General features: G+C 37.5%; 53 protein-coding genes and 2 pseudogenes (2 of these 55 only partly in view). 43 read left to right on the top strand and 12 right to left on the bottom strand.

Features of this window, described 5'->3' with window-relative positions; genetic code table 11:
• Positions 1–585, top strand: partial view of a sugar ABC transporter substrate-binding protein gene (locus EHLA_RS13625; protein ID WP_096241170.1) — the 3' portion only. It extends 390 nt beyond the left edge of the window; the window shows 585 of its 975 coding nt (coding positions 391–975); the start codon falls outside the window, past its left edge; it ends in the stop codon at positions 583–585.
• A 93-nt stretch (positions 586–678) separates the two neighbouring features.
• Entirely contained in the window at positions 679–1,710 is a 1,032-nt protein-coding gene (locus tag EHLA_RS13620) for a galactose ABC transporter substrate-binding protein (protein ID WP_096241169.1), read from the top strand.
• A 109-nt stretch (positions 1,711–1,819) separates the two neighbouring features.
• Here the strand turns inward: EHLA_RS13620 and EHLA_RS13615 are convergent, their stop codons facing one another.
• Complete coding sequence (locus EHLA_RS13615; RefSeq protein ID WP_096241168.1) at positions 1,820–2,836, bottom strand: aldose epimerase family protein; 1,017 nt, start codon at positions 2,834–2,836, stop codon at positions 1,820–1,822.
• Positions 2,837–3,881: 1,045 nt separating this feature from the next.
• On the opposite strand from EHLA_RS13615, the gene EHLA_RS13610 reads away from it, so the two are divergent.
• Positions 3,882–5,258, top strand: a complete 1,377-nt coding sequence (locus EHLA_RS13610; RefSeq protein ID WP_096241167.1) for a TrpB-like pyridoxal phosphate-dependent enzyme — start codon at positions 3,882–3,884, stop codon at positions 5,256–5,258.
• A 250-nt stretch (positions 5,259–5,508) separates the two neighbouring features.
• On the opposite strand, the gene EHLA_RS13605 is transcribed toward EHLA_RS13610, so the two are convergent.
• The 4 genes from EHLA_RS13605 to EHLA_RS13590 all read right to left on the bottom strand — a co-directional run bounded on the left by EHLA_RS13605 (position 5,509) and on the right by EHLA_RS13590 (position 8,661).
• The gene (locus EHLA_RS13605; RefSeq protein ID WP_096241166.1) at positions 5,509–6,423 is read right to left on the bottom strand and encodes a calcium/sodium antiporter; all 915 of its coding nucleotides are present in this window, start codon (positions 6,421–6,423) and stop codon (positions 5,509–5,511) included.
• A gap of 343 nt (positions 6,424–6,766) precedes the next feature.
• Positions 6,767–7,726, bottom strand: coding sequence for a DUF4097 family beta strand repeat-containing protein (locus EHLA_RS13600; RefSeq protein WP_096241165.1), 960 nt, complete (start codon positions 7,724–7,726; stop codon positions 6,767–6,769).
• A gap of 1 nt (position 7,727) precedes the next feature.
• Positions 7,728–8,342 (bottom strand): DUF1700 domain-containing protein, encoded by a 615-nt coding sequence (locus tag EHLA_RS13595; protein ID WP_096241164.1) that lies wholly within the window; start codon positions 8,340–8,342, stop codon positions 7,728–7,730.
• Complete coding sequence (locus EHLA_RS13590; RefSeq protein ID WP_005351149.1) at positions 8,332–8,661, bottom strand: PadR family transcriptional regulator; 330 nt, start codon at positions 8,659–8,661, stop codon at positions 8,332–8,334. The genes EHLA_RS13595 and EHLA_RS13590 overlap by 11 nt, the downstream gene beginning before the upstream one ends.
• A 554-nt stretch (positions 8,662–9,215) precedes the next feature.
• Here EHLA_RS13590 and EHLA_RS13585 point away from each other — a divergent pair.
• Genes EHLA_RS13585 through EHLA_RS13575 form a run of 3 tightly spaced genes read left to right on the top strand, consistent with a single transcriptional unit; the run spans position 9,216 to position 12,485 of the window.
• Positions 9,216–9,587 (top strand): GntR family transcriptional regulator, encoded by a 372-nt coding sequence (locus EHLA_RS13585; RefSeq protein WP_005351150.1) that lies wholly within the window; start codon positions 9,216–9,218, stop codon positions 9,585–9,587.
• Positions 9,584–10,483: an ABC transporter ATP-binding protein gene (locus tag EHLA_RS13580; protein ID WP_096241163.1), complete on the top strand. Its 900-nt coding sequence runs from the start codon at positions 9,584–9,586 to the stop codon at positions 10,481–10,483. The genes EHLA_RS13585 and EHLA_RS13580 overlap by 4 nt, the downstream gene beginning before the upstream one ends.
• On the top strand, positions 10,458–12,485 hold the full coding sequence (locus tag EHLA_RS13575) for a DUF6449 domain-containing protein (RefSeq protein WP_123864869.1): 2,028 nt from the start codon (positions 10,458–10,460) through the stop codon (positions 12,483–12,485). The genes EHLA_RS13580 and EHLA_RS13575 overlap by 26 nt, the downstream gene beginning before the upstream one ends.
• A gap of 767 nt (positions 12,486–13,252) precedes the next feature.
• Here the strand turns inward: EHLA_RS13575 and EHLA_RS13565 are convergent.
• The 3 genes from EHLA_RS13565 to EHLA_RS13555 all read right to left on the bottom strand — a co-directional run bounded on the left by EHLA_RS13565 (position 13,253) and on the right by EHLA_RS13555 (position 17,332).
• The gene (locus tag EHLA_RS13565; protein WP_096241160.1) at positions 13,253–14,635 is read right to left on the bottom strand and encodes an NCS2 family permease; all 1,383 of its coding nucleotides are present in this window, start codon (positions 14,633–14,635) and stop codon (positions 13,253–13,255) included.
• Positions 14,636–14,729: 94 nt separating this feature from the next.
• Complete coding sequence (gene upp / locus EHLA_RS13560; RefSeq protein ID WP_096241159.1) at positions 14,730–15,359, bottom strand: uracil phosphoribosyltransferase; 630 nt, start codon at positions 15,357–15,359, stop codon at positions 14,730–14,732.
• Positions 15,360–16,123: 764 nt separating this feature from the next.
• Positions 16,124–17,332: an MYG1 family protein gene (locus tag EHLA_RS13555; protein WP_096241158.1), complete on the bottom strand. Its 1,209-nt coding sequence runs from the start codon at positions 17,330–17,332 to the stop codon at positions 16,124–16,126.
• A 193-nt stretch (positions 17,333–17,525) separates the two neighbouring features.
• Here EHLA_RS13555 and cbiM point away from each other — a divergent pair, with 193 nt between their 5' ends.
• From cbiM to EHLA_RS13540, 3 genes are all read left to right on the top strand, one after another.
• Entirely contained in the window at positions 17,526–18,533 is a 1,008-nt protein-coding gene (gene cbiM, locus EHLA_RS13550; RefSeq protein ID WP_096241157.1) for a cobalt transporter CbiM, read from the top strand.
• Complete coding sequence (locus EHLA_RS13545) at positions 18,533–19,360, top strand: energy-coupling factor transporter transmembrane component T (protein ID WP_096241156.1); 828 nt, start codon at positions 18,533–18,535, stop codon at positions 19,358–19,360. Before cbiM ends, EHLA_RS13545 begins: the two co-directional genes overlap by 1 nt.
• A 121-nt stretch (positions 19,361–19,481) precedes the next feature.
• Positions 19,482–20,147 carry an energy-coupling factor ABC transporter ATP-binding protein gene (locus EHLA_RS13540; RefSeq protein ID WP_096241155.1) on the top strand — a complete coding sequence of 222 codons (666 nt, stop codon included), beginning with the start codon at positions 19,482–19,484 and terminating at the stop codon, positions 20,145–20,147.
• A gap of 591 nt (positions 20,148–20,738) precedes the next feature.
• On the opposite strand, the gene EHLA_RS13535 is transcribed toward EHLA_RS13540, so the two are convergent.
• Positions 20,739–21,977 (bottom strand): DUF4179 domain-containing protein, encoded by a 1,239-nt coding sequence (locus tag EHLA_RS13535; protein ID WP_096241154.1) that lies wholly within the window; start codon positions 21,975–21,977, stop codon positions 20,739–20,741.
• 126 nt (positions 21,978–22,103) lie between these two features.
• On the bottom strand, positions 22,104–22,673 hold the full coding sequence (locus EHLA_RS13530; protein WP_096241153.1) for a sigma-70 family RNA polymerase sigma factor: 570 nt from the start codon (positions 22,671–22,673) through the stop codon (positions 22,104–22,106).
• Positions 22,674–22,930: 257 nt separating this feature from the next.
• Here EHLA_RS13530 and EHLA_RS13525 point away from each other — a divergent pair, with 257 nt between their 5' ends.
• Positions 22,931–24,784 (top strand): HAD-IIB family hydrolase, encoded by a 1,854-nt coding sequence (locus EHLA_RS13525; RefSeq protein WP_096241152.1) that lies wholly within the window; start codon positions 22,931–22,933, stop codon positions 24,782–24,784.
• 224 nt (positions 24,785–25,008) lie between these two features.
• A complete protein-coding gene (locus tag EHLA_RS13520; RefSeq protein WP_096241151.1) occupies positions 25,009–25,914 on the top strand; it encodes a DegV family protein in 906 nt (301 codons plus the stop codon).
• Positions 25,915–26,500: 586 nt separating this feature from the next.
• On the opposite strand, the pseudogene EHLA_RS17065 reads toward EHLA_RS13520, so the two are convergent.
• A pseudogene (locus EHLA_RS17065) lies at positions 26,501–26,755 on the bottom strand (fibronectin type III domain-containing protein); the annotation flags it as partial.
• Between the two features lie 146 nt (positions 26,756–26,901).
• Between EHLA_RS17065 and EHLA_RS17180 the strand changes: the two are divergent.
• From EHLA_RS17180 to EHLA_RS13415, 20 genes and pseudogenes are all read left to right on the top strand, one after another.
• Positions 26,902–27,006, top strand: a complete 105-nt coding sequence (locus EHLA_RS17180) for an FMN-binding protein (RefSeq protein WP_096241150.1) — start codon at positions 26,902–26,904, stop codon at positions 27,004–27,006.
• Positions 27,007–27,123: 117 nt separating this feature from the next.
• The gene (locus EHLA_RS13505) at positions 27,124–27,615 is read left to right on the top strand and encodes an FMN-binding protein (protein ID WP_096241149.1); all 492 of its coding nucleotides are present in this window, start codon (positions 27,124–27,126) and stop codon (positions 27,613–27,615) included.
• The gene (locus tag EHLA_RS13500; protein ID WP_096241148.1) at positions 27,615–28,454 is read left to right on the top strand and encodes a 4Fe-4S binding protein; all 840 of its coding nucleotides are present in this window, start codon (positions 27,615–27,617) and stop codon (positions 28,452–28,454) included. The genes EHLA_RS13505 and EHLA_RS13500 overlap by 1 nt, the downstream gene beginning before the upstream one ends.
• 113 nt (positions 28,455–28,567) lie before the next feature.
• Positions 28,568–29,515 carry an AAA family ATPase gene (locus tag EHLA_RS13495; RefSeq protein WP_167513771.1) on the top strand — a complete coding sequence of 316 codons (948 nt, stop codon included), beginning with the start codon at positions 28,568–28,570 and terminating at the stop codon, positions 29,513–29,515.
• Entirely contained in the window at positions 29,512–30,702 is a 1,191-nt protein-coding gene (locus EHLA_RS13490; RefSeq protein WP_096241147.1) for a DUF58 domain-containing protein, read from the top strand. The genes EHLA_RS13495 and EHLA_RS13490 overlap by 4 nt, the downstream gene beginning before the upstream one ends.
• A complete protein-coding gene (locus EHLA_RS13485; protein WP_096241146.1) occupies positions 30,692–33,061 on the top strand; it encodes a transglutaminase-like domain-containing protein in 2,370 nt (789 codons plus the stop codon). The genes EHLA_RS13490 and EHLA_RS13485 overlap by 11 nt, the downstream gene beginning before the upstream one ends.
• A 90-nt stretch (positions 33,062–33,151) precedes the next feature.
• Positions 33,152–34,015 carry a class I SAM-dependent methyltransferase gene (locus EHLA_RS13480; protein ID WP_096241145.1) on the top strand — a complete coding sequence of 288 codons (864 nt, stop codon included), beginning with the start codon at positions 33,152–33,154 and terminating at the stop codon, positions 34,013–34,015.
• Positions 34,016–34,029: 14 nt separating this feature from the next.
• Entirely contained in the window at positions 34,030–34,536 is a 507-nt protein-coding gene (locus tag EHLA_RS13475; protein ID WP_096241144.1) for a Gx transporter family protein, read from the top strand.
• A gap of 419 nt (positions 34,537–34,955) precedes the next feature.
• The gene (locus tag EHLA_RS13470; RefSeq protein ID WP_096241143.1) at positions 34,956–35,858 is read left to right on the top strand and encodes a LysR family transcriptional regulator; all 903 of its coding nucleotides are present in this window, start codon (positions 34,956–34,958) and stop codon (positions 35,856–35,858) included.
• A gap of 304 nt (positions 35,859–36,162) precedes the next feature.
• A complete protein-coding gene (locus EHLA_RS13465; protein ID WP_096241142.1) occupies positions 36,163–36,849 on the top strand; it encodes a F0F1 ATP synthase subunit A in 687 nt (228 codons plus the stop codon).
• Between the two features lie 47 nt (positions 36,850–36,896).
• Positions 36,897–37,127: an ATP synthase F0 subunit C gene (gene atpE, locus EHLA_RS13460; RefSeq protein WP_005347476.1), complete on the top strand. Its 231-nt coding sequence runs from the start codon at positions 36,897–36,899 to the stop codon at positions 37,125–37,127.
• 43 nt (positions 37,128–37,170) lie between these two features.
• Positions 37,171–37,623 carry a F0F1 ATP synthase subunit B gene (gene atpF, locus EHLA_RS13455; RefSeq protein ID WP_021907809.1) on the top strand — a complete coding sequence of 151 codons (453 nt, stop codon included), beginning with the start codon at positions 37,171–37,173 and terminating at the stop codon, positions 37,621–37,623.
• Positions 37,601–38,119, top strand: coding sequence for an ATP synthase F1 subunit delta (gene atpH / locus EHLA_RS13450; protein WP_096241141.1), 519 nt, complete (start codon positions 37,601–37,603; stop codon positions 38,117–38,119). The genes atpF and atpH overlap by 23 nt, the downstream gene beginning before the upstream one ends.
• Positions 38,116–39,627: a F0F1 ATP synthase subunit alpha gene (atpA, locus tag EHLA_RS13445; RefSeq protein ID WP_408608958.1), complete on the top strand. Its 1,512-nt coding sequence runs from the start codon at positions 38,116–38,118 to the stop codon at positions 39,625–39,627. The genes atpH and atpA overlap by 4 nt, the downstream gene beginning before the upstream one ends.
• Positions 39,628–39,642: 15 nt before the next feature.
• On the top strand, positions 39,643–40,533 hold the full coding sequence (gene atpG, locus EHLA_RS13440; protein WP_096241139.1) for an ATP synthase F1 subunit gamma: 891 nt from the start codon (positions 39,643–39,645) through the stop codon (positions 40,531–40,533).
• Between the two features lie 31 nt (positions 40,534–40,564).
• The gene (gene atpD / locus EHLA_RS13435) at positions 40,565–41,962 is read left to right on the top strand and encodes a F0F1 ATP synthase subunit beta (protein WP_096241138.1); all 1,398 of its coding nucleotides are present in this window, start codon (positions 40,565–40,567) and stop codon (positions 41,960–41,962) included.
• Between the two features lie 11 nt (positions 41,963–41,973).
• Positions 41,974–42,396, top strand: coding sequence for an ATP synthase F1 subunit epsilon (gene atpC / locus EHLA_RS13430; RefSeq protein WP_096241137.1), 423 nt, complete (start codon positions 41,974–41,976; stop codon positions 42,394–42,396).
• Between the two features lie 407 nt (positions 42,397–42,803).
• A complete protein-coding gene (locus EHLA_RS13425; RefSeq protein WP_123864867.1) occupies positions 42,804–43,685 on the top strand; it encodes a hypothetical protein in 882 nt (293 codons plus the stop codon).
• Positions 43,686–43,890: 205 nt separating this feature from the next.
• Complete coding sequence (locus EHLA_RS13420) at positions 43,891–44,232, top strand: nucleotidyltransferase domain-containing protein (RefSeq protein ID WP_096241135.1); 342 nt, start codon at positions 43,891–43,893, stop codon at positions 44,230–44,232.
• A 16-nt stretch (positions 44,233–44,248) separates the two neighbouring features.
• A pseudogene (locus EHLA_RS13415) lies at positions 44,249–44,377 on the top strand (DNA-binding protein); the annotation flags it as partial.
• 460 nt (positions 44,378–44,837) lie between these two features.
• Here EHLA_RS13415 and uxuA read toward each other — a convergent pair.
• Complete coding sequence (gene uxuA, locus EHLA_RS13410) at positions 44,838–45,905, bottom strand: mannonate dehydratase (protein ID WP_096241134.1); 1,068 nt, start codon at positions 45,903–45,905, stop codon at positions 44,838–44,840.
• Between the two features lie 235 nt (positions 45,906–46,140).
• Between uxuA and EHLA_RS13405 the strand changes: the two genes are divergently transcribed.
• From EHLA_RS13405 to rplD, 12 genes are all read left to right on the top strand, one after another.
• A complete protein-coding gene (locus EHLA_RS13405) occupies positions 46,141–46,800 on the top strand; it encodes a GntR family transcriptional regulator (protein WP_096241133.1) in 660 nt (219 codons plus the stop codon).
• Between the two features lie 134 nt (positions 46,801–46,934).
• Complete coding sequence (locus EHLA_RS13400) at positions 46,935–47,996, top strand: Ldh family oxidoreductase (protein WP_096241132.1); 1,062 nt, start codon at positions 46,935–46,937, stop codon at positions 47,994–47,996.
• Positions 47,989–48,948 carry a bifunctional 4-hydroxy-2-oxoglutarate aldolase/2-dehydro-3-deoxy-phosphogluconate aldolase gene (locus tag EHLA_RS13395; protein ID WP_157908602.1) on the top strand — a complete coding sequence of 320 codons (960 nt, stop codon included), beginning with the start codon at positions 47,989–47,991 and terminating at the stop codon, positions 48,946–48,948. Before EHLA_RS13400 ends, EHLA_RS13395 begins: the two co-directional genes overlap by 8 nt.
• Before the next feature lie 162 nt (positions 48,949–49,110).
• The gene (locus tag EHLA_RS13390) at positions 49,111–50,049 is read left to right on the top strand and encodes a sugar kinase (RefSeq protein WP_096241690.1); all 939 of its coding nucleotides are present in this window, start codon (positions 49,111–49,113) and stop codon (positions 50,047–50,049) included.
• Positions 50,050–50,062: 13 nt separating this feature from the next.
• A complete protein-coding gene (locus EHLA_RS13385) occupies positions 50,063–51,082 on the top strand; it encodes a C4-dicarboxylate TRAP transporter substrate-binding protein (protein ID WP_197702353.1) in 1,020 nt (339 codons plus the stop codon).
• 10 nt (positions 51,083–51,092) lie between these two features.
• Positions 51,093–51,635 (top strand): TRAP transporter small permease, encoded by a 543-nt coding sequence (locus EHLA_RS13380; RefSeq protein WP_021907823.1) that lies wholly within the window; start codon positions 51,093–51,095, stop codon positions 51,633–51,635.
• The gene (locus EHLA_RS13375) at positions 51,636–52,925 is read left to right on the top strand and encodes a TRAP transporter large permease (protein WP_096241130.1); all 1,290 of its coding nucleotides are present in this window, start codon (positions 51,636–51,638) and stop codon (positions 52,923–52,925) included.
• 798 nt (positions 52,926–53,723) lie between these two features.
• Positions 53,724–54,317, top strand: coding sequence for a phosphodiesterase (yfcE, locus tag EHLA_RS13370; protein ID WP_096241129.1), 594 nt, complete (start codon positions 53,724–53,726; stop codon positions 54,315–54,317).
• A 27-nt stretch (positions 54,318–54,344) separates the two neighbouring features.
• On the top strand, positions 54,345–55,544 hold the full coding sequence (locus EHLA_RS13365; RefSeq protein WP_157908601.1) for an FAD:protein FMN transferase: 1,200 nt from the start codon (positions 54,345–54,347) through the stop codon (positions 55,542–55,544).
• 429 nt (positions 55,545–55,973) lie between these two features.
• Complete coding sequence (rpsJ, locus tag EHLA_RS13360; protein WP_005347514.1) at positions 55,974–56,291, top strand: 30S ribosomal protein S10; 318 nt, start codon at positions 55,974–55,976, stop codon at positions 56,289–56,291.
• Positions 56,292–56,425: 134 nt separating this feature from the next.
• Positions 56,426–57,055, top strand: coding sequence for a 50S ribosomal protein L3 (gene rplC / locus EHLA_RS13355; protein WP_096241128.1), 630 nt, complete (start codon positions 56,426–56,428; stop codon positions 57,053–57,055).
• Between the two features lie 25 nt (positions 57,056–57,080).
• A protein-coding gene (gene rplD / locus EHLA_RS13350) for a 50S ribosomal protein L4 (protein ID WP_021907828.1) crosses the window boundary here: on the top strand, positions 57,081–57,671 show its 5' portion. Its footprint extends 30 nt past the window's final position; the window shows 591 of its 621 coding nt (coding positions 1–591); its start codon is at positions 57,081–57,083; the stop codon falls past the right edge of the window.

Raw genomic sequence — 57,671 nt, 5'->3', positions numbered from 1 at the left:
GAAAAAAAATCAGCTATTCCGGTAACGGAGCCGGATCAGTACGATATGGGTGCCGCTTTAGCAGGAAAACTTCTTGAAAATAACAATGGAAATCTTAGAGGAAAGAAAATAGGTATTTATACAGAGAGCAGTCATTCAGGAGCAGATAGCAAGCGTGAAAAAGGAGTTCGTGATACATTAAAGGATAGCGGAGCAAAAATTTTATGGTCAGTATCCCACGATGAAGGAATAAAGAAAAAAGCAATATTACAGTCACAAAGAAAGGTAGATATTGTTTTAGCACTGGATGATACTAGTCTTGTAGAGGCCGGAGAAGCTGCAAAACAAAATAATTTATCTGGAGCAATCGTATATGGAATCGGTAATTCCACCGAGGCTGTATATTATCTTGATACAAGGTGGGCAGAGTGTCTTATTGTATCTGATGAATTTACGGCAGGTTATCAATGTGTTGCTGAAACAGTCAAGAAGTTACGTACATCATTTTATCAGATGGAAAATCAGAAAGTACCATATACTATACTTACCAGACAGAACCTTTTCTCACAGGAAAATCAGGATTTGTTATTTACACTCAGTCAATAAAACGAGACAAATAAGCAGTCCCAATATGATTTGATGAATGAGATTTATACATATAAAAATATAAAGTAAAAGAACAGATAACAGGAGGACAGCATGAAGATAAAAATCACAGGAATAATCATAATGGCAGTGTTTGCAGGGACTTTGATTTTTTCTATGTGCAGTAAAAACCAGCCCAAAACGGATCATCAGATTTATATAGGTGTTGCCTGCTATGATCAAAAGGATACCTTTATTGGAGAATTGTTAGATTCATTTAAAGAGGAATGCAGTTCAATGGAAAAACAGGGTTATGCCATAAGTATGACGATCATGGATGCGGCAAAGTCACAAAGAGTTCAGAACGATCAGATAAAACAGATGATAAATGATGGATGTAATGTTTTGTGTGTGAATCTGGCAGACAGAACAGAGCCGTCTGAAATTATTGATGCAGCAAGAGAAAAAGATATTCCAATTATTTTCTTTAATCGTGAGCCAGTAGAAGAAGATTTGATGCGATGGGATAAACTTTACTATGTAGGAGGAAAGGCAAAGCAGTCGGGAGAATTACAGGGAGAACTTGCAGCAGACTACATTAAAGACAATAAAAAAGTTGACAGAAATAACGATGGAAAAATACAGTATGTTATTTTGGAAGGAGAGATGGGACATCAGGATGCAATCATCCGTACAGAAAGTGTCGTAGAATGTCTAAAAGCCAATGGAATTGCATTGGAAAAACTAAGCTATCAGATTGCAAACTGGAATCGTGCCCAGGCACAGACGAGAATGATGCAGCTGATCGGAGAATATAAAACAGATATAGAGATGGTAATCGCAAACAGCGATTCTATGGTACTTGGAGCGGTAGATGCTTATGAAAAGCTTGGATACACAGAATCCAATATCCCAGTTTTCTTTGGAATTGATGGCACGAAAGAAGGATTAAAAGCAGTGCAGGAAGGAAAAATCGCCGCAACGGTATATAACGATAAAGAAGGACAGGCAAAAGCGATGGTAAAACTTATCACTGCCGCAGTCACAGGAAAAGGAATGGAGAACATTACATTCGAAAACAAAAAATGTGTTTATTTGCCATATAAAAAAGTAACAAAAGAAAATGTATCAAGCATGATTCCATAAATAAAAAACAGAATTCCCTGTCATAGTTTATAGTAGGGAATTCTGTTTTGTTTTTGCTTTTTCTTAATAGATTACATAATTATAATATTTTTGGCAGGGCAAATTATAATTATATTGTTTCAAAAATATAATTTGTGGTAGATTCAAATTTTTCCCCTTTTCTTAAAATAACAGAAGGGTTTTCTTCGGTATGAATCGCATTTGGCATAAGCTGTGTTTCCAGAGCAACGCCTTCTCGGTTTTCATATACTCTTCCTGCTTTTCCGATACAGCCATCCTTCAGGAAGTTACCAGTGTAAACCTGCACAACAGGAGCAGTCGTTGAGATAACAAGTCTTCTGCCAGAAACCGGTTCTTCTAAAGTTAACTGTCGTTCCTCTCCCTTTAATACAAAAGAATGATCATAGCCGAAAGCATTCTTTAACTGAATATGATCCGCTTCAATATCCTGTCCGATTTTCTTCATTTCATTAAAATCAAAAGGAGTATCCTTTACAGGAAGCAGTTCACCCGTTGCAAGACAAGTATCATCTACGCAGCCGATATAATCTGCATTAATCTGAAGGGAATGTCCTGTAACTTTTTCTAATGTGTTAGAAAGATTGAAATACAGATGGTTTGTAAAGTTTACGACAGTATCCGCATCCGTATCTGCTTCATAATGAATGGAAAATGTATTGTCATCTAAAGTGTACGTTACATACAGATTCAGATTACCCGGATAACCCTCTTCTCCATCTTTTGAAAGATAGTGGAAACGAAGACCATTCTCTAAAGGAGTCACATCAAAGATTTTCTTATCAAATCCTTCTTTTCCCCCATGTAAATGATTCTTTCCATTATTGGCATAGAGTTCATAAGTCTTTCCATTTAATGTGAAACGTGCATCTCCGATTCGGTTAGCAACACGACCGATGACAGCTCCAAAATAAGCAGGATCATTTGCATAGTCATCAATATTCTTAAGACCAAGAATCACATCAGACCTTTTCCCTGAAGCATCAGGTGCAAGGATTTCCATAATTCTACATCCCATATTTACGACAACAAGCTTCAAAGCTTCATTCTCCATAGAGTAAAAACGAATGCCATTATCCAGTTCTTTTAATAGTTCTACTTTAACCACAATAATCTCTCCTTCTCATAGATTAAGATATTAGAATCACAAGGTATTTTGTCCCTAATATCATATTAAGGTGCTAATCTATATAAAATTATAGCAATTCTATAAAATGTGTCAACAGATCAGTCAGCCAATATAAACATATATTATCATGTCATTTTATAGAAAAACATTTGATATTCTACTCAAAAAATATAAATTTTTACTATTTGATTCATTAGGGAAACAGACGAAAATAAAAAGAATAGACTATCGCAACTGTAAAGATATCACTGCGTAGAAAATGCCTGTTCGGCATTTTTACTTGCTCTCACATTACATTTGCGATAGTCTATTCTTTTTATTTTCTGCTTGTTGGCTCCAGAAGGAATGAATACAATAGTCTTTGGCGAAGAGAAGGGGGAGTGGTCAGAAATCTACTGCTTGTTCGAAAGATATCTCTGTCATGGAATTTTATTTACCTGTTCTCACATTTCATTTACTATGGTCTATTATTTTTATTTTCTGTGTGTTGGTATCACATGGAATGAATGTAATAGTCTTTGGAAAAGAGATGGGGAAGGAGTCAGAAGGTTATGACTTATTCTGATACTATCTCCGCGATGCTGTCAATGCTGATAAGATAATATTGTCAGCTATCATTGTATACGATAAATTCACTACTATATTGTGGCAATATATCATTTTTCTCTTCTGGATGGTATACCTTTCGAGCAAGCAGTAGTCTTCTGACCTCTCTCCTTATCCATTACAAAAACCATTGCATTCATTCGTTCTGGAGCCAAAACACAGAAAAAAGAAATAATCCCATATCCCAGATGCGGCTTCGGAGCGTGTTTAAGATGCGGATGAGCATCTTAAACACAGCGACTACAGAGCAGATGGGATATGGGATTATTTCTTTTTTCGTCTGTTTCCCCTAATGAATCAAATAGTTAATCTACTTGACGTAGGAAGACAGATAGTATAAACTGTGTATAGCATAATGTATTAGACTAGAGTGTTAAATTATTAAATTAAAAGAAAAAGATTTGCAAAGGAGAAGGATATGAGCAATAAAGAAATCCCTTACAAAATTTATCTTGAAGAGAATGAGATGCCTGACAGCTGGTATAATGTGCGTGCAGATATGAAGAAGAAGCCGGCACCTTTATTAAATCCAGCAACATTAGAGCCTTTAAAACCAGAAGAATTAGAGCCTGTTTTCTGTAAAGAATTAGTGAAGCAGGAGTTAAATGATACGGATGCCTATATTCCAATTCCACAGGAGATTAAAGATTTTTACAAGATGTATCGTCCATCACCATTAGTACGTGCATACTGTTTAGAAAAGAAGCTTGGAACACCTGCAAAGATTTATTATAAATTTGAAGGAAATAATACAAGTGGAAGTCATAAGCTTAATTCTGCAATTGCTCAGGCTTATTATGCAAAGCAGCAGGGATTAAAGGGGGTTACTACAGAGACAGGAGCAGGTCAGTGGGGAACTGCACTTTCTATGGCATGTGCGTATTTTGATCTTGATTGCAAAGTATATATGGTTAAAGTTTCTTATGAACAGAAACCTTTCCGTCGTGAAGTAATGCGTACGTATGGAGCAAGTGTAACGCCATCTCCATCTACAACAACAGAAGTTGGTAAGAAGATTTTAGAGGAACATCCGGGAACAACAGGAAGCCTTGGCTGTGCGATTTCAGAAGCAGTTGAGACTGCAACGAAGCATGAAGGGTATCGTTATGTTTTAGGAAGTGTATTAAATCAAGTACTTCTTCACCAGTCCGTCATCGGATTAGAATCAAAGATTGCCATGGACAAATACGGAATCAAACCGGATATTATTATCGGATGTGCCGGTGGTGGTTCTAACCTTGGTGGTTTAATCTCTCCATTTATGGGAGAAAAGCTTCGTGGAGAAGCTGATTATCACTTTATTGCAGTAGAGCCGGCTTCCTGCCCAAGTTTAACACGTGGTAAATATGTTTATGACTTCTGTGATACCGGAAAAGTATGCCCAATGGCAAAGATGTATACATTAGGAAGCGGATTCATCCCATCTGCAAATCATGCAGGAGGACTTCGCTATCATGGAATGAGCAGTGTCGTATCTGAATTATACGATCAGGGCTTAATTGAAGCAAGAAGTGTAGAACAGACATCAGTATTTGAAGCAGCAGAGCAGTTTGCAAGAGTAGAAGGAATCTTACCTGCACCAGAAAGCAGTCATGCAATTCGTGTAGCTATTGATGAAGCTTTAAAATGCAAAGAAACCGGAGAAGAAAAGACGATTCTTTTCGGACTTACCGGAACCGGATACTTTGATATGGTAGCATATGAAAAATATAACAATGGTGAGATGAGCGACTATATTCCTACCGATAAAGATTTAGAAGCAGGATTTGCCGGCTTACCAAAACAACCGGAATAATAATGTAAACAGATTGTTTCTGTATTTTATTATAAGCATTTTTCAAACACGCTCTAGAGGATGATTATCGAATATCCTATAGAAGATTTAATTATCATATCTGGAGCCAGAGAACAGAAAAAAAGAAAGCCAGCCTATAGCAAAGGTAATGTCGGAGTAAGTAAAAATGCCGGTCAGGCATTTTCTACGCCGCGACTATCTTTACCTTTGCTATAGGCTGGCTTTCTTTTTTTCGTCTGTATCCGCTAAATTAAATCAAAAGATATACCATATATGCCAGGTACAGTCCGATGCAGACAATTCCTTCAAGTTTTGACATATGCTGCTTTGTTTTTGCAAAGATGAATAAAAGGATGCTGCTAATTAATAAAATGCCACAGTCGATGATCGATTCATTTAGTACGTGCAGTGGTGAAAGGATGGCTGAGAACCCGAGGATAAACAAGATGTTAAACAGGTTGGAGCCGATAGCATTTCCGAGTGCGAGACCGCTATCTCCTTTTTTGGTGGCAACAATGGAAGTTACCAGTTCCGGAAGCGAGGTTCCGATTGCGACGATGGTAAGTCCGATAAAGTTCTGGCTTACGCCGAAGTTGGTGGCAATGATGCATGCTTTATCAACGACTAAGTCACCGCCGAAGATGACTGCGGCGAGACCGGCGATCATGTAAATAATACTTCTTGGCAAAGAAAGAATTTTTTCCGGTTCGTTTTCTGATTTATTTTTGATTGCGTGACAGATCATGACGGCAATATATAAAATCATTCCGGCCAAGAGGATACCGCCTTCTATTCGGCTGAGTTTTCCATCAAGAAACATAAGGCATAAAATAAATGTGACAAGGATGTTGAGTGGCATATCTCTTTTTAAAATATCACGATTTGTTTTGAATGCAGATAAAAAGGCACATACCCCAACAACGACTAATCCATTGAAAATATTCGATCCGACAACGTTGCTGATGGCGATATCGTTACTTCCTGCAAGGGCGGCATTGATGCTGACGGAGGCTTCCGGTGCGCTCGTTCCCATGGCGACAATGGTAAGTCCGATTACAACACTGGGCACTTTCAGGATTTGGGCGAGAGAAGAACTTCCTTCTACAAAGAAATTTGCCCCCTTGATTAAAAGAACAAATCCGACTACTAGTAATACATATTCCATATATTCTCCTTTCTTGTGATAAAGGAAAATAAAAAAAGACCTTTATCACATCAAAAATAATTGTAATTATTCAAAATCATAGTAATTATAGTGAATATAAAATGATTCTGAAATAATTATAGATGATTGATAAAAGTCTCGTTATTTCAATAACACCCGGCCTTGCGGCGTGATGACGACTGTTATTCATCCAAGAAATCAGGAATTCTATGGATATTAACTACTCCCTCTTATTGTCTATATTCTATGTTAAAACAAGGGATTTTGTCAATAAAAAATTTTTTATCATCTTCTTACCAGAAGACTTACATATCTAAGATAGCAGATGAATGGCATTGGTTAGCTACTTGATTGTAATATCTCCATCTTCGGAGTTTATGCTAAGTATTGTTTTTCCATCTTTTGATTCTGACTTGAAAGTTTCCTCATCGTCTTTTTCTGTGTGACTTCCGGTAAGAGAAGAAGTATTGATTGTTCCGTAATAGGTGATGAGGTCGAATCCGGCTGTCTTTTTTGTGGAATCATTTAAAGTAAGCACAGCATCGCCATAGGAGAGGGCGAGTTTTACTTTTTCTGATAAATAAAGATTATTCATAGAAATGTCTCCATCGGCTGATTTAATCGTTGTGTTGCTAAGGGAAGCCTTTTTAAAATCACAGTCGCCATAAGAAAGAGAAATTGTTCCGCTATTTACTGTTATCGTATCGGCAATGAAATCTCCATCGTCAAGTGTGATATCGGCAGTGTTAAGGGCAGTATTTTTTAAAGAAAAATCACCATATCCAAGATTGACTTTGGCAGAAGACAGCAGCTTATCTTTCGGAAGATAGAGAGTGACATAGTTTTTATAGTTGGACTTTTCGTCCATGTAGGAAGCCATATTTTTTCCGGAAAGAAGAGGCTGTAAAAAACTGATATCGACAGAAACAGTGTAAGAAGCTCCGGTGTTTCCGTTCTCTTTTAAAGTTAATGTATTATTCTTTATGGAATAGGAGAGAGGGTTTTTCGCTTTCGTTGTCTCCTGCACATATTCAATGTAGCTTTTCTCATTGGGAGATTCTTTTATATTAAAATCTGAATTTTTTAAGTGTACATTTAAAGAGTTAAAATCAGACAGTTCTGTTTTTTCTAATGTAAAATGATTCTCTTTTGCATCTTGGTCTGACTGTGCATTCATTGTATTTAAATTCGTGGCATGAACGTACTTTGTGCCACCGCTCACAAATCCGATTCCGAATAAAAGTGCGCCAATCAGACAGAAAGCACCACCAATTCCTAAAAGTGTTCTTGTAGTTTTTTTCATGTTATTTCACACTCCTTTTTCTGCTCATGTTCTGAATCAGATGAGCAAGTCCTAAAATAATCCATTTGCAAAAATAAATGACTGCTAAAACAGCGAGAATACCAAGTCCAATGCTAAATAATCCTGCACCAGAAATTAAACTTGCACCAGAAAGAGAAGCGGTTATGGCAACTGCGCCCCGGAGAAAAAGTTTTCCGCCTATAATAACAGAGGCAGCTCCTAAAGCAAAAATACATAGAAGCCCGGCAAAGATTACAAGAACACCAGCAAGTGCAACAGCAATCACAGCAATGAGCAGGGAACCGCCGAGAGGAGCGGCACAGATTGCAAGGAAGGTAAGTAGTATGATCTTCCATACCGGAGTGCCAGGATCTTTTTTCTTTTCGCTGATCAGATTATCAAGAATATCATAGGCAGCTTCTTTTGGTGTACCAAGTTCCTGCATTAGAGAAGTTTCTCCTTCTGAACCGGCATCTTCAAAATATTCTGTGAAATAATCCATCGCATTGTTATAATCTTCTTTTGGAAGTCTTTTTAAATATTTCTTTAGCTGGGCAAGATATTCTTCTTTTGTTAAATGGATATCTTGTTCCTTTTTATATCTTTTATTTTCCATCAGGTATCATCCTCCCTTCGATGATGTCATCAATTGTGTGATAATATTCGTTCCATTCTTTTTTTAAGAAAATGAGCTGCTCCTTCCCGGAATCGGTAATGGAATAATACTTGCGGTTACGTCCCTGAAATTCCTGACTGTAAGTATGCAGGTATCCATTCTGTTCTAACTTTCTTAAAATCGGATAAAGCGTAGATTCCTTAATATTGGCCACCAACTTCACTGTTTGGCTGATCTCATATCCATAAGAATCTTCTCGTTCAACAATAGAGAGAATCAGACATTCGATCAGTAAAGAAGAAAGTGGATAGTAAAACATAAGATCACATCCTTTCTATGTTTTAAATCTTTATATATAAAAATTTTATATATCAAATTATAATACATATATGGCATTTGTCAAGAGAAAAGCTGACGAAATTGAGAAAACATAGTATCACATCTATGATTCTAGTCACTGCGAGAGAAGATCTTTTACTGTAGTTTGTCTTCGCAGTTCTGAACTTATAGAAGCGATACTATATTTTCTCAATTTCTGACTTCTCCCTTAAATCCTGCTAAAGACAGAAAAAGTGAAGACTCTATCATACAATAAATGCGCCTTAGAGCAAGTTCAAGCTGCGGACGAGCAGTTTGGATGCAGGGAAACGAAGCATTTATTGTATGATAGAGTTTTCACTTTTTCCTCTCCCCCCCTTGACATTGGGGTGCCTCTGAGGTATATTAAGTGTATTAATAGTATTAATACACTACTAACATACCTGGTACAGTGTATGTTGCGTTTCCCTGAAGTATTTGAAGATTCAGCAGCGTTAGCTGTGGAGTAATTCGTGACATCTGATTTTATGAGCATAAAAAGGAAGGAGGTTTGATGTGATTTTTATTGACTATAATGACAAAAGACCAATTTATGAGCAGGTTACAGAGAAGATTCAGACATTGATTTTGAATGGAGTGCTGGAGCCGGATTCAAAGCTGCCATCGGTGCGTTCGCTGGCGATGGAACTTTCGATTAATCCTAATACGATTCAGAGGGCATATAGTGAGCTGGAGAGAGAAGGATTTATTTATTCCGTAAAGGGAAGAGGGAATTTTGTGAAGATGAATGAGAATCTGATTATAAAAGAACAGGAGAAGCTTCTGATTAAGTTTAAAGAAAATGTAGAGGAGCTGAGAGCGAGAGGTATTTTGAAAGAACAGGCGCTGGCCTGTATTAATGAAGCTTATGAGGAGGTGGAAAGATGATAGAAATTAAGAAGGTCAGCAAGCGTTTCGATAAGATCGAAGCTGTAAGTGATGTCAGTCTTTCTATTGAACAGGGACAGGTTTTTGGTCTCCTTGGAACGAATGGTGCAGGAAAGAGTACACTTCTTCGAATGATGGCAGGGGTGTTAAAGCCGGATGAAGGAGAGATTCTGATTGATGGGGAAGCTGTATGGGATTGTGTGGAAGCGAAGCAGAAGTTTTTCTATATTTCTGATGAGCAGTATTTTTTTCCAAATGCGACACCGTTAGATATGGCAGCGTTTTATAAGACATTGTATCCTGCATTCAATGAGAAGAGATTTCGTAAGTTTCTGGTGAAGTTTACTTTACAAAAAGATCGTAAGATTCAGACATTTTCTAAAGGAATGAAAAAGCAGCTTTCGATTCTTTTTGGAATATGCAGCGGAGTAGAGTATTTATTCTGTGATGAGACGTTTGACGGGCTTGATCCGGTTATGCGCCAGGGGATTAAAAGTATTTTGGCAAATGAAATTGATGAAAGAAAGTTTACCCCGATTATTGCATCTCACAATTTGAGAGAATTAGAAGATATTTGTGATCGTGTCGGACTATTGCATAAGGGTGGTGTTCTCTTATCGAAAGATTTAGAAACGATGAAGTGTAATATTCAGAAAGTACAGTGCGCATTGCCAGGAGAGGATGACAAGAAGCTGGAGAAAATGTTTGACATTTTACAATTTAACCGAAGAGGAAAGCTTGTCACAATGACAGTAAGGGGCAGTGAAGAACAGGTAATGGCGAAGTTATCTGTATTAAAACCGGTATTTTATGAATGTATTCCGCTGTCTTTAGAAGAAATATTTATCAGTGAAACGGAGGTAGTAGGTTATGACATCAAGAATCTCATACTCTAAGCTAAGCAGGGAGAATAGAAAGAGAATGCTTGGCATGACGATTGTCACAGTACTTGCATTTTTTATAAAAGCAGTTTTTTTAGTAATGGGAGTAAATGAATGTTCCTCACATGCGGAAGTGCTTCGTTTGTTTCGTCCGAATATGGGAATGGCATGTGTGGTAATCGTCTTGGCGGCATGCAGTGCGGCAGTAAGCCTTTATTATTTACATTCCAGAAAGCAGACAGATTTTTACGAATCCCTTCCGATAAAGAGAGCCACATTATTTCGTCTGGTGGTACAAAACAGCCTCTTTATTTTTCTGATTCCGCTTGTAATAGAAGAAGCAATAGAATTTGTCATTGCGCAGCAACAGATTTCTGGAGGAGGATGGGAAATAGTCAGTTCTAGTCTCTGGTATTTGTTAATTTTTGCAGCAACATGGCTGACGATGGCTCTGGCAATAATTATGACAGGGAATATTATCGTTGGTATATTAGGATTTGGGGTATTTGCAAGCTATTTTCCAATTGTTATTTATAACATTTTCCCATTATATGCCGGCTCTTTTTTCGCCACCTATTCTGGGAATACAGCAGATAATGTTTATAATAATATAACCAACTATCTTTCTCCGGTATGGGTCGGACTTCGGGGAATGGTAGATATAAATAGCGGCAGAGAAACGCAGATAAAATATATGATGATTCTTCTGTTATGGATTGTCGGTTTATATGTACTGTGCCGCACGCTCTATAATAGACGGCCGGCAGAAAGTGCAGGACGGGCTATGGCATTTACAAAGGCAAATACAGTAATTAAAGTGTTATTAGTTATCCCATCTGCCTTATATTCAGGAATTATTTTCTATTCATTGGGAAATGCAAGCTCCATTTTCTGGCTTATATTCGGAGTTGTATTTGGTGTATTCGTCATACACGCATTAATTGAATGCATTTATGAATTTGATGTAAGAGCGATTTTTTGTCATAAAAAACAACTCATAGTTATCATGCTTGGTTCATTGTTTATCATGGCAAGCTTTAGTGCAGATCTTTTTGGATATGACAGGTATATACCAAAAGCATCCAGTGTAGAGAGCATCGAAATAAAGCCATCACAAGAGAATAGTTACGGATATTGGGGGAAAGGGGAAGAACGAGAAGGATTAAAAGGAGAAGAAAAACAGCTTGCTCTTTCCGTAATCAAAGAATCAGTAGAAGTAAAAAACAGTGTAGCAACATCCTCTTCAGGGTACTATGAGAAAAACAGCAAGTTTTTATTCTTTGCATCTGTATCTAAAAAAGAAGTGATGAGCGGTGATATTGAGATTTCTACAACATTTTGTATGAAAAACGGAAACCGTAAAGTAAGAAACTATACCCTTCGTTCCCAAAAGGCAAAAGAACTTTATAATAAACTGTACGCGACAAGAGAATTTAAAAAGAATATCTATGCTCTCTATACAGGAAATTATAATGATATCCAAGAAATAACCTGGTCAGGGATAGAAACAGAATATTTAAACCTTACAAAAGAAGAGAAAAAGCAGTTCTTTGATACTTATTTAAGTGAGTTAGACGGCTTAAGCTACACAGATGTACAAAAAACTGTTCCCGTAGGAAATATAGATATATCAATAGGTGGAACAATGGGAAGTGAAAATGCAACACAGGATACGTATTATATTTATCCATCTTTTAAAAAGACGCTTGCATTTTTAGCACAAAAAGGCTGTGCTGTAAACCAGACAATAGATAACTTAAATATCAGTAGTATTTGGGTTGAAGGATATGATGAAAATACCGGAGAAAATACCAGATATAGAATAACAGATAAAAAACGAATTAATAAAGTAAAAGGGAAACTTGTTCTTCAGCAGATGGTAAATGTTCCGGGAATAACCGTAATAAATGGAAACATGGACATTCAGGTAAATTATGAAAATAAAAATGGAGGAAATAGCGTATATTGCTATTCTATTTGTACAGATGATGAAATGCAGCAATTATTAAAGGAGTAATTTAATACAGGAAGACTCCCTGAAGTTGATGACCTGATTGCAAATACAGCAGGATTCCTTGTCGGGTATTTGACCGCACAAGGATTTCTGGAACTCTTTGATAAAAAGGTGTATATATATGGAATCATAAGAATTTTAAGCACAGTTATACTATTTTGTATTTCTATATTTGCCCTGTCCTTCTGGGCAAATGGGGATGCATTACAGGCAGAGGAGGAAGCGTATGTGAAGATGATGGAACAATATGGTATGGAACACAGGCAGGAAAAGTAGAAAATTGCGCAAAAAAATGTGATAGACGAAAAGATCAGGCAGTTTCAATATCCCTGCTGGAATAGATATGGTTCATTTTTGCTTTGCCACAGACTAGGGAAACAAAAACAGCTTTTGGCATCGGGCGTGGCGAATGGAGGGGATTCATGTATTTGCAATGGAATCGGATTCCGAAGATTTATGAAAAAAGCGTGGATGCCTATGGTATAAAGAGCAGATGCTTTGCAGGTTTTGCGTCACGAAACTTGAGAACGAACCCGCCACCGAGCACGTTGTCTGAGCGGCAGCGAGTTTAGTGCGAATGGCGTTTCCATAAACGTTCGAAAGTTGAGTAGCAAAACGCAAGTCGTCTGCTCTTTATACCATAGGTCCCACGCTTGTTATAAAAATATAGCAGTGATTCCATGCAATGCATGAATCCCTGCCATAGGGTAGGGCTGTTTTTGGTGCGACAGCCCCATAATTTTTTAAACACGCTTTAGAAAACTTGAAAATTACAGAAAAATGTATTTTAAGATGAACAGGATTGCCAATACATACATCAATGCACTAATCTTCTTCTCTTTTGCCTCTCCTGTGATAAGGTTAAGAACAACATAAGCGATAACGCCCATGGAGATACCTTCGGAGATACTGTAGAAGAATGGCATTGCAATGATACATACGTAAGCAGGGATAGCCTCGGACATATCAGTGAAGTTAATGTTTGTAACATTACTAAGCATATATAATCCAACAATTACTAAAGCAGGTGCGGTAGCAAAAGATGGAATCGCAAGGAAGATTGGTGATAAGAACAGAGATAATCCAAAAAGGATCGCTGTTGTAACAGCAGTAAGACCTGTTCTTCCTCCTTCGGATACTCCAGAAGCACTTTCCACAAAAGTGGTAGTGGTAGAAGTTCCGAGAATCGCACCAACAGTAGTTGCTGCAGCGTCAGCAAGAAGTGCCCCTTTAATATGAGGAAGCTTTCCTTCTTCATCTAACATATCTGCTTTGGCAGATACACCGACAAGAGTTCCAATCGTATCAAAAAGGTCAACGAATAAAAATGCAAATAAAATTACGATAAAGTCTACAGAAAAAATTCCTTTAAACTGAAGCTTTCCAAAGATAGGAGCAAGACTTGGAATAGAAAGCCCCTTGCTAAAGTCAGGTAAAAGACTGTAGAATCCTAAATCTGGATTTGGTACATAAAGTCCTGCAAACTGGCAAATGATGCCAAGTCCCCATGTGATCAAAATACCCCAGAGGATATTTCCCTTAATATTTTTAACAACTAAAATTCCGGTAATGATAATACCTGCCAATGCAAGAATTACCGTAATTCCGACATTGTTAAAAGAAGCTTCCACACCATTCGCTTTATTGTACGCATCTACAGAAAACAACTGGAGTAATGTAGAACCGCCCACAACGATATGTGCATTCTGTAAACCAACAAATGCAATAAAAAGACCAATTCCCACACTAACGGCAGATTTCAGGTTCATTGGAATTGCATTAAAAATCGCCTCACGCACATTTGTAAGGGAAAGAAGAATAAAAATAATACCTTCTGCAAATACAGCAGTCAGTGCATACTGCCAGGTATACCCCATACCGATTACAACAGTATAGGCAAAGTATGCATTCAGTCCCATACCTGGTGCCAGGGCAAATGGATAGTTTGCGAAAATCGCCATCAGTAATGTTCCGATAAAAGCGGCAAGAGCAGTAGCGGTAAATACAGCTCCGGAATCCATACCGGTAGCGGCCATAATACTTGGGTTAACAGCCAAAATATACGCCATAGTCATAAATGTCGTAATACCCGCTAAAACCTCTGTCTTCGTATCCGTATGATTTTCGGATAGTTTAAAAAGTTTTTCTAACATAATACTTTCCTTTCTTAAATGAGAGCCTCAAAATAAGGGCTTTTTATAAGGGCTCTTTTATAGAATCTAACTAATATTGACATAAAAGTTAGATTTAAATCGTTCCGAAGATTCTATCACCGGCATCTCCAAGACCCGGACAGATATAGGCATCTTTATTTAATTGACGGTCAATATTACCACAATAAATCTGTACATCCGGATGAGCCTTTGCAAGACGTTCTACCCCTTCTGGAGCAGCAATAATAGACATAAACTTAATACTCTTTCCGCCATGAGCTTTAATGAAGTCAATGGCAGCAATAGCAGAACCACCGGTAGCAAGCATTGGATCTAATACAACGATAAGTCTCTGATCAATCGGGTCCGGAAGCTTACAATAATATTCATGAGGTTCGTGTGTCTCTTCATCACGATATAAACCAATATGACCAACCTTCGCACTTGGAACAAGAGCCAGAATACCATTCACCATACCAAGACCGGCACGAAGAATCGGAACAATCGCAAGCTTCTTACCAGAAATCATAGGTGTCATACAAGTCTCAATTGGTGTCTCAACCTCCACATCTTCTAACGGAAGATCCCTTAAAGCTTCATAGCCCATTAAAATACCAATCTCTTCAATTAATTTACGAAATTCATTCGTTCCTGTGTTCTTATCCCTTAAAAGAGAAATCTTGTGCTTAATAAGCGGGTGACTCATCTCAATAACATTATTCATAGTTTTCTCCAATCTTTAATGTAGTCATGCAGATACATTAAAAAAATCTATTTCAGAAAAAATAGCTTCTTCTTGAAATATACTAATTTAGTACCACAACGCTAGCACTATTATAGTAGACAAAAAAGAATAAGTCAACTATTTGATTCATTAGAGGAAACAGACGAAAATAAAACTATTAGCCCTTAGCCACTGTAAAGATATCACTGCGTAGAAAATGCCTATTCGGCATTTTTACTTGCTCTCACATTACATTGGCTAAGGGCTAATAGTTTTATTTTCTGCTTGTTGGCTCCAGAAGGAAGGAATGCAATAGTCTTTGGGAGAGATAAGGGGAAGGGGACAGAAGGTCGTGGCTTATTCCGATGCTATTTCCACTATGCTGAACCTTCTTTCAAGTTTCACTGATGATAAGATGATATTGAAACCTATCACTGTACATAATGATTTTATTATTATATTGTCGCAATATATCGTTTTTTCAAAACGTATGTCATACGTTGTTATATGATGCACACCTCGTAGCAAGAATACCAAGGTGTTTCCGAGCAAACAGGAGTTTTCTGACCTCTCCCCCATCTCCCTCCCAAAGACTATTAGCATTCATTCCTTTTGGAGCCAAAACACAGAAAAAAGAAATAATGTCATATCCCAGATGCGGCTTCGGAGCGTGTCTAAGATGCGGATGAGCATCTTAAACACAGCGACTACAGAGCAGATGGGATATGACATTATTTCTTTTTTTGTCTGTTTCCTCTAATGAATCAAATAGTAACAAACTTCATTTTGTGTTTTATGTAGACTGGGATATGTTTTTTTCGTAAAGCCCGGATAATGGGATAGGTAATGAGAAGCTCTCCTTCTATATAAACTGCATCAGGTTTATATTTTAAAATCCCTTTCACATAATCCTTTATATAAGATTTAAAGTCGGCTTTTTCCATTGCGATTTCGCCAAAGTTTCCGTCATATGTGAGTTCGGGTATTTCTGGCAGGTCAAGTTGAATGACTGTTGCATTTTTCATATGAGGCATTTCTGTAAGGAAAGCATTTATGTTGGAAGAAGCACCCAAATTTATAATGCAGAAGTTTTCGGTAAAGTGTTCAAGGCTTATTTTGCAGGCGGAGATTGCATCGTCTAAATGGTCGGTAGTCATAATGAATCCACCTTTATGGCAGAAGGTAGCACTGTTTAAGCTAGTTTCTGTCTGGAGTTCCTCTCCTTCTAAGCCAAGCCAGCTTTCTGGGAAGCTGCATTTATAATTTAGGGAATGCTTTCTTTTTAGTGGCTGGATACAGTAGCCGCCACGATTTGATGGAAAGATGATAAAAGCAATTTCTGTGTCACGTAATTGTTTTTGACATGGGATAAATTCTGGAAGAGTGAGGATTTTTGCTTCAGCAGGTGAATTTTTCCCAGATAAGACAGAGGATTCTTGTGTAGCTAAAATTTCTTCAATGCGTTTGTCTGCCCGTTCATTTCCCTTATATTTTTCAAATGTATTGACAAGGATTATCCCGGCAGTTTGTACAGCTTTTAAAAATGCTTCATTTTCACCGTGTTCGATATCCCAGGAAGGATTAAAGTTCCCGATTAATGTGGCAAGTTCATTTTTTTCGCCGGTGTTATCGTTGTTATCAAGTGGCTGGATGAATGACTCATCGAACTTTGCAGCAAGTTCTTCACCAAGAATTTCTTTGCCAAGTTCTTCCCAGAGAAGTCCGAATGCTGCATAAGGTATTCCATTTTCGCGGATGCGGCTATCTTTTTGGTGATGGTCGTATTTTCCCCTGCCAATATCAAAAACGATTCCATCAAAATCTTTTGGAACTTTATTTCCTCGGGTAATTGTGATTGCAGGATTTAAATATAACAACAGTGCATAGGAGAAAACATCGTCTGCATGAAATTTTCCACTATGTGTAAAAGCTTTTGCATTTTTCTTTTTAATTTGTTCTAATAGAGTATTCATAAAATTCACCTCAGAATTTTTGTTTTAGTCAAGAAGCTGCTTAATCTTCAATATCAGTATAATAGTATAGCATAAAGTTATAGAAGAATTATACAAAAAAATACAAAATATATCCCCCAGGGGAGCTTGTGAGGAAAAATAGAAAGGTATATCCTAGGTTTAAAACATAAAAGTTTTATAGGAGGAAAGAAAGATGCATATACCTGAAAATTATTTGAGTCCTTCGACCTGTGCGGTAATGACTGCAGCAATGGTTCCGGTATGGACATACTCTGTTAAGAAAGTAAAAGAAGAAATACCGAAGGTGAAGATGCCATTGCTTGGAATTGGAGCAGCGTTTTCCTTTCTTGGAATGATGTTTAATATTCCGCTGCCTGGAGGTACAACCGGACATGCGGTAGGAGGAACATTGATTGCGATTCTTACGGGAAGTCCGTCGGCAGGCTGTATTGCCGTTACGATCGCACTGCTTATCCAGGCATTGTTGTTTGGTGATGGTGGTATTCTCGCTTTTGGAGCAAACTGTTTTAATATGGCTTTCATATTGCCATTTCTCGGATTTGCGATTTACAAGCTTATCTGGGAAAAAACAGGAAAAAGAAAGTTAGCAGCAGGAATTGGTTCCTACATCGGCATTAATGCAGCAGCATTTTGTGCAGCGATTGAGTTTGGAATTCAGCCATTGCTGTTTACCGATGCAGCAGGAAAGGCACTCTATTGTCCATATCCGCTTACTATTTCTATTCCAGCAATGATGATTGGACATCTTACGTTATTTGGAATTGCGGAAATAGTTCTTACTACAGCAATCCTTGCATTTGTGGAAAAGATATCACCGGAAACATTAGAAGAAAAACCAGCACAGTCTGCATTTAAGCCATTATATATTCTTATGGCAGTTTTGATTATATTCACACCATTAGGTCTTCTGGCAAGTGGAACCGCCTGGGGAGAATGGGGTGTTGAAGAGATGGCATCTCTTGTAAGTAATGGAAAAGCACTGGGGTATACACCGGCAGGAATGGAAAAGGGCTTTAGCCTTGCTTCGCTTTTCCCGGATTACTCTATGGCAGGAATGCCGGAGTGGATAGGATATATTTTATCTGCAGTTGTTGGCGTAGCGATTATTGTTATCTTCTTTAAGCTTTTAGCTGGAAGTAAAAAAGATAAAATAGATTTTTCAAAAGGGCAGTCAGTGTAATGCAAAATCAGGAAAAAAATAATAGTTTTCTTCCATCATGGATGTGTGAAACGGAGCAATATGTTCCAAGTATTGATAAAGATGGATTTATTACAAAAAGTACGCAGGCAGTTCTTGGCGTACTGTCAAAATTAAAATGGAAAGAAGGGAAGGACAGGTGCCTAAGCGCCAGTCCTTCTTTAAAACTATGTTATACATTCCTATATATTTTACTTACTGCCTGTTCAAAAAACTATGTATTTTCATTAATTATGGCAGGCGGAACTATTCTTGCACTTGCAACTTATTCGGCAGAAGCAATGAAACAGATACTTTCGGGAACATTTGGAGCAGTACTTTTTTCTGCACTAATACTTTTACCGGCAGTGTTTATAGGAAATCCGCAGATTTTACTCATTATCACAACCAAAGTGTTTGTATCCGTTACACTTATAGGTATTCTGTCAGCGGGAACATCCTGGAATAAATTAACAGCAAGTCTCCGCTCATTTCATATACCGGATATCTTTATTTTTACATTGGATATTACATTAAAATATATTGCTGTACTCGGAGAAATCTGCATGGAAATCCTTACCTCACTTCGCTTACGATCTGTAGGACAAAACAGGAAAAAAGCACAGTCCTTTTCTGGGATATTGGGGATTTCCTTTTTAAAATCAAGAGAAATGGCAGAGGAAATGTATGCAGCGATGTGCTGCCGTGGATTTGTTGGAGAATATAAAACACAAAAAACATCTACCTTTCGAAAACAGGATATCTTGAGTCTTCTTTTGATGATAGGAGTAACAGGAATATTCATTTATTTCGAGGGTCTGTGGAAATAGCACAAAGCAATCTAATATCAAAGAGGACAAAATACCTTTTGCTCCCAACATATAGCAGTTTTCTATGAGAACAGAATAAAAAGTAAAATCAAGAATAACAAAAATAAAAGGAAGATTCAAAATGATAGAATTAAAAAATGTATGTTATGCATATGGAAATGAAATTGCATTACGATACATTAATTTAAATATTCAAAAAGGTGAATCTGTAATAATACAGGGACCAAATGGATGTGGTAAATCTACATTGATAAAATTATTAAATGGAATTATTTTTCCAATGGAAGGCAGTTATACATATCAAGGTCACGAAATTACAGAAAAAACATTAAAAGACCCTAGATTTGCCAAATGGTTTCACCAGCAGATGGGTTATGTTTTTCAAAATGCAGATACACAGCTTTTTTGTGGAAGTGTAGAAGAAGAAATCGCATTTGGTCCAATCCAGATGGGACTTTCCGAAGAAAAAGTCAAACAAAGAACAGAGGATTGTCTCCGTTTATTCGGAATTGAAAAATTAAGAGAACGCCCACCGTATCATTTAAGCGGTGGAGAAAAACGAAAAGTATCATTAGCGTGCATCCTTTCTATGAATCCCGAAGTTCTTATATTAGACGAACCCCTTGCCGGGCTTGATGAAAATACACAGAAAATGCTTATAGATTTTCTGAAGAAATTTCATGCAGCAGGGAAAACGCTAATTATCATTACACATAATAAGCAGCTTGCGAAAGAACTTGGAACCCGGTTTATTCAAATAAATGAAGATCATGAATTAACTATTTGATTCATTAGGGGAAACAGACGAAAATAAAAAGAATAGACCATAGTAAATGTAAAGATATCACTGCGTAGAAAATGCCTGTCCGGCATTTTTACTTGTTCTCACATTACATTTACTATGGTCTATTCTTTTTATTTTCTGTGTTTCGGCTCCAGAAGGAATGAATGCAATAGTCTTTTTGGGGAAAAGAAGGGAGAGAAGTCGGAAGATTGTGGCTTATTCTGATACTGCCTCCGCTATGCTGTCAATGATGATAAGATGATATCGCCAGCTACCATTGTATACGATAAATATAAAGGCGATTTCTTTAATATTTATATCAGATGGGGATTGACTCCCCCCACTGATATAGCCTTCGGCAGGGCGCACATCTTCCGAGTAAGCGGGAACCTTTCTGACCTCTTCCCCTTATCCCTCCCAAAGACTATTGCATTCATTCCTTCTGGAGCCAAAACACAGAAAAAAGAAATAATACCATATCCCAGATGCGGCTTCGGAGCGTGTTTAAGATGCGGATAAGCATCTTAAACACAGCGACTACAGAGCAGATGGGATATGGTATTATTTCTTTTTTCGTCTGTTTTCTCTAATGAATCAAATAGTAATAGTAAACGATTTTCCGATTTGTTTATAGTCGGAAATGGTAATTTCCTGAGTGGTATCGGTATGTTCACTATCGACTTTAATTGCAGTAGATTCGGTTTTATCAGAGGCTGTATCTTTGGTAGTTTTTTTTGTAGATTCTGATTTTGATACAGAAAAAGTCTGTGTATTTCCACTGCCAATTATTTTGGCAGAGTCGGCTTCCTCTGTGGCATTTGATTCATTCGAGCTGCTATTAGAGGAAAGGTTAGAGTAAGCAGCACAATATGGAGTTAAAGTAAGGCTGGTGGCTTTAGGGGAGATAGATCCTACTGATTTATCTACTCTGAAAGTGCCGCTTGTTCCGTCTGATTCATCAAGGAAAAACTCTACAGGGTTACCGAGATTGTCTTTTCCTTTTAAGAGGATATCTCCAGAAAGTCCGGCATTGTCTGGGGAGATAGTAAATATTATTTTCTGATTGATTATATTGCTTCTATAATTTTTCAGAGTTATTTTTGTTTTATCTGGCAGAGTAAAGGATTGATTTAAAGCTACATTTTTTGTTTTAGCATTTAATTCTTTGCCGGAAGCTGCAAATTTTAATTTTCCAATAGTAGTATTTGATTTATCTAATGTGTAAAAATTAATCGTAAAATTAGATTTGTCAGATAGAACGGAAGAATCATTTAATTGTATTTCGCTTTCGGAGATAGAGGTTAGTTTGTCTATAGGAGTAGAGCTGCTTCCGATGCTGTTTACAATATTTTGTCCACCGATAGTAACGTCTGTATCAATTGGGAGTTCAGTAATGCGTTTAATATTTAAATTTTTTAATGTGGCATTGTCTTTTATTTTTGTTTTATAGGAAATGATGAGGCTGTGTCCGTCAAGAATTACTTCATTTAATGTAACAGTAATCCCGTTTTTAGATACAGATTTACCAACCACAGTACTATAAGGACTAAGGTCTTCCTCAACACCTAAAAGTGTGGATAAACTCTCCATAATCTGCCGTGATTGTGCGTATACGTTCTGTCTTACCGGGGCACTGCTTCCGCCGAGAATGAGGACAAAAGCGGCTGCAGCGGCAACGTATTTTTTCCATGTATGCTTTTTGAGGGATGCTTTTTTCTTTGAAGTAAAGGACTGCTTCCAGTTTTTTAAATCAGTACTGGTAATATCGATATTTTCAAAAGTGTCTATCTGATTATCAATATCATTTAATAAATCATAAATATCATTTTTCATAAAAACTCCTTTCAGTTGTCATGAAAACACATTTTTTGTGGTAGATAATTGACAACGGGTATACTAGTAATATTCATTGATTTTGTTACTATGATTCGTTTCATAAGCTGAGTGATTTTGTGTACATTAAGTAATATTCATTGATTTTGTTTTGGGGAAAAGGGAACGCAGCTTCTTTTTACTGCGGAAAAGCCGATTATACAGTACAGGCTTGTTTGTATTCATTTCTTTGGATATCTCATCAAATGGTTTTTCTTCTACATATAGTTTGATGAAAAGCTCTCTATCTTGTGGTTTTAGGCAGGATAATATTTGCTTTGTTTCTTCAGAAAATTCCTCATCAAACTGTGTTTGTAATTCAATCGCATCATCAATCCCGGTCGTATGTTGTGCATTCTCCCAGCTTGTTTCTAAAAGGCGATTGGCGTATTTCCTTTTATAATCTAAAGCCTTTAACCTGGCAATTCCGCCAATCCAGTTTGCAAATGGATTACGGGCGGAGTCATATGAGTCGATATGTTCCCAGACAGCGAAGAAAACGTCATTAATACATTCCTCCTCATATTGAGAAAGGACATTCAGATACCGGTGGATCACAGACTTTACAAGTCCGCCATAATGTACCATCACATATTCTAAAGCTCTCTCATTTCTGTGGGATAACTCTTCCACAAAATTCGATTCTTTTATCTTCATAGGTTACTCCTTTATGTACATTCGAATGTAAAAATATATAGGTAATTATATCGGTTACACTATATATTCGCAAATAAGGGATGAGAATCTCTCACTTTTTGAAAATATTTTGATTTTTTTGAAAAGGCAGATGCTCTCTATCGATGCCCTTATTTCCGTCTTCCAAACCGCAGAGAACCAAAAGATTTATTTCCTTTGAATGTTACCCTAAAACCTGTTAAGATGGGAGTATAAATTTTCGAAAGAGGAAACTACCTATGGATTATATTGATATTTTTATAAAAAACGATTATATAGATTTAAAGCAGATTGCAGAAAGCGGCCAATGCTTCCGCTGGAAGAAAATATGTCCGGGCAGGTATTTCGTGATTTCAGCAGGACAGGCGGCATGTTTTTTTCAGGAAAAGACAGGAATCAGAATTTTATGCAGAGAAAAGGATGAGGAATATTTTAGAAGGTATCTGGATTTAGATACAGATTACGGGAAAATAATAGAACGGATTGATCCGGAAGATCGCTTTCTTTCTGGAGCGGCGAAGATGGGAAAAGGGATTCGTATTCTTCGCCAGAATCTGTGGGAAATGATTATTAGTTTTATTATCAGTCAGAGAAATAATATTCCACGTATTATGAAGAGTATTGATGCTTTGTGTGAAAAGCTTGGAGAGCAGATTGTTTTTGATTATGAAGGCGAACATCTTGTGGGATATACCTTTCCTTCTCCAGAAGTAATTGTTGGAGCGGATTTGTCAGAGTTTAAGTTTGGATACCGGGAGAAGTATATAAGGCAGACTGCGGAGGACATTTTAGAGGGAAAGTTTGATTTAGAAGAGGTAAAAGATGCTGTGGATGAAGGAAAAACTCCAGAGCAGGTAAAGGAAATGTTAAAACAGCTAAAAGGAGTGGGAGAAAAGGTAGCATCTTGTATTCAGCTTTTTGGTTTGCATCAGCTTTCCTTATTTCCGGTTGATACATGGATTGCCAAAGTAGAAGAAATATATTATAATGGGCATTTCCCAGTGGAAAGATATGAAGGGATAGCTGGTGTGATGCAGCAGTATCTTTTTTTCAGAGTTCGTGAGGAAGCAGAAAAACGTGCCTGCTTGGAAGTAAAAGCAGATAAGAATCAAAAAGAAAAGTCAGAAGAGATACGAAAAAATGTATCAAAAAAAGTTTTAAAAAAGCAGGAGAAGGAAGAATATAATCTTTCCGGAAAAATGTTATATGTATCAGATTTAGATGGTACCTTATTAAATAGTGATGCTTTACTTAACGAAGATGTGCCTAAACGGTTAAATGCTCTCATTGAGCAGGGACTTTGTTTTACTGTTGCTACAGCGAGGACCTATGCAACTGTGAATTCTATTATGAAAGATGTCAATCTCACCTGTCCTATGATTTTGATGAATGGGGTTATGATTTACGATCCGGTGAAAAAAAGCTGTATTCATGCGGAAATTATTGAAAGAGATTCTGTGGAATATATTTTAAAAGGAAGAAAGAAGTTTGGAGTGACAGGATTTGCGTATGCATTGTCTCCTGAAATTTCCGAGGATTGCTCAAAGTCTGGCGAAACATCTGTTGTAGATAGTGCCGGACGAGTCGGCAAGTCTGGACGAAAGATGGCAACCTATTATGAAAAAATTGCGACACAGCATATGGAAAAGTTTTATACGGAACGAAGAGATTTATACCATAAGCCATTTAGTAAAGTGGAAAAATTAGAAGATATTTCAGGTGAAGATATCATTTATTTTTCCATTTGTTATGAAGAAGAAGTGTTACGACCATTTTATGAATATTTGAAAAAAGATGAGCGGCTGAATCTGAATTTTTATAAGGATGTTTATGGAGATGGTCTGTGGTATTTAGAAATCTCGCATAAAAATGCTTCAAAATATTATGGAATACAGAAGCTGCGAAAGCTTCTTCATCCGGCCGCGATTACCGGAATGGGTGACAATCTGAATGATATTCCTTTATTTAAAGCTTGTGATCGTTCCTGTGCGGTAGGAAATGCACATAAGGAAGTAAAAGAAAGGGCAGACTATATTTTAGATACCAATCTGAATGCGGGAGTGGTAAAATTTCTGGAAAAGGAAATGAAATAAATTATCAAGACGGGCATAGAATCTGGAATTTACCGGAGACTATATAGAGAAGATAGTTGACAAAGAGTTTTGGTAATATTAAAATATAGATATGAAAACTACATTACATGGAAATGAGAACACAGATTACACTGCAGTAAGAGAGAATGCTTCTTTTAGAGTGATATTTTGCAGTGTATTAATTTCTGTGTATAGTAATATAATAATGCATACTGGAGGATGAAATGGATTACAAGATTATTAGTGATGGCTGTTGTGATTTAGAAAAAGAGATCATTGAACAGTATAATTTACGTATTATACCTTTTTATATATCATTTGATGAGGAGACATATTATAAAGAGATTGAAGAAATCGGAATTCGTGAAGTATATGAGCGAATGGTAGGGAATCCAGATGTATATCCTAAGACCTCTCTTCCATCTGTACAGAATTATATTGATGTTTTTACAGAATATGTGAAAGAAGGGACACCGGTAGTCTGTATTTGTTTTACTCCATCTTTGAGTGGTTCTTACAACTGTGCATGTAATGCCAGAGAAATTGTCTGTGAGGATTATCCGGATGCCAAAATTGCTGTGATCAATTCTGAAGCAGGAACAGTAAGTCAGGGTCTTATGGTTATTGAAGCAGGAAGAATGTGTCAGAATGGAGTTCCTTATGAACAGTGTGTAGATATTCTTGAGAAGATGAAAAAGACGAATAGAATTTTCTTTACTGTCGGTAACACAGATTATTTAAAACATGGCGGACGAATCGGAAAGCTTGCAGGGATCGCAAGCAGCGCCCTTTCTTTAAAGCCTCTGATTACTTTAGTAAATGGTGAGATCGAAGCTTCAGGAATCGGACGAAGCCGTAAGAAGACAGTTGCCAAAACGATTGCGTTAATGGATGATTATTTTAAAGAAACCGGAGATGCGATGGAAGACTATTCTTTCCGCGTTGGTTTTGGCTATGATATAGAGGAAGGCAAGGAATATTATAATACCGTTGCAAACCATATCTATGGAGAGAGCCATGTAGATCAGGTGGGAATCTGCCAGATTGGGGCAACCATTGCGGTACATACCGGACCATATGCGATTGGAATCGGGTGTGTTAAGAAGTATGAGAATTATTTAATTCGTTAGAGGAAACAGACGAAAATAAAAAGAATAGACTATTACAAATGTAAAGATTTCACTGCGTAGAAAATGCCTGACCGGCATTTTTACTTGCTCTCACATTACATTTGTAATAGTCTATTCTTTTTATTTTCTGTGTTTTGGCTCCGGAAGGAATGAATGAAATAGTTTTTGGAGAGAGAAAGGGGATAGGTCAGAAGGTCGTGGCTTATTTTGATACTGTCTCTGCGATGAGGTTAATGATGATAAGATGATATCGCCAGTTATCACTGTATATAATAAAATTATCATTATATTGTCGCAATATATGAGAGAAAAATACGCTTCTGATGAGATTACTTTCTGAGCAAGCGGTAGTTTTCTGATTTCCTTCCCCTTCTCTCCCCAAAGACTATTGCATTTATTCCTTCTGGAGCCAAAACACAGAAAAAAGAAATAATCCCCTGTCCCAGATGCGGCTTCGGAGCGTGTTAAAGATGCGGATGAGCATCTTTAACACAGCGATTACAGAGCAGATGGGACAGGGGATTATTTCTTTTTTGTCTGTTTAGCTTAAATAAAATACCAATTATATAAAATGTTTAAGAGAAACTTATTTTACTTTTACAGTTTTTACTTTGCTGTATGCACCATAAGTCTTAGTTTTTCCAACCTGATTGTAGGAGCGTACTTTTACAAAGTATTTCTTTTTAGATGCTAATTTCTTTACTACTTTGCTTGTTGTCTTGTTACTTTTTACTACAATTGTCTTCTTTCCTTTGAAAGATTTCTTTGTGGAATATGTGATTTCGTAACCGGAAGCATTTTTATCTTTTTTCCAGGATACTTTTATCTTTTTCTTTCCATTTGCTTTTACTTTTGCAGTCTGTTTTGTAAGTTTTACCTTTGCGGCTGGTGTTGTGTTTGTTTTCTTTGCTGTAGCAGCAGGCTTTGTAGCTGGTTTGGCAGCAGTTGTTGTATTTGGTTTAGAAGCTGTTGTACTGTCTGGTGTGGATGGTGTTGGTGCTTCTGTGGATTGATACTGTATCAGGAGCCACCTGTTCTTCTAAAGCAATTAAAGATGCATGCCAGAAGGCATTTAATGCGGCAAAGAAGTAATTTTGAAAAGAGAAGCTTTTGTGTTTATTTAAGAAAAAGTTATTTGAATATTTAAATATTTAAAATAGTAAGAAAATTTATAAAAGACAATAGAAAGCATTTTAGAAGGGACAACGAATGAAATATAAAAACTTTTTAATCCGTTTATTTGATCTTATTCTCGTTCTGGGGCTTTTAGCAGGATATCAGGCTGTGATTTACAGTCGTGATAAAGAAGCCACAATTGCAGAATTAAAAAGCCAGGTAAATCAGCTTCAAGGAGAAAAAGAGGATATTCTTGAAGCAGCAAAAAATTCCGGAAAGCTAGGAGAAGGTGGTGCATCTGCTGGTCAGGCAGGAACGTATAAAGATGGAACATATACTGGAAGTTCACAGGGATTTGGCGGAGCAATTAAAGTAAAAGTAACGGTATCCGGGGAGAAGATCAGTGCGATAGATATTATAGAAGCAAGTGGAGAAGATGAGGCTTATTTATCAATGGCAAAAGATATTGTGAAGACAATACTTGATAAGCAGACGACAGAGGTTGATACAATAAGCGGAGCAACCTATTCATCTACAGGAATAAAGAATGCAGTAGGACAGGCATTAGAAGGAGCAGCTAAATAATGAAGAAAAAGAAAAAAATATCGGTGCAGACAATCATAGAAGTGATGATACGGGCAGTATTTTTTATTATCTATCCAGCGTTATTTTCCACTGCATTTACCGGAATAAAATTAATTGTAGAACAAATTACACAGCGTGCAAGCCTGCAGTGGAATTCCTTTGTAGAGACACTTGTGGTATTATTGGTTTTTACCATTGTATTTGGACGATTTTTCTGTGGCTTTGCCTGTGCATTTGGAACATGGGGTGATTTCGTTTATTTTATTTCATCTACAGTTCGCAAAAAAAGAAAAAAGAAACCGTTGAAATGTTTTTCAAAAGCGGGAAAGATACTCCGGTATTTAAAATATGTTGTACTGCTTGTTGTCTTACTTCTTTGCATAAAAGGTTACAGTAGTGCAGTTGCTGTACATAGTCCGTTCAGTGCATTTTCCCGTTTCCATCAGTTGAAGATGGCAGACAGCCTTATAGGAACAGGTCTCTTTTTATTGGTTACAGCAGGAATGGCATTGGAACCAAGATTTTTCTGCCGTTTCTTATGCCCAATGGGAGCAGTATTTTCCCTGATGCCGGTGTTACCATTTTCTGTAATCAAACGAAACAGAGAAAACTGTATTCCAAACTGTAAAGCGTGTAATTTAGTATGTCCGGCAAACCTTGAGATACCATCGGATAAAGAAGGGGATAATGCGACATCCGGTGAATGTTTCTCCTGTGGAAAATGTATCGGAAAATGCCCAAAACAAAACACACATAATGGTCTTCCAGGAAGGTTATGGTTACCAATGCTTGTAGGAAAGGCTGTGGTATTATTCGTGATATTTAGAATATTGTATTAAAAATTTTTCCAAATTTTGTCTATCAGATAAATTATTATATCAAAAATCCTTTTTCGTGTTATAATGGACGGTAATTGCTGTATATTGCTACCCTCATAAGAAAGGAGTATTTTTTGAATAAAGCAAATTTAATTATAGAAGAAGTGAATAAAGTAATTATTGGTAAAGAAAAGGTCATCCGTAAGGTGTGGATGACGATTCTCTCTGGTGGACATGTTTTGCTTGAGGATGTACCCGGTGTGGGAAAGACAACGATGGCGCTGGCTTTTTCAAAGGCTTTGGGACTTTCTTATCGAAGAATACAGTTTACACCGGACGTTATGCCATCGGATGTGGTCGGTTTCTACTATTATAATAAGGAAAGTGGGAAGTTTGAATACCGTCAGGGAGCAGTTATGACGAATCTTCTGCTGGCAGATGAAATTAACCGTACTTCAAGTAGAACACAGTCAGCACTTTTGGAGGTTATGGAAGAAGGACAGGTAACGGTAGATGGTGTGACAAGAAATATACCGGAACCATTTTTTGTTATTGCAACGCAAAATCCGCTTGGTTCTGCGGGTACGCAGATGCTTCCGGAGTCGCAGATGGATCGTTTTATGGTTCTTTTATCTATGGGATATCCAACAATAAAGGAAGAAATGATTCTGATGAGTCAGAGAAAGGTGAGTGATCCTTTAGATGATGTGAATGAAGTTATCTCAAAGGAAGAGTTACTTTCTATGCAAAAGGAAGTGAATGAGATTAAGGTTTCCTCGTTAATCTATCAGTATATTGCAATGCTTTCTGATGCGACACGAAGACATGATATGATTCAGCTGGGTGTCAGCCCAAGAGGATCTCTAGCCTTGTGCAGAATGGCAAAAGCGAGTGCATTTTTGGCTGGCAGAGATTATGTTGTGCCGGAAGATGTTCAGGATGTCGTAAAAGATGTTTTCCGTCATCGTCTGGTATTAAAGTCAAGAGCAAGGTTATCGAGTAAAGATGCGGATAAGATTATGGATGAAATCTGTGCCACTGTACATGTGCCGGATCGAAGAGCGGCAGGAGGAAGAAGATGACCCGAAAAAGATTATGGATGAATCGAATTAGCGGGATTGTCTGTCTGTTACTGTGGATTGCATTCATTATTTTTCTTTCTGGAACAACAGGGAAGATTGCCGGGATGGCATTAGGAATTATGTTGCTGGTGGCTGTCATTTATAATCTTTATCTTCCAAAAGAAGTTTCTACTCATCTGATTATTCCTGCCTACGCACAAAAGGAAGAAAAAATTACCGGACGACTTTGTATCAGCAATACAGGAGTGTTCCCTGTTTTATCTGGGAAAGTTTTTTTACAGGTAAAGAAGACGATCAGTGGGGAACAGGAAATGTTTTCTATGAATATCAGGGCAGCGGGACGAAAAAATGGTGCGGCTGCCTTTGTTATAGATTCGGAATATATGGGATTTTTGGAAATCACGATTTTGTGGGTGGAGCTGTACAGCTTTTTTGGATGTATGAAAAAGGTAACATATATAAATCAGGAGAAGGTGGTAATGGTTCTGCCACGAACAACGGAACTGCATTTTCCAGTACAAAACAGCGGAGTTGTCTGTTCTTTTTTTGATGAGGAGCAAAGTGGTAAAAAGGGAAATGGTCCGGGAGAATATTTTGGAATCCGTCCATATGTTGATGGGGATCCTATGAAACTGATTCATTGGAAACTGACAGGAAAAACAGATGAATATATGGTAAAAGAAGTGGAAGTGCCGATGATGCGGATGCCTCTTATTTTTCTGGAAACAAGGGTAGAGAAGCAGGATGCTGCTATGATCGATGGGCTGTTAGAAGCATTTTTTTCTATTTCACAGCATATGGCACAGGAGAGGCAGAAGCATTGCCTTTGCTGGTGGGATAAAAAGACCGATGGATGGAATTTTTACAGTGTGGAAAATGTAGTGCAGTTGGAAGAAGTGTATGCCCATGTATTTCAAAGTATGTTTTTTTCTCAGGGGAATGCAACGATAGATTCTTTTGAAAAAGAAAGAAAAGAACAGTTTTCAGAAGTGATTTATATTACAGAGTATTGGAACGAGAAACAGGAAGTTTTCGATGACTGGAACCTGACTTTATTATTAGAACGACGGGAAGCAAGAAAAGAAGAAGGGGAAGCGTTAGTACCGTATATTTTTTCGGCAGAAACCCTGGGAGAAGATATCGATCGGATTTTGACAGCGTACAGGAGTGCAGATTATGGAGCATAAAAACTCATTTCACATTAAAAAATTGAATCATCAGAGTGGATATGGCTGGGCAGAAATGATGCGGGCCGGGTATGTGTGGCTTGCTGCGCTGTTATGTTTTATCTGGTATGCTGCCGGCCGTTTTGAAATGTATACAGCCGGTGTTGTTCTTTTTATCGGTGTCGCTTTTTTTATATTGTTGTATTTCGTTGGAATCTCTGTTGGAAAAGGTTTTGCGGTTTTTATAAGCGGTTTGTATTTTTTTGTTCCATTTTTCATTCTTTCTATGGAGAATATTCGAAGAGCTTTATTGATTTTCTCCCGGACAGTCTTTGATTATCTGGCAGATTATGGACAGAGCAAAAATATTTTTCATCGTATAATTCAAAATACATCGGTAGATATGCAGACAGGAAATGTGGAGTTTTTGTCATTTGTTGTCGGAATATTGGGGATAACTTTGTGGCTTATTCTTTTTATGGCATTGTTGTGGAAAGTCCAGCCTTGTATTTTATTTTTTACCGTAGCGATCTGCTTTGCTTTTCCATTTTTTGTATGGGGAGTTCGGCCAGAATTGTTTGCAGTGTTAAGCTTTCTCATTTTTTGTTTCTTTTTCTTTGCTCCGTCTTTTTGGGGAGGAGTACTTGGAACTTCAATTCTTATTATTTTACTTCTTTTAGGAACTTTCTCAGGAATGACAAATACCGGACAGATGTCGGCAATTCAAAAGAAGTGGAATAAAGAACGATATAAAGAGGATGTATCTGTTCTTCCGGAAGGTCAGCTTACAAAGGCAAAAAAGATGAAGCGGACAGATAAAGAGGCTCTTAAAGTAAACATTTATAAGAAAAACAGTTATTATCTGAAAGGATTTGTTGGAACAACTTATGAGAATAATTGCTGGAAAGCAAGTACAAATAACTGGAATATTTTTGGCTCAGACAGGAGTATGCTTGCAGCTTCTGACCGGGAAGCATACGAATCTTTATTGTGGCTTCATAATAAAGAATTTTACGGAAACACAGTAATGTATCATTTTGTAAGGCAGAAAAAGCTTTCGGAAGGAAAAACGGACCCGTCTATTTACAGTTTATCTGTAAAAAATGTAGGGGCGAATCGAAAGTATCTTTATCTTCCTTATGAAAGTGCTGTTTTACCAACGATATACGAAGAAGAAGGGAAGGCAGCGGTCAATAAAACAGAGAATATATTCGCTTCCGGAATAAAAGGAGCAGGAGAATATTCTTTTAAAGCAATGGAAACAATGGCTGGAAAGTTGAAATCGTCTACCAATATTAAGACGGAGGATAAGAATCTTTCCTCAAAAAAAATGACGGAAAGCTATAAAGAATATGTAAATGCAACGTGTCTATTTTTAAATAAAGAAACAAAAACATTGATTTCTTCTGCAACAGAAGGAAGTATTCAAAGTAATCTGTCGGTATTAGCAATTATAAACCGGGTAAAAAGCTTCATGAAGACATCGATTACCTATAATGAAAATCCAGGAAGTATCCCGGAAGATGAAGACTTTGCCCAATGGTTTTTTGAAGATAAAAAAACAGGATATGATGTGCAGTATGCGGCGGCAGCAGTAATGATGTTTCGTTATTATGGAATTCCATCCCGTTATGTGGAAGGATACCTTCTTACACCGGAAACAGTAAAAGAGGCAGGAACGGCAGAGACGGTGACAGTTTCACAAAAATACGCGCATGCATGGCCGGAAATTTATCTGGATGGAATGGGATGGATTCCGGTAGAAGTTACTCCCAAATATGAAAACATTATGGGAACACCATATTATGAGACACAGGAAACTGCGGTAAGTAATTCAAGTTCGTCAGATCAATCTTTAGAAAATGACGATAAGAAGAAACAAGAAAAACAGCAGGAACAAAAAACGCAGGAAAAAGAACAGACAACAGAAAAGAAAACAGTAGAAACACCGCAGCAGATTCCGCAGGATCGTTCAAAGCAAAGCAAAGGGGGAGGAACGGTTCATAAAATCCTGTATATTCTATGTTTCTTTATTTTCATAGCAGGTCTTCTGCTTTTTGTGTTTAGAAAACGACTGCAAAAAGTATACCGAAATTATAAAACAGATAAACTTTTAAAACAGCAAAAGTATAGTCAGGCAGTCATGTTCTGGTATGATATTTTGTGTAAAACAATATATGGCAAAGAAAAAATAAGAGATAATCGTGTAAGAACCTTTGAAAAAAGACTTCGTACCTTTGACAGAGAAGTGGAACCGAAAAAGTTACATCTTTGTATGAAGATTCGTCAGAAAGCGGTGTATTCACCAGAAGGAATCACGAGAAAAGAAGCAGAAGCCGCAGTACATTTTCTGAAAAAAGAGTGTGAAAAACTGAAATAAAGGTATTTTAAGTTTCGTTTCTATTGACAGAGAAAACTATAGCGATTAGAATATTTTCATAGTTAGATTTAAATTAAGTGAGGATAAAATATGTGGTTAGCAGATAACTGGAAAGAATATGAAGTAATAGATTGCAGTGAGGGCGAGAAGCTGGAACGTTGGGGGAAATACACCCTTCTTCGTCCGGATCCTCAAGTAATCTGGAACACAAAGAAGGAAGATAAGCATTGGAAGCATTTAAATGCACATTATCACAGAAGTAAGAAAGGTGGCGGAGAGTGGGAGTTTTTCGATCTTCCAAAACAGTGGGATATTCATTACAGAAGTCTTACTTTTCACTTGAAACCATTTAGCTTCAAACATACAGGACTGTTCCCGGAACAGGCTGTGAACTGGGATTGGTTTTCTAATAAGATTAAAAAAGCAGACCGCCCGGTCAAGGTACTGAATTTATTTGCCTATACAGGTGGAGCGACATTAGCAGCCGCAGCAGCAGGTGCTTCCGTCACTCATGTAGATGCTTCAAAAGGAATGGTTACATGGGCAAAAGAGAACGCAGTGGCATCCGGTCTTGGAGATGCACCAATTCGATGGCTTGTAGATGATTGTGTGAAGTTTGTAGAAAGAGAGATTCGTCGAGGCAATCATTATGATGGAATCATTATGGATCCACCATCTTATGGAAGAGGTCCGAAGGGAGAAATCTGGAAGATTGAAGAGAAGATTTATTCTTTAGTATGTCTTTGTGAGAAGCTTCTTTCTAAAGATCCACTCTTCTTTTTAATTAATTCTTATACAACAGGATTACAGCCTGCGGTTCTTTCTTATATGTTAGGAAGTGCCATTGCTAAAAAGCATGGCGGAAAAGTTAGTGCAGATGAGGTCGGGCTTCCTGTCAGTGCAAGTGGACTTGTTCTTCCATGCGGTGCTTCCGGACGATGGGAAAAGGAATAGATGGGAGATAGCATATGAGTGCCAAAAAGACAGCTTTTTATGGAATGTTTCTTGCACTTGCCTTAGTAGCCGGATATATTGAGCAGCTTATACCTGTTAATCTTGGAGTTCCGGGAGTGAAGCTGGGACTTGCCAACATCGTTACAATGCTTCTTCTTTATATAGCAGGAGTACCGGCAGCCGGCCTTATTTCCGCACTTAGAATCCTATTATCCGGGTTCCTCTTTGGAAGCGGATTCGCAATGGTATACAGTGCGGCAGGAGCGGCGATGAGTATGCTTGTTATGGCACTTTTGAAGAAAACAAAGAAGTTTTCTTCTGTAGGAGTGAGCGTAGCAGGAGGCATTTTTCATAATGTAGGCCAGATCATAGTCGCCATGCTTGTATTAGAAACAAAGGCATTAGCATATTATCTGCCGATTTTAATTCTTTCAGGACTTGCAGCGGGAATCTTAATCGGAATCTTAAGCGGGATATTAACAAAGAGATTAAATCCGATAATCAAGCAGCATTTTCTATAAGCTGACGAAAACTCTAAACATCTTATTTTGACAGCTGCTCTATAGTCGCTGCGTGTTGAATGTTCGCTTTCGCGCTCACATCCAGCACTTGCTCCGAAGCCGCATCTGCCAAGATAAGATGTTTAGAGTTTTCTGTTTATAGAAATACTGGAGAATAGTAGATGAAAGTACAAGTCCCCTTTCTTCTTCAGAGATAGAAATCGGATATGGAATATTGCCACTTTTGAGTAATACCGAATTTTTATCCTCTCTGGCATTTTCGAAAACAGAAACTAAGTTAATAGATATATGGCAGATGTGACTTTGGAGCAAGTTCATAATGCGGGCGAGCATTATGAACGCAGTGATACAGAACAGCTGCCATATATCTATTAACTTAGTTTCGTCTGTTGAATGACGAGATAAAGGAGGAAACACAAATGGAAATTACATACGATTACTATCGCATATTCTATTATGCGGCTAAATATAAGAGCTTTTCAAAGGCGGCAGAGATTCTGATGAGCAACCAGCCGAATATTACACATTTTATGAATAATCTGGAGAATCAGCTTGGCTGTCGTTTGTTTATTCGTTCAAATAGAGGAGTAACACTTACAAGAGAAGGGGAGAAGCTATACAAGCATGTAACAATTGCATATCAGCATTTTCAACTGGCAGAGTTAGAACTGGCGAATGATAAAAGTCTGCAGAGTGGAATCATAACCGTTGGTGTAAGTGAAATCGCATTACATTTGCTGATCTTACAGGTAATGGCAGACTTTCGAAAAGCATATCCGGGTATCCGCATCCGCCTTTCCAATCATTCTACGCCGGAGACGATTCAGGAAGTAAAAGATGGTCTGGTTGATCTGGCAGTAGTATCTACACCAGCCGATATCCCTGCTACATTAAAATCTACGTCTTTGATGGATTTTTCAGATGTAATGGTAGTGAGCAGCTCGCATAAAGAATTATGTGAGAAGCCGATACATCTTTCAAAGATGCAGGATTATCCACTCATTTGTCTTGGGAGAGGAACAAAGTCATATGAGTTTTTCAGTAATTTTTATCAAAGATATGGTTTAAAGTTAAATCCAGATATTGAAGCCGGAACAATTCATCAGATTCTTCCGATGGTTGTCTATGATCTTGGAGTAGGTTTTTTACCAGAAAATGTAGGTATAGAAGCCTTAGAAGATGGGAAAATAATAAAAGTACCCCTTATAGAAAAGATTCCTCAAAGACAGATCTGTCTGGTAGAATCAAAAAGAACACCGCTTAGTATCGCGGCAAATGCATTAAAACAATTCATAAATAATTATATTGAAACGAAATTGTAAGACAATTTGTAAATATATTTTCTTTTTTTCTTAAATATTCTTTAGCAATTCCGACTGTTTTCTGAAAAGATTTCTCATATTCATACAAATCGTTTTGTTAAATTGAATAAAAAAACAGTATTTATATGAGAAATCTTTGTACTATGTAAAAATTACATGATGGGTAAAAAAATAAAACATTTCCACGATAACAAAAAGAGGGGTAGAATGTGTAGCAATGGTTCAGGGCGAACAATTTCTTCCTATTAAATAGGGTTGCAAAGAGTATGTTCACCAATATAAGAATCAGGAAGGAGTGTGGCAGATGGATGCTCTGGTCAATGAACTGATGAAAGAGTTGAATTGCGACACTGTCTTTACGATTCCGGTACTCGGAGGAATTCCGGTTAAAGAATCTGTAGTAGTAACATGGATCATCATGGCGGTCATTCTGGTACTTTGTATAGCGTTAACCAGAAATTTAAGCGTAGAAAATCCAGGTCGTGGACAGATCATACTGGAAACAATCGTAAGCGGCGGACACAATTTCTTCAAGGACACACTGGGAGAACATGGAGCGGAATATATTCCATATCTTATGACAGTGACCCTCTACATCGGTATTGCCAATCTTATCGGACTGCTTGGTTTTAAACCACCGACAAAGGACATGAACGTGACGGCGGCATTAGCATTTATGAGTATTGTCTTAATTGAAGTAGCCGGCATCAGACAAAAAGGAGCAAAAGGATGGGTAAAGAGCTTTGCGGAACCAATTCCAATTATCTTGCCGATCAATATTATGGAGATTTTTATTAAACCATTATCTCTGTGCATGCGACTTTTTGGTAACGTACTTGGTTCTTTCGTTATCATGGAATTATTAAAGTTAATCGTTCCGGCAGTATTACCGGCAGTATTTAGCTGTTACTTTGATATTTTTGATGGTTTGATTCAGGCCTACGTATTTGTATTCCTTACATCGTTGTTTATTAAGGAAGCGACAGAATAAGAAAACAACAAAAAATTTAAAGAGAAAAGAAAAGGAGTGTTGTAATTATGTCATCAGCATTATTTGTAGCAATTGGAGCAGGAGTTGCAGTATTAACAGGTATTGGAGCAGGTATCGGTATCGGTAAAGCTACCGCAGCAGCAACAGATGCGATCGCAAGACAGCCAGAAGCAGAAAGTAAGATCAGTAAAGCATTATTACTTGGTTGTGCGTTAGCAGAGGCAACAGCTATTTACGGTTTCGTTATCGCGTTATTAATCATCCTTTTCCTTAAATAATAGAATATATAAACATTAGGAAAAAGAAAGGCGGACGAAGAATATGCTTAATATAGATCCATGGAATATGGTAATGATTGTAATAAATCTTCTTGTATTATATGCGATTTTTCGAAAGTTCTTATACAAGCCGGTTATGAATGTGATTCATCAGAGAGAAGAATTGATTCAGGGACAGTTTGATTCTGCGAAAAAGACACAGGATGATGCTCTTGCGTTAAAAGCTGATTATGAACAAAAATTAGAGCAGGCAAATGTAAAAGCAGATCAGATCATTCTTGCAGCAAGAGATCAGGCAAAAGAAGAGCATGAGAATGCGATACTTGAGACGCAGGCTAAGACAGATAGAATGATTGAGAAAGCAAAAGCAGATATCGAAAAAGAACAGAAACAGGCACAGCAGGAAGTGCAGGGTGAGATTGCGAAGCTTGCACTTATCGCCGCAAGAAAGATTATAGAGACAGGTGAGGCCCATGACGCAGAAGGCAGTAAATAATGCGAAAGTATTATACCGGCTGAATGTTTTAAGAAGTGATGTGGAACAAGCCCATAAAATTTTCAAGAAGGCCCCTTTCCTTCTTGAAACACTGACAAATCCAGTTGTTTCCGAGGAAGCGAAAGAGGCAGTGCTTGATAAAATCGTAAGACAGAGTGGATTGCCGAATCTTCTTGGAAATTTTATGAAGATGATGTGCCGGATTGGTGAGATCGGGCAGATTACAGATATTTTTAACTGCTATTATAAATACTGGGATGAAAGGAATCACATTCTCCATGCGGAGGTTATTTACGCAGATGAGGAGACAAAGAAAGAAAAAGCATCCATTTTAAAGCAGTTAGAAAGCATTTATCCGAAAGAAAAAATCGTTCTTTCAGAAAAGACAGATGCTTCCCTTCTTGGCGGCTATGTCGTTCATGTTGGCTATGAAGAGTACGACCACAGTTATGAAGGAAAACTCAGACGGTTAGAAAGAAAATTAACAGGGAGGTGAATCTTGTGGGCGCAATCAGTGCAGAAGATATAATCTCTATTATACAGAGTGAAATCGAAAATTTTGATGTGGACAACACAAGTGAAGAGACAGGTACGGTCATATATGTAGGTGACGGAATCGTTACGGTTTACGGTATTGACCATGCGATGTACGGTGAGGTTGTTGTTTTTGATAATGGAGTAAAAGGAATGGTTCAGGATATCCGTCAGAATGAGATTGGTGTAATCCTTTTTGGACGTGATACCGGAATCAAAGAAGGAACAAAAGTAGTTAGAACAAAGAAAAAAGCAGGTATTCCTGTAGGTGATGAGTATATCGGAAGAGTAATCAATGCTTTAGGTGAGCCGATTGACGGCGGTGCCGAGATTAAAGCAGATGGCTATCGCCCGATTGAAGAAGAAGCACCTGGAATCATTGATAGAAAGTCTGTAAATACTCCAATGGAAACAGGTATTCTTTCTATCGATTCTATGTTCCCTATCGGACGTGGACAGCGTGAGTTGATCATCGGTGACCGTCAGACAGGTAAAACTTCTATTGCAACAGATACGATCCTTAACCAGAAAGGAAAAGGAGTTATCTGTATTTACGTTGCAATCGGACAGAAGGCATCTAGTGTTGCTAAGATTGTAAATACTTTAGAAAAATACGATGCAATGGATTATTCTATCGTATTATCCTCTACAGCCAGTGAACCTGCATCTCTGCAGTACATTGCACCATATGCAGGTACCGCATTAGCAGAATATTTTATGCATCAGGGAAAAGATGTGCTGATCGTATATGATGATTTATCAAAACATGCGGTAGCATATCGTGCAATATCTCTTTTGTTAGAGCGTTCACCGGGACGTGAGGCTTATCCTGGAGATGTATTCTACTTACATTCCAGACTGTTAGAGCGTTCCAGTCGTCTTAGTGATAAACTGGGAGGAGGTTCTATTACAGCACTTCCAATCATTGAGACACAGGCAGGTGACGTATCTGCCTACATTCCTACAAACGTAATTTCTATTACAGACGGACAGATTTTCTTAGAGAGTAATCTGTTCTTCGAAGGTATGCGTCCGGCGGTAAACGTTGGTTTATCCGTATCTCGTGTAGGTGGAGCAGCACAGACAAAAGCAATGAAGAAGGCATGCGGAAGTATTCGTATTGACCTGGCACAGTATCGAGAGATGGAAGTATTTACTCAGTTCTCATCAGATCTTGATGATGCAACAAAGGCACAGTTAGCACATGGTCGTGCTATTATGGAACTGTTAAAGCAGCCATTATGTCATCCGTTATCCTTACATGAACAGGTTATTACGTTATGTCTCGCAAATAATGGTATCTTTGATATCGTTATGCCAAAAGAAGTAAAGAAATATCAGAAAGATATTCTTTCTTATCTTGATCTCAAACATCCGGAAATCGGAAAAGAAATCGAAGAAAAGAAAGATTTATCTGACGAAATGGTTAAAAAGATCATAGAAGCAGCAAAGGAATACACTGATAAATAACAGGCAGGTGTTGGTATGGCAAGTGCAAAAGAAATTCAGGACAGGATGCGAAGCATCAAAGATACATTGAAGATTACAAATGCAATGTATATGATTTCTTCCTCCAAACTGAAAAAATCAAAAAAAATGTTAGCGGACACAGAGCCGTATTTCTATACCCTTCAGTCTGAAATGAGCCGAATCTTAAGACATCTTCCGGACGTGAACAGTATTTATTTTAAGACAAATGCAGAGATTCCGGAAAGAAAAAGAAAAGCCGGCTATATCGTCATTACAGCAGATAAGGGACTGGCTGGTTCTTATAATCATAATATTTTAAAAATTGCAGAAGAAGAACTTGCAAAAAGAGACGATTATAAACTGTTTGTTCTCGGTGAGTTAGGCCGGCATTACTTTGAACAGAAAGGAATTAATATTGATAAGCAGTTCCATTTTGTTGTTCAGGATCCATCCTTAAGCCGTGCTAGAAGAATTGCTGAGGATTTATTAAAGCTTTACCATACAAATGAACTTGATGAACTTTACATTATATATACAACTATGGTAAATGCAATGCAGGAGGAGGCACAGGTTGCACAGCTCCTGCCGCTGAAAAAAGCAGATTTTAAGATTCCGGTTCCGATTGATATTCCATTAGAGGGACTTGCATTAAAACCTTCTGCTGAAGAGGTTATGGATCACATCGTTCCAAACTATGTAGTAGGTTTTGTGTATGGTGCATTGGTAGAAGCATTTTCCTGTGAGCAAAATGCCAGAATGATGGCGATGGAAGGTGCGACAAACAGTGCGAAACAAATGTTAAAGGAACTGGATATTGAATATAACAGAGCCAGACAGGCTGCGATTACGCAGGAGATTACCGAGGTAATAGCCGGAGCGAAGTCGCAGAAGAAAAAGAAGAAATAAAAAGCGGAAATAATATAAGGAGGCTTTTTTGATGAAAACAGGAAAAATTATTCAGGTTCTTGGACCTGTAGTCGATGTTGAATTTGAAAATCAAGAATTGCCTGCAATCAGAGATGCTCTCGAAGTACAAAATGGAGATAAAAAATGTGTGATGGAAGTTGCACAGCATATCGGTAATCACGTTGTAAGATGTATTATGCTGGCAGCGAGTGAAGGTCTTCACAGAGATATGGAAGTTACTGCTGAGGGAAGCGGTATCAAAGTACCTGTTGGAGAGAAAACATTAGGCCGTCTCTTTAACGTACTCGGTGAAACGATTGATGACGGAGAGCCGATTAAAGATGCTCCAAAGATGGTAATTCACAGAGAACCTCCGACATTCGAAGAACAGAACCCGGCAGTAGAGATTCTTGAAACCGGAATTAAAGTTATCGACCTTCTTGCGCCATATGCAAAAGGTGGTAAGATTGGTCTGTTCGGTGGTGCCGGTGTAGGTAAGACCGTACTGATTCAGGAATTGATCAGTAATATCGCAACAGAACATGGTGGATATTCTATCTTTACCGGTGTAGGAGAGCGTTCTAGAGAGGGTAATGACCTTTGGACAGAAATGGGAGAATCCGGAGTTCTTGCTAAGACAGCCTTAGTATTTGGACAGATGAATGAACCCCCGGGAGCTCGTATGAGAGTAGCAGAAACCGGACTGACTATGGCAGAATATTTCAGAGATGAAAAGAAACAGGACGTGTTATTATTCATTGATAACATTTTCCGTTTTACACAGGCAGGTTCCGAGGTATCCGCCTTACTTGGACGTATGCCTTCCGCCGTTGGTTATCAGCCAACATTAGCAACAGAAATGGGTGAATTACAGGAGCGAATCGCTTCTACAAAGAACGGTTCCGTAACAAGTGTACAGGCAGTATATGTACCAGCCGATGACTTAACTGACCCGGCCCCTGCAACAACATTTGCTCACTTAGATGCAACAACTGTACTTTCAAGAAAGATTGTAGAACAGGGTATTTATCCTGCCGTTGACCCACTTGAATCCTCATCCCGTATTCTTGAGGCAGATATCGTAGGAGAAGAACACTACGAAGTAGCCAGAAAAGTACAGGAAGCATTACAAAAATACAAAGAATTACAGGATATCATCGCTATTCTTGGTATGGAAGAATTATCTGACGAAGATAAGACAGTCGTATTCAGAGCAAGAAAGATTCAGAAATTTCTTTCCCAGCCATTCCATGTAGCAGAGAACTTTACCGGTATCAAAGGTGTTTATGTACCAGTAAAAGAAACTATTCGTGGATTCAAGGCAATCCTTGATGGCGAGATGGACGAATATCCGGAAAATGCATTCTTCAACGTCGGAACAATCGAGGACGTAAAGAAAAAAGCTGAGGAAATGAAAACAGCAAACTAGGAGGGGTAGATATGGCTTCAAATACATTTAGTTTAAAAATCATATCCGCCAATCGTGTATTTTTTACAGGAAGATGCCAGTCTATTATCGTTCCGGGATATGACGGACAAAAAGAAGTACTGGCACATCATGAAAACATGGTTATTGCTGTCAATGAAGGAGAGATGCGTTTCCTTCCAGAAGAGGAAAGCGAATGGCAGTATGCCGTAGTTGGCATCGGTTTCATCGAAATCATTAATAACCGAGTCACCCTTCTCGTAGAAAGCGTGGAACGCCCAGAGGAAATCGACATTGCAAGAGCACAGGAAGCAAAAGAGAGAGCTTTGGAAAAAATACGTCAGAAACAGAGTATTCAGGAGTATTATCATACACAGGCTTCCCTTTCCCGTGCAATGGCGAGACTTCGGGTTGGACACAGACAGAAACATGTTTAAGACATTTTGAGAATGACAGACAGACGAAAATAGAAAAAAGCCAATATAGAAAATGTAAAAGTCGTCGCGGACGCAGAAAATGCTTAGTCGCATTTTTGCTGCTCCCATATTACATTTTCTATATTGGCTTTTTTCTATTTTCTGTGTATTTTAAAGTATTTCTGGTTATGTTGCGTTATACAGAAGCAATCCTTCTTTATGAATGTTGGAATAAAATGGGTAGTTAATAATCTATTTCTTGAAATGAGCTTCACTTTTTCAAACACGCTCTAGTTGAGTTTTTGTAGATTTTGGATACTAAAAATAAAGTTTACAAAATTCTTGACAGGATATAGAAAAACAGGTATTGTAAAAGTGTAATACTGAATAGGATGATATTTTAGATATTCATAGAGGGTGGTTGCAAAATGAAAAGAAGGTATAGTTGTATTGCGATAATTTTAATAATGTGTATTTTATCAGCTTGTCATAATAAAAAAGAGGAAAGTGTTTCTACATCCGTAAATGATACAAGTGTTACTACAGAAGCCTCAAATGATATTTCGGATGAAACTAGAAAATTATTAGAACTTGGAGAATATGATGATATAGAATTAAAAGGAAATGATAGGGATGCTGTTTCTATAGTAAAAAATGATCAAAGATTTCTTTTTCCAGAGTGTAAGGTGCTTTCTGTAACATATACTACTTTTTCTGAAAATGATACTTTTCTATCTTTAAATAAAAAAGAGGTTCTTGAATTGATAGATTTGATTGAGGAAAGTCCTATTTTAAAAGATGGCGATTCGCTCAGCAATTATGGTGTTAAGGATGATACGCAGGAGAAATATGCAAAAATCTGTATTGTCTATAAAAATAGTCGTGGAGAAGTGCAGAATGTATGGCTGAATACTTTTAAAGGAGACGTATTACATTTTTGCGATTCTTTAGGAGAAGATTATCGAATAGGGCCGAATAAGAAACTTGTAAAATTTATTACGAAGCATACTGGATATAGAGTATTATCTACGGCAGATTTTGATAAGATTGAGAGAATCGTAGTAAAATACAATAATGAGGAATATCAGCTTTCTGCAAAGAAAACAGAACAGTTTATAAAGGCAGTTAAAAAACTTGATAAAAGACAAGATGAGTTCCACGATTCTAATCTTACAGCACTTGCTTACACCTCGGACGGGGATGTGTATCATATTAAAGCAGGTGTAGGAGAATATTCTGAGAATGATATTGCTATAGAAGGAGCATGTTATAAAGGAACAGAAAATGTAGTACGGTTACTGGAAAAATAGGATAAACATTTTATATTGGTGATTTATTTTCTACGTAATTTAAATGTTATTATATTGCGCTGCATAGCAACGGTATATACAACAGAATTTTAATTTTAAAAAATCTGTAAGGAAAATTAGCACGTTTTATTTGTATAATGAATATAAGCAATAGAAATGATATAATTAATTATAGTATAATAAGCAAAGAGTGAGGTGATAATATATGCCGAAGATTATGCAAAATTTAATCGAGCAATATGTAGAAGCTGTTAAAAAAATATATGGTTCACATGTACGACAGATTATTCTTTATGGTTCTTATGCGCGAGGTGATTATCGTGAGGATTCAGATGTGGATATTATGATTTTGGTAGATATGTCTGATTTGGAATTAAAGGTATATGGACAGCAGCTTTCTTATATGACATACGATTTTAATCTGGATAATAATCTGGACATTAAGCCTATTGCAAAAAGTGAAGCACATTTTAAGAAATGGATTTCTAACTATCCATTTTATTCCAGCATTCATAAAGAAGGGGTAGTTTTGTATGGCGCAGCATAATGGGGAAATAGGAACACGCCATGCCAGTGATTATGATGATTTTTATATTGCAAGTAAAGAAGAATCAGAACAACAGATATTAACCGCAGAAGAGTTTCTCATTTTAGTAGAAAAATATTGCTTGGAACAGATTGAAATATTATAGATGGAGCGAAAAAAGGGAGTCTTTTATTGTTGATTTATAGAAAGTTCCGTTGGATTTGACATTCACTTCTATATGATTGCCAAACCTAACGGTCTACTTTTAATACTACTGACTCATTTTTTATTTCTTACAGAAATCACTGACGTTTTTCTGTAAGAAATAGCATAGGTCAGCAGTATCAAAAGAAACATATAACTGAATAGTGTTAAATTTAACGGTCTTTTTTATGACTTTCCGCTATGAATTCTGACTCTGGAAACTTTGGACGCGTTTCTCCTGCCTTAGCATTTCGAAAAAAGCTCCGGTGGAGGTTTTGAGATGAAGTTTCCGTTTTTTTTGAGGCAGAATGGAATGTCCAGCATAACGGAATAAAAAGCCTTCTTTGCAGGCTGGGAATTTTTCGGCTATTTACCCAACAGGCAGGCGCTCTTATGCACAGTCCTCGTTTGTGTTTTGTCTACTATTTCGAACTTTTCTCAATAGCCTCCCACAGCCCATTCAAATAAGCTGCCCCCAAAGCCCTGTCATAAAGTCCATACCCCGGCATTGCTTTTTCATTCCAGATCATTCTTCCATGATCTGGCCGTATAGGTCCATCGAAGCCAATATCGTAAAGTGCCTTTACAATGGCATACATATCAAAGGAGCCGTCTGAAGAAAGATGTGCAGCCTCTTCAAAGTCTCCTGGAAAGTTATGTTTTAAGTTTCGTATATGTGCAAAGTGGATACGTCCTTTTAATGAACGTATCATATCAGGCAGATCATTCTCTGGATTCGTGCCAAGAGAACCAGTGCAAAATGTTACTCCATTATGTGGATTATCAATGGCTTTCATTAGGCGAAGCAGATGTTCCTTATCTGTAATAATACGAGGAAGTCCAAAAACATTCCAAGCCGGATCATCTGGATGAATTGCCATATCAATGTTATAGGTTTCGCAGACAGGCATAATACGATTTAAAAAATAAACTAAGTTAGAGAATAATTTTTCTGAATCTACATCTTTGTACATTTCAAAAAGAGCATGGATATTTTTTAATCGTTCTGGCTCCCAGCCAGGCATGACTGTGCCGTTAGTATCCGAAGAGATAGATTGAAACATCTCATCCGGATTTAGTGCGTCAACGGCTTTTTGGCTGTAGGCAAGGACGGTAGAACCATCAGGACGAACGCGCGCAAGTTCTGTTCTGGTCCAGTCAAAAACGGGCATAAAGTTATAGCAGACAAGATGAATATCTTCTTCTCCGAGATGCTTTAGTGTTTCAATATAATTATCAATGTAAACATCTCTGTCGGAATCTCCAATCTTTATGGAATCATGAACATTTACACTTTCAATTCCCATAAGAGAGAGGCCTGTTTGTTCGATTTCTTCTTTTAGTGCATGGATGCGAGAACGAGACCATACCTCTCCTGGAGAGGTATCATATAGAGTTGAGATAACCCCGGTAACACCAGGTATCTGTCGGATTTGTTTTAAAGTTACGGTATCGAAGCTGGAACCATACCAGCGTAATGTCATTTTCATGCTATACTCCTTCTCATATAATAATGTTATGGAAAAAGTAGAAAAAGAGTATTCACAAGGCGAGTGTAGCATTATCGTATAAAAAATGCAATATAATAGAAAAAGAAATAAGAAATTGGTGATTATTACTAATTTCTTGGGCATAATTTTAGTGAATATTGCGTATTGCACAAAAAACATTGAGAATATATAATAAATACAACTGATATATCAGAAAAAGGGAGCTAAAAATTACATGGGAAAAAGTAGAAAAGAGATAGCATATGACTATATAAAACCCAAGATTGTTTTCTGTGAGTTAAAGCCAGGAGATATTTTGGATGAGAAGAAGATTATAGAAGAACTTGGATTCAGCCGAACTCCAATAAGAGAAGCCATTAGTGAATTAGCAGAAGAGAAGCTGGTTACAATCATGCCAAGGAGAGGAATCGTTGTTACACAGATTTCCCTTAAGGATGTAGAAGATATGTTGAATGCCAGAGCATTATTAGAACCTTATATTTTCCAGAATGCTTTTCTGAATGTGGAGAAGGATGTTCTGTTAAGAATGAAGAATCAACTGAATGATATGATTGCGCACAAGAAGGTGAAGATGGATTCTTTAGAAGAAGACTTTGATTATAGCTTTCATATGTATTTTGCGGAGAAGGCAAATAATCAATATCTTTACAGGATGATGCACCTACTAATGACGCACAGTCAGAGAATTAGAAGTTTTTCTACAATGCATCAAGAACGCTATATCGATTCTTACAAAGAACATATTGAAATTATTGACATGATGTTATTAGGTGATGAAGATAAGGTGATGGAAGCAGTAAAGAAGCATATATCGAATACCGTAGAAGGATATAAACAAATATATAGTATTCAGGGAAGCTTTTTTGGAATTTGATGGAAGCGTAAATCACAAAAGCATTAAAAAATAAAATTTATGTGGTTGGTTATGTTTTATTAACCAACCATATAAAAAAGGCAAACTGATATATCAGAAATATATCAATAAAATATTAATGTGGGAGGACTATTATGAAATTAGTAATGAAGAAAGAATTAGAAAGAATTTGTAATGTAGCTTTGGAGAAACAGGGATACTCTAAAGAAGATGCAGCAAGAATATCTGAAGTATTGATTGCTACGGATATGTTTGGAATCCATTCTCATGGAACAAAGAATTTATATATGTACATTGAAAAAATGAAACAGGGTGGAATCAACATCAAAGCAAATCCTGAATTCATTGTAGAAGGCCCAGCATTTGCTGTGTTAGATGCGAAAGATTGTATCGGAATGAAAGGTACAAGAATTGCGATTGATAAAGCAGTCGAACTTGCGAAAAAGACTGGTGTTGCCTATGTAGGTGTAAAGAATAGCTGTCATTTTGGAGCAGGAACATTTTATGTAGCAGAGATGGCGAAGCAGGGAATGTTTGGAATGATTATGAGTAATGTGGATCCGAACATGGCAGTTCCTGGAGGAAAGGGAATGACACTTGGAAATAACCCAATCGCTTACGCGTTCCCAAGAAAAGGACAGCATCCAATTACATTTGATATTGCTCTTTCTGTAGTAGCAGCATTAAAGATTAATAAAGCAAAAATGTATCATCAGGAAATTCCAGATAGCTGGATGGTAGATCCGGACGGTATCCCGACAACGAATCCTCAGTACTATCAGGAAGGTGGAGCATTACTTCCGATGGGAGGACATAAAGGATATGGTTTCTCCTTACTCGTAGATGCCTTATCTGGTTTCATGACATCAGGAAATACATGTAAGGACATCGAGAGCTGGTGCTTCAATCTTCCGAATAAAAACAGAGTAAGTCATGCAATCATATGTATTGACATTTCAAAGGTAAATCCAGATGGACATTTTGAAGATATTGAAGAAGATTATCTCCAGTACATTTTAAATTCACCAAAGGCCAAAGGTACAGATCATTTGATGGTTCCTGGTCAGAGAGAATGGGAGAAATATGATAAGGATGAAGCCAACGGTGTAAGAATTCCTGAAGATGTAGCAGACAGCTTATTAAAATTAGCAGACAGTATCGATGAGAAAATTGACTGGAGGGATATCGATGAATAAAGTAATTGAAAAATTAAAACAAATCGGAGTCATTCCATTAGCTGTTTTTAAGGATGAAAAGCAGGCAGTTCCTGTTGCCAATGCATTAAGTAAAGCTAGAATCGATACATTAGAAGTTACATTGCGAACCGAAAAAGGTGTAAAAGCAATTGAAGAAATAAAGAAAAACTGTCCCGGATTTCTTGCCGGGGCAGGCACAGTAAAGACCGTACAGCAGGCAAAAGAAGTAAAGGAAGCCGGGGCAGATTATATTGTAACGCCAGCTTACGATGAAATAATTGCTAACTGGTGTAAGGAAAATGATATGCCATTACTTCCAGGTGTGACAACTCCGTATGAGATACAAAAGGCAGTTGGCAACGGATTTACAACATTGAAGTTTTTCCCGGCAGAAAATTATGGTGGAGCAAAAACAATAAAAGCATTTGCCGGCCCATTTCCAGAAGTCTCTTTTATGCCAACTGGTGGGATTAATACAGAAAACATGGGAAATTATCTGGCAAATAGTAATGTATCCATGGTTGGTGGAGGCTGGATTTGCAGCCAGGCGCTTTTAGAAAAAGCAGATTATGAAGGCATCACAAATAAAGCGAAAGAAGCTCTGCAGAAGTTCCTTGGATATGAAGTAGTTCATGTTGGTATCAATACAGCAGATACAGCCGAAGGAGAATCCGTTGCTGAAAGTATAGGAAATGTATTCAAAATGCCAGTCTATAAAGGCGAGTTATCTAACTTTGTCGGAACCGGATTTGAAGTCAATAATTTTAAAGGTCTTGGAAAATATGGTCATGTGGCAATTGATACAAACCGCATCGAATCTGCGGAGTATTATCTGAAAAAAGATAATATAGAGATGAACGAAGAAAGTCGAGTGATGGTGGATGGAAAGACCAAAGTTGTGTATTTGAAAGATGAATTTGCTGGATATGCCATTCATCTCAGACAGAGGTAGAGAAGAGTAAGCGAAAGTAAATAGAGCGAAAGCATATGGCGATAAAAGTAAGCAGAATGGAAAGAATGATTCAATTGTAAGGGATATTGACAGAGCATGTTTGAAAAATCAGAAAGTATTTTTCAGACACGCTCTGGTAAAAATGGAGAGAGGGAGAGAAGTATGTCCAAAATAGTATTATTCGGAGAACCGATGGCACTGTTAATTGCTCAGGAATATGGTAAACTAGAAGAAGTAAATTTGTTCAGCAAGAAAATTGCAGGAGCAGATTATAATGTTTCGATTGGTTTAAATAGATTAGGTCATCAGGCATTATTTATTACGAAACTTGGAGAAAACGATCCTTTTGGTACTTATATTTATGAAACGATGAAAAAAGAAGGATTTGACACTTCACAGATTACATTTGACCCTGTTTACAGAACAGGAATTATGTTGAAAAATAAAGTGAAAGATGGCGATCCTGAAATTGCTTATTATAGAAAAAACAGTGCAGCCTCTATGGTAAGTCCGGAAGATATCGATAAAGTTGATTTTACAGGAGTCGATCATATTCATCTGACGGGAATTGGCTGTGCGGTCAGTGAGAGCTGCATGGAAGCGGCAAAAGAAATTATTAAAAAAGGAAAAGAAAATCATATTCCAATCTCTTTTGATCCAAATTTACGACCTGCCTTATGGAAAAGTCAGGAAGTTATGGTAGAATCTCTGAATTCCTTAGCTTTTCAGAGTGACATTGTACTGCCAGGAATTGAAGAGGGAAAAATTCTCACCGGATTTGAAGAAAAAGAAAAGATTGCGGACTTTTATCTGCAGCATGGCGTAAAAGAAGTGATTATAAAAATGGGCGGAGAAGGTGCCTATTATAAGACTTCTGAAAAAGAAGGTGTTGTAGAAGGTTTTTCGGTAAAAGAAATAGTGGATACAGTAGGAGCAGGAGATGGATTTGCAGTTGGTGTAATCAGTGGAAGATTAGAACAGCTTTCAATTGAAGAATATGTAAAACGGGGCAACTGTATCGGTGCTTTACAGATTCAGGTAGAAGGAGATAATGAGGGACTCCCAAACAGAGAAAGACTGCAGAATGCACTGAACGGCTGAGGAGGAAAAGACAATGAGGAGAAGATATTATATAGTAGCAGTATGTTTATTAGTAATGAGTTTCCTTTTGACAGCTTGTGGGGGAAAGGAAAAAGACAAGAAAGTAATCCACATACAGATTGCTTATGAAAATAATACAGATGAGCCACTTAGTAAGGCCTGCGAGAAGTGGAAGGAGCTTTTAGAAGAAAAAAGTAATGGAGAATTTCAGGTCGATTTGTATCCTTCCAGTCAGTTAGGAACGAAGAACGATATTATCAATCAGGCGATTGCCGGAGATTCCGTTATTACCCTTGCAAATGGAGCGTTTTACTCAGATCTTGGAGTAAAGGACTTCGGTGTTGTATTTGCCCCATATTTATTCCGGTCATGGGACGATATCGAAAAGTTAGCACAGAGCGACTGGTGGGAAAAACAGGAACAAAATGTAAAAAATCAAACCGGACTTACGATTGTTGGAAAGAACTGGCATTACGGAGTGCGTAACACATTGACAAGAAAAAAGGTGGAAAGTCCGTCTGATTTAAAAGGAAAGAAGATTCGAGTTCCAAGTAACCTTTTACAGGTAGACAGTATTAATGCATTGGGAGCAGCAGCGACACCGATGAGTTTGGGCGATGTGTATACTTCACTTCAGCAGGGAACCATCGATGGACTGGAGAATCCAATTACAGTAATTGAAAGTGGAAAATACCAGGAAGTAGCAAAATATCTTCTTCTGGATGCCCATATATATGACCTGACAACTTGGTGCTGTGGAGATGAATTCTACAATTCCCTTAGTGAAAAGCAGAAAAAAATATTGACGGAAACCTGTGAGAAAGCAGGAGTCTACAATAATGAGATTGTGGAGGAAGCCGAAGCCAAATCTTTGAAAGAATTGAAAAAAGAGGGCGTTAAGGTGCAGGAAGTCAGCGATGAAGAAAAAGGTGAATGGGAAAAGGCATCCGAATCTTTTTACAAAAATGCAGAAAAGAAATACGGCTGGACACCTAATCTGATAGAAACGGTAAAATCAATTATCAAGGAATGAGGATGGGGTTATGAAAGAGAAGAATAATATATTTAAACAAATTGATACGATGATATCGGTTGTTGCATTGATCGTACTCATATGCATCACATTTATAGGAGTTGTTTTCCGTTATGTACTTGGAACACCATTTTCCTGGTTAGAAGAAGTACAGCTTGCCTTAATCATATGGATTGTATTTTGTGGAGGCAGATATGCATTTGAAACGAACAGCCATGTGGCAATAGACATGATCTATGATATGTTTCCAAATAAAGGGAAAAAAGTTTTGCTGATGATTATAGCAGTTGTAGTAACGGTTGTATTAGCGTTTGTCTGCTTTTATTCAATAGACTATATAAAAATAATGTTTCAATATTCAATCAGTACCAGTATTCTTTCCATCCCTTGCGGAGTCTTATATATTCCAATTCCGGTAAGCTGTATTTTGATGATGATTCAGTACTGGATTAATACAAAGCAGGAATTAAAAGATTTAGATAAGAATACAAATGAGAAAATGGATAAAAACATAAATAAAAATACAAATAAGAACATAAAGGAGGAAGTGTAAATGCAGACATATATCGTTTTAATTGCATGTGTTATTTTACTGTTGTGTCTATTTTTCAGAGTACCTGTATATATTTCTGTATTTGCAGCGGCTCTTACATACTTTTTATTTCAGACAAGTTCTTCTCCGGCAATCATCGCACAGAGAATCGGCGGTGGAATCCAGAGCATTCCATTACTGGCAATTCCGTTTTTCATCTGTGCGGGAATCTTTATGAACTCTTCCGGTGTAACGAAACGAATTATGAATTTCTGTAACGTAGTGACGAAACGAATGACTGGCGGTCTTGGACAGGTAAATGTTTTATTATCCACATTAATGGGTGGTCTTTCTGGAAGTAACCTCGCTGATGCAGCGATGGAAGCAAAAATCCTTGTTCCAGAAATGGAAGAAAAAGGATACTCCAAAGAATTTTCTTCTGTATTAACAGCAACGTCCGCGATGATTACACCGTTGATTCCACCGGGAATTGGAATGATTTTATATGGTTCCATCGCCAACGTATCTATCGGAAAGTTATTTGTCGCAGGAATTGGAATCGGTGTTTTATTATGTATCAGTTTGATGATCATGGTACATTTTATCTCTAAGAAACGTGGCTACCAGCCAGCAACCAAAGAAAAACAGGAACCAGAAGAAGTAAAATCCGCAGTCAAACAGGCAATCCTTCCGCTATGCTTACCAATCTTAATCATTGGAGGTATCCGTATTGGAATTGTTACACCAACGGAAGCTGGTACAGTAGCCATTGTTTATGCATTAATTTTAGGAATCATTTATAAAGAACTTAAAATGTCAGATGTAGTAGACGGTTTAAAAGAAAGCGTAGCAACGACAGCCTCCATTATGATGATTGTTGGTGGTGCATCCGCTTTTGCATGGGTATTAACCAAAGAAAGAATTCCTCAGCAGTTAACAGAAGTTATTACATCTAATATCTCAAATAAATATGTCTTTCTTATTATTGTTATTTTATTCTTGCTTGTTGTCGGTATGTTTATAGAAGGAAATGCGGCAATGATCGTATTAGTTCCGTTATTAGCACCGGTAGCACAGGCATACGGTATCAATGAAATTCATTTTGCTATGTTATTTATCTTCGTTATGGCAGTCGGAGGGGTAACACCACCGATGGGAACACTTATCTTTGTAACTTGCGGAGTGACGAAATGTGATATCAAGGCTTTTATTAAGGAATCGATGCCGTTTTATATTATGTTACTTATTTTAATGTTAGGTATTGCGTTTATACCAGCATTATCTACTGGGTTGGTAAACTTAGTTTATTAAGAACTTCTTGTTGTTAAATTGTGGAAAAAGTTCCGTTAGATTTGACACTCACTTCTATATGATTGCCAAACCTAACGGTCTACTTTTAATACTACTGACTCATTTCTTATTTCTTACAGAAAAACGTCAGTGATTTCTGTTTTGTCAGATTATCTTCATTCTTTGCTCACAAGCTGTTCACAAATCTACAGTATGATAAAACCATCAAAAACAACAACAGATTTTTGATAGATTTTTTCATACTTTCCTCTCTTTAGAAGCCGGCGTTATGTCGGTTTCTTTTTTTAGATTGGAATGGCTTACTCATTCTCAATGATTTCCTATATCTCATCTAGTTCCATATCTAATAAATCACTTATCTGCGCTGGTTCATTTGTATAGTTTCGCAAATGGAGAATGATCACTTTCATTTTTTGAGTAATCTGACAAAAAATATACGGTGGACGCAGTAATATTTACTTGGAATAAAACAAATTTCTCCGGGATTAAATAGTAATTTTGCCTTCAGCCAATGCCAGCTCCCCAAGAAAGAAGATATCCTATATTTGTGGCCTTAGAGCGAGGATTGAATGTGAGCTTTTTAGCGAACATTCAACCCGCAGTGATAGAGTCACAAATATAGGATATCTTCTTTCTTGGGGAGCGTCAGCTTTGCCTGGACTAACTTATTATTTAATGCAAAGGACTTTACCTGTTATGAAATCGAGTATATAATACAAAAAAGTACAGTTGGAATTTTGATTTCCTCGCAAAATCAGATATACAAAATCAGATAGAAAAGACAGGGAGAAAAATACAATGAAGTGGATGATTGCATCAGATATACATGGTTCCGCATTTTACTGCGAGAAGATGCTTAAGGCATTTAAAAGAGAACAGGCAGATAAATTACTTTTGTTAGGGGACATTCTCTATCATGGACCACGAAATGACCTGCCAGAAGGATATGCACCAAAAAAAGTAATAGAGATGCTTAATAATATAAAAGAAAAGATTCTTTGTGTTCGTGGAAACTGTGATGCGGAAGTAGACCAGATGGTATTAGATTTCCCGATTATGGCAGACTATGCGATGATTACAGAAGGAGATTTGAATATCTTTGCAACTCATGGTCATCATTTTAATGAAAAGAAGCTGCCGCCGATGTTTGAAAAGACACAGGAGGGTTTGATATTATTGCATGGGCATACCCACGTTCCAGTATGCAGAGTACATGAAAGTTATACTTACATGAATCCAGGCTCTGTATCTATTCCTAAGGAAAATTCGGAACACAGTTATATGATACTGGAGAATGAAGCGTTCTGGTGGAAGACATTAGACGGTGAGACATACCTTAATTTTAAAGGAAGTAAGCCGGAAAGAGGGTATTGCAGAGAGGAGTATAGATAGTAGAAGATGAGGAATGGGACATCTAATATGAAAAAACAAATTTTATCTATTATTATGGCAGGTTGCCTCCTCTTATCTATGACAGCCTGTTCTTCTGATAAGGGAAATATGAAACCGGCATTCGAACAAACAACAGCAGATGCTTCTATAGAAACTTCCTCGCCTCAGGAATATAGCAAAACTGACTTCGTCATGAGTACCGTATTAAGTGAAAAAATATACGGAACAAAAGATGTTACCCAAGATATAAAGGAAGAACTTGATAAACTTGAAAAAGATCAGCTTTCCTGGAGGGAGGATCACAGCGTTGTTTCAAAGATTAATGCAGATGCACAAAAAGGGATAAAGACAAAACTGGATTCTGATATGACTTCATGGGTAGAGGATTCTTTAGAACTTGCAAAGCGAAGTAACGGAGCATTTGACCCGACAATCGGCAGACTTACAAGATTATGGAACATAGAAGGGGACAACCCGAAAGTTCCGTCAAAACAGGAAATAAAGAATACTTTAGAAGATACGGGGTATACTAAGATACATCTGGAGAAAGTAGAATCTCAGAATACAGCAAATACGAAAAAGAACGTAGATAAAGATATAAAAGATAATACAGCTAAAAATAAAGAAACATCCGAAGATACAAGCCAAAATACCAATACAAATGAAAGTGTTTCTTCTATATATATAGGGGATAAATGCACTCTTGATCTTGGAGCGGTAGGAAAAGGGATTGCCTGTGATGTAGTGCAGGATTATTTAAAAAAGCAAAAAGAAGTAAGTGGAGCAGTTATCGCTGTCGGAGGCAGCATCCTTTTATATGGAAGTAAAGCAGATGGAAGCGATTGGAACGTTGCCGTACAAAACCCAAGAGGACAAGATGGGGAAGCGATGGGCGTCCTGTCCCTCTCCGGCACAACCAACGTCTCCACATCAGGAGATTACGAAAAGTATTTTATGCAGGATGGAAAAAGATATCATCACATCCTTGATCCGTCAACTGGATATCCGGCAGACAGCGGATTGATTTCCGTAACAATCGTAAGCGATAGCGGCTTGCTCTCCGATGGTCTATCTACAGCCTGTTTTGTCCTCGGCAAAGAAAAAGGCCAAAAACTTTTAGAAACCTACGGAGCCGAAGGCATCTTCATCGACCAGAATAAAAAAGTCACCGTCACCAAAGGACTCAAAGATAAATTTACAATACTGAATGAAGAATATAAACAATAGAGAAAATCAAAACAGATGGGATTGTCCCCAGGGTATTTAGAACGAAACTTCATGATTCCCGCATATCATGAAGTTTTGTCTCTATGATAAAAATAATTCTTTCGTCAATCTGCACAAAAAACTTCTTGATATAACTTCAAAAGTTTTTTAAAAAAGTACTTGATTTCTCGGGAAAATCGTGTATAATAAAAAGCGTTGTGTGACATGATAGCGATGAAGCGAGAGGTTGCTGTGATGGAAAAATCCATTGCAGGTTTTCCGTGGAGCGAATGTCAAGTTTAGAAACTGGCGACAAGTCACTGTACAATAATTACAATCTACAAATTCAGCGTAGAGACGCAGTGTGATATCTTAGATGATACACACGGAGGAGTGTACAGTCACCGCTTGTCGTACTAGATTAAGTGCGAAAAGGAGGCGACTTTTTTTATGGCAAGTCAAATTATGAGAATCACGTTGAAGGCGTATGATCATCAGTTAATCGATGCATCCGCAAAGAGCATTATCGAAACTGTAAAGAAAACAGGATCTAAGGTGAGCGGTCCAGTACCGATGCCAACTAAGAAAGAGGTAGTTACAATTCTTAGAGCGGTTCACAAATACAAAGATTCCAGAGAGCAGTTCGAGCAGAGAACACATAAGAGATTAATTGATATCATTACACCAACACAGAAGACAGTTGATGCATTATCAAGACTCGAAATGCCAGCAGGTGTTTACATCGACATCAAGATGAAACAGAAATAATTTTATGTCCTATAGCTAGTATGATTATCCAGACGGTAACGTAAGACATTTTGAGAGGGTAATCCGCTGTAGACTAGAATGATTGCATCAGATGTTTGAAGCAATCCGCTGTAGAAAATTAGGAGGAAGACGAAATGAAGAAGGCTATTTTAGCAACAAAGATCGGTATGACTCAGATCTTCGCAGAAGATGGTGAATTAATTCCGGTTACAGTATTACAGGCTGGACCTTGTGAAGTAACACAGGTTAAAACAGTTGAGAATGACGGCTACAGTGCCGTACAGGTTGGCTTCCAGGATATGAGAGAAAAGTTATCCACAAAGCCAATGAAAGGACATTTCGAAAAAGCAGGAGTATCTGTTAAGAGATTCGTCAAAGAATTTAAATTAGACGATGCAGAGAATTACGAATTAGGTCAGAAAATCACAGTTGATATTTTTGAAGCTGGTGATAAAGTTGATGCAACTGCTATTTCAAAAGGTAAAGGTTTTCAGGGAGCTATCAAGAGACATGGACAGCATACGGGTCCTAAGACACATGGTTCTAAATACCATCGTCATGCAGGATCAAACGGTATGGCATCTGACCCATCCAAGGTAATGAAAGGCAAGAAGATGCCTGGACAGATGGGACATGTACAGATCACTATCCAGAATCTTGAAGTAGTTAAAATAGATGCAGAAAATAATGTTATTTTAGTAAAAGGATCCGTTCCAGGACCTAAGAAGTCTTTAGTAACATTAAAAGCAGCAGTTAAAGCGTAGGCGCTTAAGGAAGGAGGACTTACAAATGGCATCAGTATCTGTTTATAATATGGAAGGTGCTCAGGTTGGTACAATCGAATTAAGCGATTCTATCTTTGCAGTGCCTGTGAATGAACATTTAGTACATCAGGCTGTTGTAGCACAGCTTGCAAATAAACGCCAGGGTACTCAGAAAGCTAAAACACGTTCTGAAGTAAGAGGCGGCGGAAGAAAACCATGGAGACAGAAAGGAACAGGTCATGCAAGACAGGGATCTATCCGTGCTCCACAGTGGACAGGCGGCGGAGTTGTATTTGCTCCAACACCAAGAGATTATTCCGTAAAGATGAATAAGAAAGAAAAACAGCTCGCAATGAAATCTGTTTTAACATCTAAAGTTAATGAGAGCAAATTCATCGTATTAGATGAGTTAAAATTAGCTGAGATTAAAACAAAACAGATCAAAGCAGTTTTAGATAATCTCAAAGTTGAGAAGGCTTTAATCGTAACAAAAGAAAAAGACGATGTTGTGGTTAAGTCAGCTAACAACTTACCTAAAGTAGCAACTACTGCATTAAACAACATCAACGTATACGATATTCTTAAATACGATACAGTTGTTGTTACAAGCGAGGCA

The sequence above is a fragment of the Anaerobutyricum hallii genome, assembly GCF_900209925.1.
GTDB classification, from domain to species: domain Bacteria; phylum Bacillota; class Clostridia; order Lachnospirales; family Lachnospiraceae; genus Anaerobutyricum; species Anaerobutyricum soehngenii.
This window is presented reverse-complemented; position numbering and strand designations above follow the sequence as displayed.

Bases quoted from the DNA above. Each gene is read 5' to 3' on its own strand.
- EHLA_RS13620 (WP_096241169.1), top strand. From the start codon at position 679: ATGAAGATAAAAATCACAGGAATAATCATAATGGCAGTGTTTGCAGGG.
- EHLA_RS13610 (WP_096241167.1), top strand. From the start codon at position 3,882: ATGAGCAATAAAGAAATCCCTTACAAAATTTATCTTGAAGAGAATGAG.
- EHLA_RS13605 (WP_096241166.1), bottom strand. From the start codon at position 6,423: ATGGAATATGTATTACTAGTAGTCGGATTTGTTCTTTTAATCAAGGGG.
- EHLA_RS13600 (WP_096241165.1), bottom strand. From the start codon at position 7,726: ATGAAAAAAACTACAAGAACACTTTTAGGAATTGGTGGTGCTTTCTGT.
- EHLA_RS13595 (WP_096241164.1), bottom strand. From the start codon at position 8,342: ATGGAAAATAAAAGATATAAAAAGGAACAAGATATCCATTTAACAAAA.
- EHLA_RS13590 (WP_005351149.1), bottom strand. From the start codon at position 8,661: ATGTTTTACTATCCACTTTCTTCTTTACTGATCGAATGTCTGATTCTC.
- EHLA_RS13580 (WP_096241163.1), top strand. From the start codon at position 9,584: ATGATAGAAATTAAGAAGGTCAGCAAGCGTTTCGATAAGATCGAAGCT.
- EHLA_RS13575 (WP_123864869.1), top strand. From the start codon at position 10,458: ATGACATCAAGAATCTCATACTCTAAGCTAAGCAGGGAGAATAGAAAG.
- EHLA_RS13565 (WP_096241160.1), bottom strand. From the start codon at position 14,635: ATGTTAGAAAAACTTTTTAAACTATCCGAAAATCATACGGATACGAAG.
- upp (WP_096241159.1), bottom strand. From the start codon at position 15,359: ATGAATAATGTTATTGAGATGAGTCACCCGCTTATTAAGCACAAGATT.
- EHLA_RS13555 (WP_096241158.1), bottom strand. From the start codon at position 17,332: ATGAATACTCTATTAGAACAAATTAAAAAGAAAAATGCAAAAGCTTTT.
- cbiM (WP_096241157.1), top strand. From the start codon at position 17,526: ATGCATATACCTGAAAATTATTTGAGTCCTTCGACCTGTGCGGTAATG.
- EHLA_RS13545 (WP_096241156.1), top strand. From the start codon at position 18,533: ATGCAAAATCAGGAAAAAAATAATAGTTTTCTTCCATCATGGATGTGT.
- EHLA_RS13540 (WP_096241155.1), top strand. From the start codon at position 19,482: ATGATAGAATTAAAAAATGTATGTTATGCATATGGAAATGAAATTGCA.
- EHLA_RS13535 (WP_096241154.1), bottom strand. From the start codon at position 21,977: ATGAAAAATGATATTTATGATTTATTAAATGATATTGATAATCAGATA.
- EHLA_RS13530 (WP_096241153.1), bottom strand. From the start codon at position 22,673: ATGAAGATAAAAGAATCGAATTTTGTGGAAGAGTTATCCCACAGAAAT.
- EHLA_RS13525 (WP_096241152.1), top strand. From the start codon at position 22,931: ATGGATTATATTGATATTTTTATAAAAAACGATTATATAGATTTAAAG.
- EHLA_RS13520 (WP_096241151.1), top strand. From the start codon at position 25,009: ATGGATTACAAGATTATTAGTGATGGCTGTTGTGATTTAGAAAAAGAG.
- EHLA_RS17180 (WP_096241150.1), top strand. From the start codon at position 26,902: ATGGTGTTGGTGCTTCTGTGGATTGATACTGTATCAGGAGCCACCTGT.
- EHLA_RS13505 (WP_096241149.1), top strand. From the start codon at position 27,124: ATGAAATATAAAAACTTTTTAATCCGTTTATTTGATCTTATTCTCGTT.
- EHLA_RS13500 (WP_096241148.1), top strand. From the start codon at position 27,615: ATGAAGAAAAAGAAAAAAATATCGGTGCAGACAATCATAGAAGTGATG.
- EHLA_RS13490 (WP_096241147.1), top strand. From the start codon at position 29,512: ATGACCCGAAAAAGATTATGGATGAATCGAATTAGCGGGATTGTCTGT.
- EHLA_RS13485 (WP_096241146.1), top strand. From the start codon at position 30,692: ATGGAGCATAAAAACTCATTTCACATTAAAAAATTGAATCATCAGAGT.
- EHLA_RS13480 (WP_096241145.1), top strand. From the start codon at position 33,152: ATGTGGTTAGCAGATAACTGGAAAGAATATGAAGTAATAGATTGCAGT.
- EHLA_RS13475 (WP_096241144.1), top strand. From the start codon at position 34,030: ATGAGTGCCAAAAAGACAGCTTTTTATGGAATGTTTCTTGCACTTGCC.
- EHLA_RS13470 (WP_096241143.1), top strand. From the start codon at position 34,956: ATGGAAATTACATACGATTACTATCGCATATTCTATTATGCGGCTAAA.
- EHLA_RS13465 (WP_096241142.1), top strand. From the start codon at position 36,163: ATGGATGCTCTGGTCAATGAACTGATGAAAGAGTTGAATTGCGACACT.
- atpE (WP_005347476.1), top strand. From the start codon at position 36,897: ATGTCATCAGCATTATTTGTAGCAATTGGAGCAGGAGTTGCAGTATTA.
- atpF (WP_021907809.1), top strand. From the start codon at position 37,171: ATGCTTAATATAGATCCATGGAATATGGTAATGATTGTAATAAATCTT.
- atpH (WP_096241141.1), top strand. From the start codon at position 37,601: ATGACGCAGAAGGCAGTAAATAATGCGAAAGTATTATACCGGCTGAAT.
- atpG (WP_096241139.1), top strand. From the start codon at position 39,643: ATGGCAAGTGCAAAAGAAATTCAGGACAGGATGCGAAGCATCAAAGAT.
- atpD (WP_096241138.1), top strand. From the start codon at position 40,565: ATGAAAACAGGAAAAATTATTCAGGTTCTTGGACCTGTAGTCGATGTT.
- atpC (WP_096241137.1), top strand. From the start codon at position 41,974: ATGGCTTCAAATACATTTAGTTTAAAAATCATATCCGCCAATCGTGTA.
- EHLA_RS13425 (WP_123864867.1), top strand. From the start codon at position 42,804: ATGAAAAGAAGGTATAGTTGTATTGCGATAATTTTAATAATGTGTATT.
- EHLA_RS13420 (WP_096241135.1), top strand. From the start codon at position 43,891: ATGCCGAAGATTATGCAAAATTTAATCGAGCAATATGTAGAAGCTGTT.
- uxuA (WP_096241134.1), bottom strand. From the start codon at position 45,905: ATGAAAATGACATTACGCTGGTATGGTTCCAGCTTCGATACCGTAACT.
- EHLA_RS13405 (WP_096241133.1), top strand. From the start codon at position 46,141: ATGGGAAAAAGTAGAAAAGAGATAGCATATGACTATATAAAACCCAAG.
- EHLA_RS13400 (WP_096241132.1), top strand. From the start codon at position 46,935: ATGAAATTAGTAATGAAGAAAGAATTAGAAAGAATTTGTAATGTAGCT.
- EHLA_RS13395 (WP_157908602.1), top strand. From the start codon at position 47,989: ATGAATAAAGTAATTGAAAAATTAAAACAAATCGGAGTCATTCCATTA.
- EHLA_RS13390 (WP_096241690.1), top strand. From the start codon at position 49,111: ATGTCCAAAATAGTATTATTCGGAGAACCGATGGCACTGTTAATTGCT.
- EHLA_RS13385 (WP_197702353.1), top strand. From the start codon at position 50,063: ATGAGGAGAAGATATTATATAGTAGCAGTATGTTTATTAGTAATGAGT.
- EHLA_RS13380 (WP_021907823.1), top strand. From the start codon at position 51,093: ATGAAAGAGAAGAATAATATATTTAAACAAATTGATACGATGATATCG.
- EHLA_RS13375 (WP_096241130.1), top strand. From the start codon at position 51,636: ATGCAGACATATATCGTTTTAATTGCATGTGTTATTTTACTGTTGTGT.
- yfcE (WP_096241129.1), top strand. From the start codon at position 53,724: ATGAAGTGGATGATTGCATCAGATATACATGGTTCCGCATTTTACTGC.
- EHLA_RS13365 (WP_157908601.1), top strand. From the start codon at position 54,345: ATGAAAAAACAAATTTTATCTATTATTATGGCAGGTTGCCTCCTCTTA.
- rpsJ (WP_005347514.1), top strand. From the start codon at position 55,974: ATGGCAAGTCAAATTATGAGAATCACGTTGAAGGCGTATGATCATCAG.
- rplC (WP_096241128.1), top strand. From the start codon at position 56,426: ATGAAGAAGGCTATTTTAGCAACAAAGATCGGTATGACTCAGATCTTC.